Below are 55,211 nucleotides of genomic sequence, written 5' to 3'. Positions count from 1 at the left end.
TCAGCCAGGCGGCAAGTTCGGCATAGGGGATCATGTCGATGAAGGCGACGCCGGCGGAGTCGCTTTCGATCCAGCGCACGGTGCAGCTGCGCGGGTTGAGCCCGGGGATGACGAGCGTCATCACCCGGTCGAGGTCCGGCTGGTTCGACAGGCGAATGCGGGCACCGCTCTGCGAGATGTTCTCCATCACCACGGTGTGCGAAACGCCGTTGCAGACGAGCCGGGCATTGCTGCCGAGCTGGAAGCGCGGCGCGCGCGGCACGGCACGACGCAGGCGTGCCGCCGGCGAGCTGCCCTTGGCGGTGGCGAGTACTTCCTCGACGTCGATCGGTGCGGGGAACTGCACGCCCGCACGCCCGGCGCTTACCCACATGATCCTGCCTTCGAGTACCGGGCCGCCGCGCAGTTCGACAACGATGCCGTCGGCCTCGCGCAGGGGGAAGGGGCTCTCGAGCATCATGCCGGTGGCGGAGATGTTGCGAACGCGGCAAAGCTGCTCGCCGGCGCCCGCGCAGATCAGCTTGCCCACCATCAGCGTCGTCACCGTGCGCGGGGCACGCTCGGCCCAGGGGCCGGGATCGCTGCTGTTGTGGTCAAACTGATGTTCGGCTGCGCCCACGGCGTCTGTCTCCCCGTTCGACTGCAGAACACGCAGTCCCTATGCATATTATAGGATGAACGAGCGTTCAGCTTCGCATCGGTAGTGCTACGAATGTCAGGCGGGATTGGCGCCGGTGACGGCGATCTTGCGCACGATCTTGGGGCCGAACGCCTCGTTGGCGGCGGCATCGACCAGTTTCCGGAAGCCTTCGAGGTCCGGCAGCATGCCATCCGGACCCGCCGCCATCGGGGTTCGATAGGTGCGCATGTTGATGGCATGCAGCAGCAGCGGCATCCGCTGGTTGACGAAATCGGCCTTGGCCTCGTCCACCTGCAACTGCACGTCCATCGAGGCATAGCCGGCCAGGTGGCCGTCCGCGAAGACGAGCGGCACCAGGATCTTGCCGGTGGGCAGGAACTTGCCGGGTTCTTCCTTTTCTTCGACCTTGGCTTCCTGCTTGGGCGCGCCGCCGATGCCGAGCATCTTCACCATCGCATAGGCAGTGCCGCCGCCGGCGGCGAGACCGGCGATCAGCGCGACGATGAGGAACAGCAGTTTCTTCACGGACGGCCCCTCAGAACTTGAAGCTGGAGTCGTTCGGCAGCGCCGAGGTCTGGCCCTTGAGCACGATGCTGATGCGGCGGTTCTCGGCGCGGTTCGGCTGATCCGGATACACCGGCTGGGTCGCGCCCATCGCCACGACTTCGGCGAAATGGTCCGGCGTCACGCCGCCGGCGACGAGCGCCGAGCGGGCGGCGAGCGCGCGCTGGCCGGAGAGCAGCCAGTTGGCGTCGCTCTGGCCGCCCGCGCCGTCGGTATGGCCCTCGATCGCGATCTGCGCGCCGACCGTGGAGATCTTGCTCGCCAGCTTGGTGAGCAGCGTGCGCGCATAGGGATTGAGCTCGGCGGTGTTCGACTTGAACATCGGCTGCTGGTCGGTGTCCATCAGCGTGATGCGCAGGCCCTCGCGGTCCTGCTGCACGTCGACATTCTTCTTGCCCTGCGATTGCGGGGTCGCTTCCAGCGCCACCATCAGTTCGGACGCCATGACGCGCATCGTCGCCGGCACGTCGGCGGTGCCGCCGCGCGCGGAACCGGCGGTGGTCACCTCGAAGGTGGGCTGGCCCTTGGCGGCGCTGGGATCTGCTTCGGAGCGGCGGGTCGGGCCGCCGGCGCCCGGCGCCGAGTTGCTGACCGGTGTGGAAGGGCCGCTGTCGGCGATGGTCGGCGAGAAATACTTCGCCAGGCCCTTCAGCCGGTCCTTGTCCGGATTGGCGAGCAGCCACAACAGCATGAAGAACGCCATCATGGCGGTCACGAAGTCGGCATAGGCCACCTTCCACGCGCCGCCGTGATGGCCGCCCGCGACCTTCTTGACCTTCTTGACGATGATCGGCCGAACGTCCCCCCCGCGGGCCATGTTACTGACCCTTCAGTGCGTTGCGCAGGCGTTCCTGCACCGCGCCGAGGCGGACATGGCTGATCGCCGAGAGCGAGTCCTCGCCGCCCGCGATCCGCTCCAGCAGGTTCACGCACTCGTCGGCATGCTGGATCAGATAGTCGAACGCCTGGAGCTGCTCGAGATAATTGGCGGCGAAATGCTCGTCGCAGACCAGCACTTCGGCCAGACCTTCGAGCTTCTTGCTGATTTCGCGGATCTCGCCGGCCATGACGCTGTGCAGCACGCCCGCGAACGGATCGTAGCCGGGCAGGGCTTGCGCGTGAGAGGGTTCCGACATGGGCAGGCAGGACATCAGAAAAGCTCCAATTCTCCGTCGGGGGCGGCAACAGGCAGGGGGGCGACCGGACGTTCCTGGACGCGCTCCGCCACCTTGGTGCAGCGGCTCTTGCCTTCGTGCGGCAGGAACTCGACCTTGCGGGCGAGCGTGCCGCCGAGATCGCAATGCGCGATCGTGATGCCTTCGGTCTCCATGAACCGGCGGGCAAAGGCGCCGTTGGAGGCGCCGATGTTCCCCAGGCCGGAGATGATGTTGGCACCACCGTACAGATGGGCCTGCAGCCGCTGGCGCGAGGCGCCCTTGGCCATCATGCTGTTGATCAGGAGTTCCATCGCATGCACGCCGTAGCGTGCCATGTCCGAGTTCGAGACCTTGTGGTCCGCGCCCGGCTCGCCGAGCAGGAAGTGGTTCATGCCTCCGACCTTGGCGACCGGGTCGTAGAGGCATGCGGCCACGCAGCTCCCGAGCAGGGTCGAAATCATGACATGGGGCTCCGCGATCACCGCGTTCTCGCCCTGTACGATGGAAACTCTGCGCATATCAGGTCAGCTCGCCGAAAACGCGTTCGATCTTTTCCTTCAGCGCCGCCGGCGCGAAAGGCTTGACGACATAATTGTTCACACCCAGCGCCGCCGCCTTCTGCACGACCTCGCGGTCGGACGAGCCGGTGAGCATGATGAACACGGTCTTGCCGATCACCGGGTCGGCGCGAACCGCCTCCAGGAACTGCAGCCCGTCCATCTCGGGCATGTTGTAGTCGGAGATGACCAGGTGGACGCGGTCGCTCTTGATTGCGGAAAGCGCTTCCGGGGCGCTGGCCTTGTCGCGGACGTCCTTGAACCCGAGATCCTGCAGCGCACGACGGATCATCGCCCGCATACTGGTCTGATCATCAACGACCATCACCTTGATTTGTGATGCAGCGGGCATTGTTATGCGCTCCCAACCTTAACCGTTTCTCGACAAGCTTTCAGAATGGCCTCCGGCATGGCCGAAAGCCCGACTTCCTTCTCCACCGCACCCGCTTCCTTGGCGGCGCGGGGCATGCCCCACACCACGCAGGTTTCTTTCGTCTGGCCCAGCGTGCGGGCACCGGCCCGGCGCATCGCCAGAAGGCCCTGCGCACCGTCGCTGCCCATCCCGGTAAGGATGACGCCGACGGCACCCGCGCCCAGTTTGGAGACCGAACGGAACAGCACGTCCACCGAGGGACGATGGCCGGTCACCGGGTCGCCGGCGATCAGCTTGATCCGGCCATTGGCACCGCCCGAGAGTTCCATATGTCGTTCGCCTCCAGGAGCAATATAGACGGTTCCGGGGGTCACCTGGGCACCATCCGTAGCTTCCACGACGTTGACGCGGCATTCGGCGTTCAGGCGCTGCGCGAAGCTGCGCGTGAAGGTCGCCGGCATGTGCTGGACGATCAGGATCGGCGGCGAATCCTCCGGCAGCGCGGGCAGCAGCGAGAACAGCGCTTCCACGCCGCCCGTCGACGAACCGATCGCGATCAGCTGCGCGGCCGCACCGCCGCCTGCGGCGCCGACGCTGGGCTGCGCGGGCAGGCGCTGCGGGCCGGCGCGGGCGACCGAGCGCGCCGCGCTCTTCACCTTCTCGCACAGCAGGCCGGCGTCGCGCTCGATGTCCTCGGGCGTGCCGCTGGGCTTGGTGACATAGTCCACCGCGCCCAGGCGCAGCGCCTCGATCGTCACTTCCGCGCCGCGCGCGGTGAGGGTGGAGCACATCACCACCGGCATCGGCCGGAGGCGCATGATGCGCTCGAGGAACGACAGGCCATCCATCCCCGGCATTTCGACGTCGAGCGTCAGAACGTCGGGGTTGAGCGCCTTGATCATGTCGCGGGCCGCGAACGGCTCCGGCGCCATGCCGACCACTTCGATCTCGGGGTCGGCCGAGAGCATCCGCTTCAGCGTCGCGCGCATCGAGGCGCTGTCGTCGACGATGAGCGTGCGGACTGGTTTCATGCCCATTACTCCGGCTTCTGGTAAATGGTATGCCCGCACGAGCGCATCTTGCTCGCAGCCGGACCGATCAGCCGTTCCGAATGACCGATATACAGGAAGCTCCCGGGGGCGAGCTGCTCGACGAAGCGATGCTCCAGCTCTTCCTTTGCGGGATCTCCGAAATAGATCATGACGTTACGGCAGAAAATTACATCATAGGCTGCTTTCAGCGGCCATGGTTCAAACAGGTTCAGAACCTTTGCGGTGACGAGCTGGCGCGCTTCCTCGGCCATGACGAAGCCGCCTTGGGCGGGCTTCATCCAGGTCGAGCGATAGGGCTCCGGCACGCCTGCCGCGACGTTCTCCGCATAGACCCCGCGCTGCACCGACTCGACCACGTGCGGGGCGATATCGGTCGCAAGCAGCCGGACGTCCGCATTGCGCAACCATGAGGCGGTGCTGCGGCTGGGCCCCAGCAGGCACATCGCGATCGTGTATACTTCCTCGCCCGACGAACAGCCCGCAGACCAGATCCGGATCGGACCCTGTTTCCGCTGGAGCGTCGGGATCACCGTCTCGCGGAAATGATCGAAATGGTGCGGCTCGCGGAAGAAGTGCGTGTGGTTGGTGGTGAGTGCCACCACCATCGCGTTGCGTTCCTCCGGATCGCTGTGCACCAGGTCGACATAGTCGCAGAACCGGGCGAGCCCGAACTTGCGCAGCCGCCGCGCGAGGCGCGACTGCACCAGCGTCGTCTTCGCCTCGCTCAGCGAGATGCGTGCATCGTCGTACATGATCGCGGCGATGGCCTGGAAGTCGCGCGGCGTAAGCTCCGCGTTCTGGCCTGGTGCCATCGCGTTACCGGCGCCGGCGGACGCCGCGGCGGCGCCCCCGGCGGGGCTCATGCCGCGAGATCCAGGTGCTTGGTCAGGCTGAGCGCGTTGAGATCGAGCAGCAGGACCATGCTGCCATTCTCGTCGCGCGTGCCGTCCTTGGCGCGGGTGGCGATGCGGACGAGGCCTGCGATCACGCTTTCTTCCAGCGCCGTCTCGACGGCCGGGGCCGGCTGGATCTCGTTGACGTTGATGCCCACGATATCGTTGACCTCGTCGACCAGGAAGCCCGCCTGCTTGCCCATGATGTTGACGACCAGGATGCACGAGCGCGCATGCAGCTGGCTCGGTTCCCAGCCCAGGCGCTCGGCCAGGCCGACCACCGGGATCACGTTGCCGCGCAGGTTGGTCACGCCCTTGACGAAGCTCGGCACGTTCGGGAGCGGCGTCGGCTCGTCCCATTCGCGGATTTCGATGAGCGCGCTCATGTCGATCCCGAAGATCTGCTTGGCGAGCGAGAAGGTGACGATCTTTCGATCGTTGGCGGTGTCAGGGGTGGTGCTCATGCTGCCAGTCCTTTGGGCGAGTAACGGGAGGGCGAGGCAACCAGCGCCTCGATATCGAGGATGAGAGCGATCGAGCCGTCGCCCAGGATGGTTGCGCCACCCAGGCCGCGGATCGGATGCAGGTTCTGATCCAGGCTCTTGATCACGACTTCGCGGCGGTCATCGATGGTGTCGACGACCAGGCCGACCTTGCCCGAGCTTTCGCTCTCGACGATTACCACCAGCGAATCCTCGATGGCGCGGTCGTCGTTCAGGCCGAAGATCTCGGTCGCGCGCCGCACCGGCAGATATTCGCCGCGCATGTCGATCACTTCATGGTCCGGTGCCGTACGCTTCACCTGGCCGGGCTCGGGCTGGATCGTCTCCAGCACGTGCGTGAGCGGCAGAACGAAACGCTGGCCGGCGAGCCGCACGATCATGCCGTCCAGAATGGCCAGCGTGAGCGGGAGGATCATGGTGAAGGTGGTGCCTTCGCCCGGGACCGAGTTGATCTCGACGCGGCCGCCCAGGGCTTCCACGTTCGAGCGCACCACGTCCATGCCGACGCCGCGACCCGAGATGTTCGAGATCTTCTCCGCGGTGGAGAAGCCCGGGGCGCAGATCAGCTGGTCGATTTCCTCGTTCGTCAGCACCGCATCGGCGCTGATGATGCCCTTTTCGACCGCCTTGGCGCGGACGCGCTCCCGGTTGATGCCGCGGCCATTGTCCGCGACGCGAACGAAGATCCGGGCGCCCTTCTGCTCGGCCGACAGCTTGATCGTGCCGGCGGGGTCCTTGCCCGCCGCGATCCGCTCTTCGGCGCTTTCCAGGCCATGGTCCGCTGCGTTGCGGATCATGTGGGTCAGCGGATCGCCGATCTTCTCGATCACGCCCTTGTCGACTTCGGTCGTCTCACCGATCGTCTCGAGGTTGATCTGCTTGCCGGTCTCGACCGAAAGATCGCGGAGCATGCGCGGCACGCGGCTGAAGGCCTGCCGGATCGGCTGGGCGCGCAGCGACATGACGTTGTCCTGGATCTGCCGGGTGAGGCGGGCCAGTTCGGGCAGTTCGACGCGCTGGCGATCGGCCGGCGACAGCCGGTCGGCCAGGATCGAGTTGCGGATCACCAGCTCGCCGACCAGGTTGAGCAGCAGGTCGAGCTTGACGAGGTCCACGCGGATGGTCTGCGCAGCTTCGTTGACCGGCTTGGCCGGACCACCGCCACCACCAGCACCACCACCGGGACCCCCACCGCCGGGCGTGCCCCCGCCGCCCGGCGGGGTTGCCGCCGCCGCAGGCGCAGGCGCAGCTTCGGGCGCCGCCGCAGCAGGCGCTGCAGGTGCCGGAGCCGGCGCAGGCGCTGCCGGAGCAGCACCCAGATCCATGAAGTCGTCGACCGTGGCCGTTACCGGCACGAACGGGATCTCGTCGCCGTCCATCTCGGTCTCGGCAGCCCCTGCGGGCAGGACCGCGTCTTCGTTGCGCTTGATTTCGATCACCGAATCCGGCGCCACGAAATCGAAGCAGTCGGACAGGTCGCTTTCCGGCAGCTCTGCCGGTGCGTTGATCACCCAGGTGAGGTAGCTGTCTTCCGGATCGATCTCGCGCAGCCCCGGCAGCGTGCTGATGTCGACCGATTCGACGCGGGCACCCAGGCCCTCCAGCTCGCGCACCGTCAGCAGCGGCTCACCGGCATTGGCCAGCGCGGCGCGCGACGGCTTGAAGCGCACGGTCCAGCCGGCTGCTTCCTCCGCGGGGCCGTCGAGGTCGTCCAGCGACACGCCGACGGGGCGGAAGCCGAACTCGTCTTCCTCTTCCGCCATCGCCGGCGCGGGGGCCGGAGCGGCGGGGGCGGGGGCGGCCGCGGGCGCCGCCGCAGCGGGCGCATCGCCGTCCGGCACGCCCTTGTTGGCGAGTACCTGTTCGAGCGCGCTCAGCGCGGCCCCGTCGTTCGGCCGGGACGCATTGCCCTTGGCCGCCTCGACATGGTCCGACAGCACGTCGAACGAGCTCAGCATCACCCGGATCACGCCGGGCGTGGGGACGATCTTCCCGGCACGCACTTCATCGAGCACATTCTCGAACTTGTGCGCGAAGGCGGTCAGGTCCGAATGGCCGAAGGCACCGGCGCCACCCTTGATCGAGTGGATCGCGCGGAACACGCCGGCGATGGTCTCGCCCGACAGGTCGCCGGACTGCATCGCCGACAGGCCTTCCTCGGCCGTCGTGAGGCCTTCAGTGCACTCTTCGAAGAAGATTGCCTGGATATCGTCGAATTCGTCGCTCACGGGCAGACGCGGCGGATCGCCGCCCCCAGCTTGGTGGCCTCGAAGGGCTTGGTGATCCAGCCGGTGGCACCGGCGGAGCGGGCGCGCTGCTTCTTCTCGTCCGAGAACTCGGTCGAGAGCACCAGGATCGGCACGCCCTTGAATTCGGGAACCTGGCGCACGGCCTCGATCAGCTCGAACCCGTCCATCTTCGGCATGTTGATGTCGGTGATGAGCAGGTCGGGCTTGACCTCGTGCATGCGCTCCAGCCCATGCTGACCGTCGTTCGCGCTCTCGATGCGAAAGCCCTGCGAGGTCAGCGACGTCTTGAGCAGCATGCGCATGCTCGCGGAGTCATCGACGGTAAGGATCAGCTTGGTCACAGAAGTTCTCCGGTATCAATGCCGACCGCCGCTGCGAGCTGGCAACGGTTCACACGATCGGTGAAGGCAGTGCTGGGGTTGAGGATGGTGAAGGCCTTGCCGAGCTTGTCGGCTTCGGCCTTGGCCGCGACGAGCAGCTGCAGCACCGCCTGGCCGACGCTCTCGACCTGCGAGGCATCGATCTCGACCGGTCCGTCGCCGTCGACCGCCTGGATGAGGCGGGTTTGAAGATCCGCGGCCGTCACGGTCGTACCGTGCGCGGGGAGCGCAAGCGCGTTGTCCGCGCCGGCCTCAAGCGGTGGCAGGGGAAAGTCCATTTTTGGCCTCGTCGAGAGCGGTTTCGAGTTGCTGGAAGCTCGGCGCGTACGCGGAAGGCGTCATGCGACGGGCGATTTCGATCGCAACCTGCACCGGCTGGTTCTGGGCGTAGGCAACGATGGCGGTCTTCACGATGGTGAAGGGCTGGGAGTCGGCCTCGATCGTCTCGAGGAGCTTGCCGGCGAGCGGCGCAACGACACAGTAGGAGAGGAGCACGCCGAGGAAGGTGCCGACCAGCGCGCCGCCGATCATCGCGCCCAGGATCTCGGTCGGCTGATCGATCGAGCCCATGGTCTTGATGACGCCGAGCACCGCTGCAACGATGCCGATGGCGGGAAGGCCGTCGGCCATCAGCTGCAGCGAGTGCTGCGGATGGGTTTCCTCGTGATGGTGCTTCTCGATGTCCGCTTCCATCGCCGATTCCAGCTGGTGCGGGTCCTCGAAGTTCACCGTCATCATCCGCAGATAGTCGCAGAGGAACTCGATCAGGTGATGGTCCTTCAGCAGGCGCGGATAGGGCTTGAAGAGATCGCTCTCCTCCGGCTTGTCGAGATGCGGCTCGATGCCGGTGGCGCCGCTCTTCTTGAACAGCGTGAGCAGGGTGAACATCAGGGTGAGCAGGTCGGTATAGTCGCTGGCCTTCCAGCGTCCGCCCTTGAAGGCGCGCATGATGCCAGCGCCGGCCTTCTTCACCGTCGGCATCGAGTTGCCGACGATGAAGGCGCCGATCGCCGCACCGCCGATGGCCATCATCTCGTGCGGCAGCGCGTGCATGATGATCTCGAACTTGCCGCCCGAGATCATGAAGCTCCCGAACACGCACACGAGAATGATGACGAAACCAACGGCGTTCAGCATGGCGGGCTCAAATTCTTTCCCTGGATCTTTCCAGAATTATAGGATGGTTTCCGGCCGGGTGGGGGTTCTGGGAAACTGCTTAGGCGGAAAGGCGATCGCGCTCGCGATCCTGCCATTCGATCACCGCCAGATAGTTACGCAGCCGGTTCTGCTCGAGCGTGGCGAGCAGGGCATTGTCGTGCCAGGGGAACACCAGGTTCGCGACGGCTTCCGCCCAGGGCGCGCCGGCATCGAACAGGATGCCGAGGCCGAAAACGGCCGGCACATGGGCGTAGGCGAGCTTCGTCCCCGCCGCGCGGCCCTGCGCCATGAAGTCCTCCACCGCGGTCAGCACGCCATTGCGCGGGCCTCCCTCGTGCAGCGCCCAGGCGAAGTGGCCGTCGCCGCGAAAGCCATGCCCCGGCGGCAGCAGGTCCGCACGGTCGAGCGTACAGCCGCGATCGGTGCTGTAGGGGTGGCGGTGCTCGGCGGGGATCCGTTCGGGCGCGTAATACATGTCGCGCCGCCCAGTGGGCCAGCTCACGTCGTGCAGGAAGGCGAGCAGCGGGCGGCCGTCGCGCTGCGCCAGTTCCCCGGCGATGCGGAGTTCGTTGAACACGGTGTAGTAATTATGGTCGCCGTCGATCACCCAGGCGTCGATGTCGCCCAGCGACGGCATCGCCTCCAGGCTGGGGAGGGGCACGTGGCGCACCTCCGGGGTCGCCTGGGCCCAGTCCAGAAACACCTGCTTCGGCGCGGGGTCGATGCTCGTCAGCGAGCCGCCCGTGGCGCGTGCATAGGCGGCGAGATGCTGGGTAGTACCGCCGAACTCCGCGCCGATCTCGGCGATGTTGCGCACCTCGGCCGCGTGCAGCGTGCCGAGGATGATATCCCAGAATTCGGTCATCGAATGAATCAGTAGGTTCGTCATGCGTTGGCAGCCTGCGTGCTGGAGAGGAGAGTTGCGGCCGGCTGCGCGGCCGTCTGGCGCTGGGCGATGGGCCGGAACACCAGCGCGAGCATCATCGGCTCGTCGTCGGTCCGCGGCGGCGGCGGCACCATCATGAAGGCGAATTCGTCCGCGCAGTGGAACAGGTTGGGGGCAACCTGCTGCATGCCCTCCAGCGAGGGCCTGGCCTCGCTTTCGTCCAGGCCGGGGCGCTGCATGTCCGACAGGAACCGCTTGACCGGCATGAACACGGCGCTTTCCACCTGCACCCAGTCGAACAGCTGGCCGAACTGCACGCCCACCGAGAAGCGGCAGTCGCCGATCGGGATGGGGGCCAGATAATAGCCGTCGTGCGTCGGCGTGGCGGTGACGTTGCCGGTCGAGACGTTGGTGCCGTCCGCGACGATCACCGGCACCGAGATCGAGCTGTCGACGAAATCGGCATATTTGAACGGCAGGCCGAACCGCTTCTGCGCGAGCAGGGCCAGCTTCACGGGCATGCCTTCGCCGTGCAGTTCCGCCGGGAGGTACATGCGCTCCGAGCCCTTCATGTAGAACAGCCCGCGCCGGCGCAGCCCATGCCGCGCGATCGCCGGATCGAACAGTGCCACGGTATCGTCCACGCCCTCGTTGACGTCGTGTTCGAATTCGGTGAGCACCGCCAGCTCATGTGCCAGCGGCAGGAACATCAGCCGGCCGAGCACGGCCGTCGCGGCCTGGCGCCACAGCGACATCTCGTCGATCGCCGTACCACGCAGCCGGGCCGCCGCCTGCTCGCGTTCGAAGCGGAGCGTGCCTTCCTGGATGCGTTCGCGCACCGCGCTCTGGCGGCCCTTGATGCTGTTTGCCTTGCGGATCGGGGTGCCGTCAGCCTCGAAATCCACCGTCGAGCCCTGGGCCGCGGTGCAGATCTGCTCGAGCACGGCGACGTTGGTGGCGATGGACTCCAGCGTATGGCAATCATAGCTGTCCTCGCCGATCAGCCCCTTCTTGTCGCAGCCGCTGCGGAACTGTTCGCGCAGCATCAGGTACCGGCCGGCGACGTGGACGCCAAACCGCTCACGCAACAGCGTGTCGACATGGTTCTGCACCGATCCGTTATAGCCGAGGTCGACCAGCATCAGCGTATCGCCGGGCTGCGGGTTCACTTCGGCGCGAACATGGGCGATCAGCCGATCGGCGAAGCCCTTGCCGGCCTTGATGATCTGCTTGACGCGCTGCGGGTGGCGGATTTCCTTCAGGAAGGCGACCAGCCGGGTCCGGTCCTTGGGCAGGTTGTTCAGCAGGACGCGCGCTTCGTTGCGCGGCAGCATCAGCTGATGTGCGATCTTTTCCGGGTCGCTGCCGATCTCGAACTGCACATAGCGTTCGATCGCGTCGGCGTCGGTCAGCGAGGCGGCGATCGCGGTGAAGCGGCTGATCTCCACGGCATGACCGGCGTGATCGGGCTGTGCCACCTGGTGGACGCGCATGGGCAGCAGGCCATCGCGCATCATGAACAGCCAGTGGACGGTGCCGCCGCGCTCGGCCTGCAGCGCCTTCGCTTCCTGCTGGAGCCAGCGCTCATAGGTATGGAACACCGGGCCCATCACCGAAAAGCCGAGTGCCTCGGCCGCGTCGCCGATCTGCGGCTCGCCGGCAGCGAGTGCTGCGCGGTGCGGCTGCTGGGCGGCGATCGTGCCGGGAAGTTTGGGATGCAGCATCGCGCTGACCGCGGATTCCAGCCGAAGACGCTGTACGGTCGCCTCGGTAAACTGCTTGAGGTGCAGCGTCTGCACGCCGAACGGGGCGACACCGCCGACGTCGGCCGCTTCGTTGTCGCCGATGTGCAGGATCGTGTCCGGCGCACATTTGAGCGCCTTCAGCACGTCCTCGTACAGCCCATCGGCCTTCGACCGGTGGTAGGTGGACGAGCAGAACACGCGGTCGATCATCCCGGCGACCTCGTCGCCTGCGGCGCGCGCGATCAGGTCGCGCAGCTGGGCAGGGTCCAGATAGGTGTCGGAGACGATGATCACGCCGACGCCGCGGCGCTTGGCTTCGCGGATCAGTTCCACGGTCGGCTGGAAGGCGAAGCAGTGCTGCGCCTCGGCATCGAGCTCGTGCGCGACGGCGGCGGCGATCTCGGCCTTGCGCCCGTTCGGATACATCTCGCGATAGATCTGCTCGATCGTCACTTCCTTGTGACGATGCTGCACCAGAACGGCGGTGCGCGCGCGCGATTCCGCCCATTGCCGCTGCAGCACGGTCATGCCCGGCAGCGCGTTGAAGATGTCGACCGGCGCGTGGCTGTCGCGCCAGAGCAGCGTGTCGAAGCAGTCGAGCGAAAGCAGCTTGACGTTCGCGCGCCCTTCGAGCGCCGACGGCATGGCATGCGGAAGGATGAAATCGGTCACGGCACTATCCCTGGAAAGCGCCCGCACCGAGGGGACGCAGGAATCTTATAGGAAGGCCGCCGACCAACCCGGCAAAATCTTCCTACAATGGCGGCAGGAGCAAAGGAGCGACAATGACGATCAATGCTTATCAGGCAGCCCGGAGCCGGGCCGAGACGCCGCGCGCCGCGGAACTGCGGCTGATGCGCGAGATCACCGGTGAAATGCTGACCGCGCACGACGCCGGCCTGAAGGGCGCGCTGTTGATGCCGTCGCTGTACCGCAATCGCGAGATGTGGACGGCCTTCATCACCGATTGCGGCGCGCGCGGGAACAACCTGCCGGTCGATCTGCGCGCGAAGATCATCTCGCTGGGCCTGTGGGTCGATCGCTTCACCAGCGACGTCGTCGCCGGCCGGGAATCGATCATGGAGCTGGTCCAGGTCAATCGCACGATCATGGAAGGCCTCGGCCTCCAGGATCGCAGCGCGATGCCGCAGGCAACCGCCGCCGCCGCCTGATCTGCGCCGCAGCGCGAAACCGAAAAAAGCCCCGGGGTGCTTCCCCGGGGCTTTTTTCGTGCGCTGTGCACGGGCGGGAGTGGGGGGCGGTGGGGCGGGGCGGCGGACGCCGGCGGACCGGACTGCCTAGGGGCGTCGCGCGGCGGGGCGACGGGTTGGTGATCAGGCCCCGCGCCAAGCCTCTCGGGATGCGCCGTCGGCGGTGCTGTCCGGGTGCTTGCGGCGATGCCCTTCGGCCTGCCGGGCAGCCGGGCGGTGTGCCCGGCGGGAACGCGCCAGCGGCACGCACACGAAAACGGGCGCCGCGGCATGGCCGGGCGCCCGTCTCGTCGATGCTGCAGGCAGCGTCAGCGGATCAGAACGACGTCCAGTCGTCCCCGCCTGCCGATGCCGTCGCAACCGGCGCCGCCATCGGCTTGACCGGCGAGACATAGCCGCCGCCCGAAGCCTTCGCCTTGCTCTTGGCGCGCGGCGCGGCTGCGGGCCTGCTGCCGCCGGCTGGCGAACGGCCGCCGGCGATATTCCGGCCCGTGTTGAAGCGTTCGGCCTGATCGGCGAGCGAGGCCACTTCCGAGGTCAGGTTGCGGGCCGCTGCCGAGGTTTCCTCCACCATCGCCGCGTTCTGCTGGGTGGACTGGTCCATCGTGCCGATCGTTTCCGAGATCTCGGAAATGGCGGACGACTGGGCCTGGTTGTCGCTCGCGATGCGGCCGAGCAGCTGATGCACCTCGCCGACATCGCTGGAGATGTTGGACAGCGCGCCGTCCACCTTCTCGACCATGCCGACGGCGGTGACGATATCGGCCTGCGTCGCGGTGAGCTGGTCACGGGCGCGGCCGGCCTCTTCCTCGGCGCGCATCGCCAGCGCGGAGACGAGGTCGGCGACGACCGCGAACCCGCGGCCGGCTTCCCCGGCACGACCCGCCTCGACCGCCGCATTCATGGCGAGAACGCGGGTCTGGAAGGCGATCTTGTCCAGGCCTTCGATGACGCTGTCGATGCCCTTGGCGCTTTCCGAAACGCGGGTCATCGCCTGGACGGCCTCGTCGGTGGTGCTGCGACCCGACGAGACGACGCTGATCGTCTGGTCGGCGCGCTGCACCGTGCTGCTGGCAGCGGTGGCGGTCGCCTTCAGCCGCTGGTCCATCTGGGTGACCGCGGCCGCGGTCTGCTCCAGCGCGGCGGCGTTGGCTTCGGTGCGGCGGGCAAGATCCTCGCTGGCCTGGGCGATCTCGCTCGACCCGGTGCGGATGCGATGCGTCGAATCCATGACCGAGCCGATCAGCTCGCGCAGCGCGGCAAGCGCCTCGTTGAGGTTCGCCTTGAGCTCGCCATAGGCCGGCGGGAAGTCGGCGGTGATGTCGGCGGTAAGGTCGCCCTGGGCGACGCGGACCAGGCTCTCGCGAACGGTGTTCGTCACCATCTGCTGTTCGGTGGCGGCGCGCGCGTCGATCTGCGCGCGCTCGGCAGCGGCGAGGCGGAATTGCTCGACCGCACGCGCGATCTCGCCCAGTTCGTCGCCGCGGTTCAGGCTGGGAACGGTGGCCGTCCCCCCCTCGGCAAGCGTCTTGGTGACATGCGCCAGGCGCGCCATCGGCTGAGCGATGGTGCGGTTGATCGCGAGCCATACCACGCCGAGTGCCGCCAGCGACAGGAACGAGAGGCCGATCGTCAGCACCAGCGCGGTTCTCGACGAGGAATTGCCGCGCGCATTGGCTTCCTCGGAAGCCTTGCGCAGCGTGTCCAGAATCTTCTGTGCCTGATCCAGCGCGTCGTGCGAGCGTTCCTTGCCCTCGTTCTTGATCAGCTTCAGCCCGGCGTCCTTGTCCGCGACATCGGCCTCGAAGATCCGGCGGTTGATGTCGCCCAGCTGGGCCTTGATCGTGGTCATGCGGGCAACGTCTTCGGCCATCGACGGATCGGCGACCGCAGCGAAGGCGTTGATGTCCTTGTCCAGCTCTTCCGCGGCGGTGTTGAGGCGCTTCTGCAGCTTGGCCCGTTCCTCGTCCGACAGCGCATTGAAGTGGCTGTAGACGATGATGCGCATCTCTTTGATGTCGCTGATCACGTCGGTCATGTTGGACATGCCGGCGACGCTGACTTCGACGTGCTTGCGCGCGACGCTGGTCAGCTCGCGGTTCGACATCCAGCCGTTGATCGCCAGGCCGACCAGCAGCAAGCCGAGAAAACTGAAGGCCGCCAGCATCTTTTTGGTAAGGGGCCAATCATCGAGAAATGCGAACATGTATAGTTCCACCCGCAAGCCCCGATCTTCCGCCGGAGCATTTATCCGCGCCGCGGACGCGACGTGGAGTTCATTATAGGCGGGTTTCGGGCGGCCCGACCTTCGGCAATTACGAATGGACATTCCGCTACTTCAGGAAAAATCCTGGTACGATGTGCCATGCGGCAGGGTGCGTGCGGTTCCTTCCTATAAGGCCAACCATCAAGGGGCGGCAGGAGCATGCGCGTGGACGGCATTCGGCAGTATCGAAACTCGTTGCAAGGCCTTGGCCTTGCGGTGCTTCTCGTGTCCGGTGCGGCAAGCGCGCAGACCAGGCCCGCCGCGCCCGTGCCGGCCGGCCCCAAACTGAGTATCGAAGGCAGCGTCCGGGCGCGGATGGAAGGCATCGACGGCCAGTTCCGCCCCAAGGTGGACAACCGCATCGCCTTCGCATCGCTGCGCACCCTGGTCGCCGCGAAGCTGGATTGGGGCGACCTGAACCTGACCGGCGAGCTGCTCGACGCGCGCGGCTATGGCGAGGGCCATAACAGCTCGGTCAAGGCCAGCGACGTCAACACGATCGAGCCGCTCCAGGCGTTTGTCAGCTACAAATTCCACAACGTCCTGGGAAAGAAGGATGTTCTGGCGGCGACCGCCGGCCGATTCACGATGACCTTCGGCGCCCAGCGCCTCGTTGCGCGTGCCGATTTCGGCAACACCTTCCCTTCCTATCTGGGCGGGCGCGTCGAGTATCGCACCGGCAAGAAGGACGAGCTGGTCCTGTTTTGGACCCATCCGATCACGGCGCTCCCCGCGACGATGGACGGCATCTACGACAACAAGGTGGAACTCGACCATGTCGACACCGGCACCATCTTCTACGGCGCCGACGGCAACATCGCGGATGTCGGTCGCAAGCTGAGCGTCGGCGGCTATGTCTATCGCCTCGCCGAACAGGATCGCCCGGGCTACCAGACACGTAATCGCCGGTTGGTGACGTTCGGTCTGCGCCTCCGCCGGATGCCCGCCAAGGGCAAGGTCGACGTCGAGGCCGAAGCGGCGCTGCAGCGTGGCGAGGCGCGCGTGACCAATGCGGTGACCGACCGCACCGACCTCAGCGTGCATGCGGGCTTCGTCCATGTCGAGGGCGGCTACACCATCGCACGGGCCTGGGCGCCGCGCATCTCCGCCTTCTTCGATTATGCCAGCGGCGACGGCGCCAATGCCGGCTATGGCCGGTTCGACTCGCTCTATGGCGCGCGGCGCGCCGACTACGGCCCTGCATCGCTGTTCGGCCCGGTGGGCCTGGCGAACCTGGTCTCGCCGGGCGTGCGGCTGGAAGTGAAGCCCTCCAAGCGGCTGGACCTGATGGCTGCGGTGCGCGGGCTGTGGCTCGCCGATCGCACCGATACCTTCGCCTTCACCAGCGTGCGCGACAAGACCGGCGCTGCCGGGCGACACGCCGGCACCGAAATGGAGGTACGGGTGCGTCGCTCGCTGATCCCGGATCGCCTGCGGGTCGAAGTCGGCGCTGCCTATCTCGCCAAGGGGCGGTTCCTCACCCAGGCGCCCAACGCGCCCCACAGCGGTGATGCGCGCTATGGCTATGCCGACCTCGTCTTCAAGTTCTGATTGCTCGCAAGCGGACCAAAGCGATACCGGTGGTCATCGCCCGCGATCCGGAATATGATCGGACGCGAGCGTGCAACAAGGGTCGGTGCCGATGGTCCTCAATATGCTGGTGATCCTGATGGTGCGTGAGGCCGGCCTGCGCAGCATGCTCGCCGCGCGGCTGGCACTCTCCGGCATCGACGTGGTGAGCATGGAGCAGGTGGATGCCAGCCGTATCACCCGGCTGGGCGGCACCGCGCCGGTACTGGTCGCCGACGGGCCGGCGACGCAGGCGCATCCCGGCGGCCTTGCAGCGCTGGCGGCGGATCCGCTGTGGCATCGCCTGATCATCATGGACGGCGCAGGCGAGGTGACGGCGCCGCACCTGCACCATGTCAATGTCACCACCGAGGAACCGGCCACCGCCATCGCCGCATTGCTGCGCGGTGGCGGGGCGGCCCAGTAAGTCACCCCTTGGGGAAAAGCCCGGCGGCGAATGCGATGCGCAGTGCTTCCGAAAGGCTGCGGACCTCCAGCTTCTCCATCAGATTGGCGCGATAGATCTCCACCGTGCGCGGGCTGATGTCGAGCTCATAGGCGATGATCTTGTTCGATCGCCCTTCGATCAGGCCCTTCAGCACGTCCGTCTCGCGGGGCGAGAGCTTGGCGATCTTGCTCTCCGCGGTCGCCGTGCGGGCAGCGGCCTCGCCATCCTCTTCCAGCTTGGAGAAGGCCTGGTCGATCACCTTCAGCAGGAATTCGGCCTCATAGGGCTTTTCGATGAAATCGAGCGCGCCGGCCTTCATCGCCTGAACCGCCAGACCGACATTTCCCTGGCCGGTGAGAACGATGGGCACGAACTTCGGCGAGCGATCCAGCTTCAGCAGCACGTCGAGCCCGCTCGATCCCGGCATGTGGAAATCGAGCAGCACCACGCCCGGATCCAGTTCGCTCTCCTGTTCCAGGAAAGCATCGCCCGAGCGATAGCCCCGGACGATCAGGTCCGGTCGGACCGAAAGCAGGCTGTGCAGCGAAGCGCGGACGGCATCGTCGTCATCGACGATGTAGATCGTTCGGGTCATTATTCTTCACCTTCTTCGATACCGGGCAGCGTGAAGCGAAATGACGCACCGCCCCCCGGCGCATTTTCGGCACTCAACATCCCCCCATGGCCTTCGATAATGCGTTTGCTGATCGAAAGTCCAATTCCCATTCCGCCTGCACCTCCCTTTGTCGTGCTGAACCGCGAAAAAAGTGTTTCCAAGACATGCTCGGGGAGCCCGGGGCCGCTGTCCGTGACGGTGATGGCGATCATCTGATCGGGCAGCTTCTCCGATGTGATCGTGATCTGTCGATCATCAGGCTCGACGAGCTTCAGTGCATGAACGGCATTGCGCAACAGGTTCACAAGGACTTGCTGAACCTGGATGCGGTCGGCCAGGATGAAGCGCGCGGCAGGGTCGAGATGGAAGCTCACCCGCAGGTTGAAATGGCCGGTGCCCACCAGCACCAGCTCCACCGCATCGCGAACGGTGCGCTCGACCGATTCCACGCGCATCTCCACTTCGCCGCGCGCGACAAAGGCGCGCAGCCTGCGGATGATCTCGCCGGCGCGCTGGGTCTGCTCGGAGCCCATGCGGAGCAGATCGGTGACGCGGGGGCCGCCTTCGCCGCGCTCGATCAGCATGCGTGCCGCCGCGAGGAAATTGGCGGTGGCGCTCAACGGCTGGTTGAGTTCGTGCGCCAGATCGGCGGCCATTTCGCTCATCGCGCTCTGGCGCGAGACATGGGCGATCTCGTTGTTGAGCTCGCTCAGGCGCTGTTCGGTGGCGACTCGCTCGGTGAGGTCGCGCACGAAGACCGTGATCAGCAGATGCCCGTCGCTGCGCGCGGCGCCGGCGCGCATCTCGGCCGGGAAACGCCGCCCGTCGGCGGTCTGCGCAGTGCCCACCAGCACTTCGCCGACCAGGCCGTCGCCGGTCTGGACGAAGCGGTGCAGCACTTCCTGGTCGGTTTCCACTTCGTCGGCGGGGATCAGCATGGTGAAATGGCGGCCGACGACCTCGGAGGCGCGATAGCCCCAAAGCTCCTCCGCCGCCGCGCTGAACTGCAGGATCGCACCGTCGCCGGAGAGCACGATCATCGCGTCGGGCACGGTTTCCAGCACGGTGCGCAGCTGCGCCTCGCGCCGCCGCAGCGCCGCTTCGTGCTCGTCACGCTCGGTGATGTCGAGCGCCGCGCCGACTACGCGGATGAGGTTGCCGGCGGCATCGTAGAAGCAGCGCGCCGAGCCTTCGAGCGTGCGCTCGGCCCCCGGGCAGCCGGTCAGCCGGTAGCGGAACGAGAAGCGCTCGGCCCGCTGCGCGATCGTTGCGGCAACGGTGGCGCGAAGCTCCTCCAGATCGTCCGGATCGATCAGCTGCTTCCAGGATTCGAAGCTGGACAGCGCGCCCAGCGGCAGCCCCAGCCGCTGCTCGGTACCCGGCGACCAGTTGATGTGATCGCCGCTCATGTCCCAGTCGAAGATGCCGAGCTCGTGCGCGGCGGTGGCCTGTGCAAGCCGCTCCTCGCTCGCCCGCAGGGCGCGCAGGGCGGAGACGCGCTCGGAAATGTCGAGGATGCTGTGGACCACGATCGCGCCGCGCGTCGGCGTGGCGGAGCGCAGCAGCCGCTCGATCACGTGCAGCTGGCTGCCGTCCTTGCGCTGCTCGATCAGTTCCTGCGCCCCGTCCGCGTCGGGCACGGCGTAGCTGCTGTTCCAGTTGGGGCACTGGGCGCGCAGCAGCATGTACAGGTTTTCGCCAAGGGCCTCCGCCTCGGTCCAGCCATAGAGCAGCTGGCAGCCGAGCGACCAGTGAATGATCTGGCCGCGCGCATCGGTCATCACGACGGTGGCGCCGTCGAGTGCCAGGCTCAGCTCGGCGCGGGCGACCTGCTCGCGTCCCACCCGGTTGACCGCCCAATAGGCGATCAGGCCGACCGCGAGGATGTTGAACAGGCCGAGTATCAGATGCCCCACGATCGGCTCGCCCTGCGCACCGCGCTCCAAAAGCAGCTCGATCGTGGCGGGAAGGGTGGGCAGCAGGATCGCGCCGGCCACCACCGTCTTGATCGCGACGGGATCGGAGCGCTCGATCCGGCTCGATCGTTGCGAATCCACACGCCAATGCCCCAGCAGGATCGCTGCGGTGAGCGACAGCGCCATGATCGTGCCGGGTACCGAGGCCCGCAGGCTGAGGTTCACCGACGAGGGATCGTCGGACAGCATCATCCCCGTCGCGGATGCCAGCGCGAGTGCCAGCGGTGCGATCGCGACCAGCGGCGCGACTTCGCGCAGCAGCCGCCATTTGCTGTGCGAGGCAAAGGCGGCGATCGGCAGCATCAGCAAGAAGACGATGGCGTTGACACCCGGACGCCCGGCATGCTGCAGCGGCAGCGCGGCGACGCGATCGGCGAAGACCAGTCGGCCAATGTCGATCCACGGTTCCAGCAAGGGGTGGAGCGTGCCGACGACTCCGATCGCCATTGCCGCCAGGTAGAAGGGGAGCGCCAGGCGCGGCCGTCGGGCCTGATCGAACAATACGCCCAGCGCCACGAAGATATAGCCGATCGCACCCATCGGCCACATCGGATAGGAGCGGGGCAGGAAGCGGTGCAGGATCGGGATGCCGAGCGCCCAGCCTGCGAGCGTGGCGAGGCCGCACAACAACGCGATGGCGGCCAGAACAATGGCCGTGGTGACGTGCATGGACGGCGCAATTTGGTTCGCCGTGTGTCGATCTATTCTTCCAACGTGCAAACCACCTGCCCCTGCACAGGTCGAAGCCGAGGCTACGATTTGCTCAGCATCGGTTAAATTTGCGCGAAAAGCCATAGGGAGATGCACGGATTTCCGCGGATTTCGTCATCCACTTCGTGCAGGTCCTTGCCAAAGCTCATGTCTCCGGCAATCAACTGGGTGGGGACCATCACGAGAACATCAGGGAGTAACGCTTGATCCGAAGCTTCGCCATGGCGGCCGCCTGCGTCGCCCTAACCGCCTGCGGGGGAAGCGGCGGCAAGCCCGCCAGCGCCTCCACCACGCCTGCACAGAAGGGGCCGGGCCAGGGCAAGGGGTATAACCACGATCCCTATCCTTCCACCTATCGCGCCTATCCGGGCGTGCCGACGCTGCTGACCAACGTCACCATCCTCGACGGCGAAGGCGGCCGGATCGACAAGGGCGCGGTGCTGTTCCGCGACGGCAAGATCGTCGCCCTGGGCCAGACCCTGACGGCCGAGGCGGGCGTGACCGTGATCGACGGGCAGGGCAAGTACGTCACGCCCGGCGTGATCGACATCCACAGCCATCTCGGCGACTATCCCTCGCCGGGCGTCGACGCGCTGTCCGACGGCAACGAGGCAACCGGGCCGGTCACGGCCGACGTCTGGGCCGAGCACAGCGTCTGGCCGCAGGATCCGGGCTTCAGCCGCGCGCTGGCCAATGGCGGCGTGACGACGCTGCAGATCCTGCCGGGCTCGGCCAACCTGTTCGGTGGCCGATCGGTGGTGCTCAAGAACGTCTATGCCCGCACGATGCAGGGCATGAAGTTCCCCGGCGCACCCTATGGCCTGAAGATGGCATGCGGCGAGAACCCCAAGCGCGTCTATGGCAGCCGCGGCCGCGAGCCTTCCACCCGGATGGGCAACATCGCGGTCGATCGCCAGACCTGGGCGAAGGCGGCCGAATACAAGCGCCGCTGGGACAAATATGAGAAGGACGGCGGCGAGGCACCGGGCAGGGACATCGCGATGGACACGCTGCGCGGCGTGCTGGAAGGCGAGATCCGCGTGCAGAACCACTGCTACCGCGCCGACGAGATGGCCAATGTGATGGATATGGCCAAGGAGTTCGGCTACCACGTCTCGGCATTTCACCACGCGGTGGAAGCCTACAAGATCGCCGACCTGCTGAAGGCGAACAACACCTGCGCCGCCGTCTGGGCGGACTGGTACGGCTTCAAGATGGAATCCTACGACGCGGTGCCGGAGAACCTCGCCATCCTCGAGAAGGAAGGCGCCTGCGCGATGATCCATTCGGACGACGCCAACGGCATCCAGCGGCTCAACCAGGAAGTCGCCAAGGCGCGCGCCTCGGCGATCCGTGGCGGCTTCGACGTGTCCGAGGCGACGGCGTGGAAGTGGCTGGCGATCAATCCCGCCATCGCGCTGGGCATCGCCGACAGGACCGGCAGCCTGAAGGCCGGCAAGATGGCGGACGTGGTGCTGTGGAACGGCAATCCGTTCAGCGTCTATACCCGGCCGGAGATGGTGTGGGTCGACGGGGCGCTGCTCTACGACGCCAAGGATCCCAAGCGCCGTCCGGTTTCCGATTTCGAGCTCGGCCAGCCGGGCGAGGGGGATGTGAAGTGATGAAGACCCTTCTTCTTGCCGCAGCGGCCTGTGCCGCGCTCGCGGCGCCTGCGATGGCGCAGGATGTGGCGATCACCAACGCCAAGCTGGTGATCGGCGACGGATCGACCCCCGTTGAGGGCGGCACGGTGGTGGTGCGCGGCGGCAAGGTCGTCGCGGCGGGCCGCGGCGTGGCGGTGCCCGCCGGTATCCAGGTGGTCGATGCGGCCGGGCGCTATGTCACGCCGGGCATCTTCGCCGGCTTCACCCGGATGGGCATCGTCGAGGTCGACGGCGTCGGCGTGACCAACGACGCGGCGGCGGGCAGCTCGCCGTTCAACGCCGCGCTCGACGTGTCGCCGGCGGTCAACCCGCGCGCGACTCCGATCGCGATCAACCGGGCGGACGGCGTCACCCGCGCCGTCGTCGCGCCGGACGTCAGCAAGGGCTCGATCTTCGCCGGCCAGGGCGCGGTGATCGATACCCGCAGCGACCTGCACGCGGTGGCCCGTCCGCGCGCCTTCCAGTTCATGGAATATGGCGAGAGCGGCGGCCGCGTCGCCGGGGGCAGCCGCCCGGCGGCGATCGCGATGCTCCGCAATGCGATGCTGGAGGCGCGGGATTATGCCCGCAACCCGGCGAGCTTCGCCGATCGCGGCAAGGATGCGCTGCTCACCCGCGCCGATGCCGAGGCGCTGGCCGCGGTGGTGCAGGGCAAGGTGCCGCTGCTCGTCCATGTCGAGCGCGCGTCGGACATTCTGGTGCTGCTCCAGCTCAAGCGCGAGACGCCGGGGCTGAAGCTGGTGCTGGTCGGCGCGACCGAGGGCTGGACGGTGGCGAAGGACATCGCCGCGGCCGGGGTGCCGGTGCTCGCCAACGCGCTGAACGACCTGCCGGCGAGCTTCGAGCAGCTGGCCGCCACCCAATCGAACATCGGCCGGATGCAGGCGGCGGGCGTGCTCGTCGGCATCGGCACGATCAACGACGACGAGGCGCGCCAGGCGCGGCTGGAGAAGCAGTTCGCCGGCAATCTGGTGGCGCTGACCCGCGTCCCCGGCGCGACCGGGCTGGACTGGAACGCGGCGTTCGCGGCGATCAGCTCCAAGCCTGCCGAAGCGATGGGGATGGGCGATGCGTTCGGCTCGCTCAAGGCCGGGCGTGCCGGTGACGTGGTGGTGTGGGACGGCGATCCGCTGGAGATCGGCAGCATGCCGGCGAAGCTGTATGTCGACGGGATCGAGCAGCCGCTCACCACCCGCCAGACCCGGCTGCGCGACCGCTACTGGAAACCGGCGGAAGGCGCGCTGCCCAAGGCGTATCAACACTGATCCGAAGCGTTCCATCCGGAACCTTCACGATCGCGGGAATTTGGGCGGTCAGGTGGAACGGGTCCGGCGCGGGCATGCCCGTGTCGGCCCATCAGGAGTGACAAATGATGATCAAGCACATCCTTCTACCCATGGTTGCAGCGCTCGCGCTGGCGGGATGCCAGCAGGGCGGCGAGGCGACCGGCAACGCGGCGGCGGACAATGCCGCCGAGGCGAACGCGGTGGTCGACAATGGCGCGGTCGGCAACAATGTCGCGGCGGAGGTGATCGCGATGAACGACGCGCAGCGCAACGTCGTGTTCATCCGCGCGATCATGGATGCCGGCCTGAAGTGCGACCATGTCGAAAGCTCGCAGCGCCTGGACGACCAGGACGGCAACCCTATGTGGCGCGCCAATTGCACCGGCGGCGTGGCGCACATGGTCACCATCACGCCGGACGGCACCGCGAAGATCATCAGCCGCACCGATCGGTGATCGATGTCGCCCCGCGTGCCGGGGAAAAAGAAAAGGGGAGGTCCCGCCGGACCTCCCCTTTTCCATGTGCGGTGGCAGCGGGGCCTCAGAGGCCGACGACGCCGCCGTCATTCTTGGTGATGACCGCCACCGCCGAGCGCGGGCGTATGGTCGCCGCCACGGTGCCGCCGGCCTGGCTGTCCGGCCAGTGGCTGGACGGCGCGACGGGCGAGCCGTTCTCGCCGGGGTGCTGGATGCCGACGAACAGGGTGCGGCCGTCGGGGGTAGAGTCCACGCCGGTGATCTCGCATTCGACCGGGCCGACGAGGAAGCGGCGCAGATTGGTGCCCGGCGCCGCGCCGATGCGGGTCGCCTGGGTGGCCGTCGCACCGCCCGAACCCGTGTTGGTGATCGTCCGCGCACCGCCGTCACCCACCGTGCCCGGCTGGGCGGCGAGCATCATGCAGTTGGTGACATCCGTATAGGCGCCGTCGTCGGTCTGCAGCCACATCAGCGGCTTCACCTGGCCGCCGGCATGGGTGGTACGCGCGAAGGCCATGCCGTCGGGGCTGGAGAAGTCGTTGCCGTCGTCCAGCGACGAGAGGTTGATGTTGGTCTTGTCGAGATCCGCGCCCGCACCGAAGGCATAGATGTCCCAGGTGAAGCCGGTCGCCTCGGTATCGGCTTCCTTCATGCGGATGACGTGACCGTTGGGGTTGCCGTAATTGGCCGTCTGCGCCGTCCCGTTCGGATCATTATAGTGGCGCGGATTGGCGGCATCGGTGCCGGTGAGCGGGCGGCCGGCGGCGTTGTTGTTGGTGAGCGTGACGTAGATCTCGCCGGTCACCGGGTTCACCGCGGTCCATTCCGGGCGATCCATCGGCGTCGCACCGACGACGTCGGCCGCGAGGCGGGCGTTCACCAGAACGTCGGCCTGGTCGGCAAAGGCATAGGCGGCGTTGCTCGCATTGATGCCGTTCTGCCCGAACACCAGCGGCAGCCAGCTGCCGGTGCCGTCCGCATTGAACTTGGCGACGTAGAGCGTGCCGGCGTCGAGATACTTGTCGCCCATGGCCAGCCGATCGGTGGCGGTGGCGTCGGCCGCGACCCAGGCGGTCGCCGAGACGAACTTGTAGATATATTCGCGGCGCGAATCGTCGCCCATGTACCAGGCCGGCTTCTTGCCGACGACGAACGCGCCGGGCCAGCAGCCCTCATGCCCGAGACGGCCGAGCGCGGTGCGCTTGCGCGGCGTCGACGTCGGGGCATAGGGGTCGATCTCGACGATCCAGCCGAACTGGTTCGGCTCGTTGCGGAAGTCGTCGGTCGCGGCGCCGCTGCCGGCACGCGCGTCCCAGCGGCGGAACAGCGTGTTGGCGGAGTCCGCCGCAACGACCGTCGACCAGCCATAATTGCCGCTGCCGCTGGTCACCCCGTAGCGGGAAAGCGCGGCGAGTTCCTTGGGCGTCCGGTTCGCATTGTCGCCGCTGCGGCGGAAATAGCCGGCCCAGTTCTCTTCGCAGGTGATCGCGGTGCCCCAGGGGGTGGTGCCGTTGGCGCAGTTGTTGATCGTGCCGCGACCCGCCACGCCGGTCGGCGAATAGACCGTCCTGAGCAGGGGCGAGCCCCTGGCCGGGCCGCTGAACGCCATCGGCGTGGCGGGGGTGATCCGGCGGTTGTAGCTCGAATCCTGCTTCACGCTCCAGGCACGGCCCGTGCCTTCGCTTGCCTCGGTGATCGACACGCCGTGGCAATCGATTTCCTTCTGTGCCTCGCCTTCCGGGCGTACGCCGCCGGTGCTGGTTGCGCCATTGGTGTGCAGATACTGCTGGTTGATGTTCTCGTGGTTCTGCACGAGCAGCCCGCGCGTCGAGCTGGTCGCGTCGCGCGCGGTGCCGTCGGTGCTCAGGCCGTACCAGTAGAGCGCGTCGCCATGATCGCCGATGCGCTGGGCGAAGTTCGTGTCGGTGCCGTCGTTCTTGTAGGCGGGCACGTTCGCCGCGATCGGATCGCCGGTGCGGTTGATCACGCTGACGGTGTAGCCCGCCGGCACGGTGACCACGTCGAGCTTGTTCTTGGCAACGGCCGTGAAGCCCAGTGCCGCCGGGTTCACGGTGACGGTGCTGGTCGCCGTCGAGGTCTTGCCGCCCGAATCGGTCGCGGCGAACTGGAAGGTCAGCGTGGTCGCGGCCGCCACGGCAGGCGCCACGAAGCTCGCGCTGTTGGTGTTCGCACCGCTGAGCGTGACGGCGGGGCCGGCGGTCTGCGTCCAGGCGACGGCGCCGACGCTCTTGTTGTCGCTCGCGGTGCCGGCGAGCGTAACGGTGCGGCCCGAGCTGGTGGTGGCGGCAGCCCCGGCGGTGACGGTCGGCGCCGGATCGTCGATGTCGTTGTTGTCGCAGGCGGCGACCAGCGAGCCGCCCATCGTCGCGGCGAGGATCGCGCTCGAGCCGCGAAGCAGGGAGCGGCGCGAACAGCGCTGGTCGGCAAGCACATTGAGCGTCACGGCGGTGCTGCGGTTGGTGTCCACGTCGCCATCGGTATAGCCGAACGGCGCCTCGATCGGGTCGGTCATTGGGGTCCCCTCTGTTGCACGGGCATGCGGTCCCGGCTCGTGGCTGCCCATGGCCGCGGGGCGTGAAACCATCATGGATCTTTCGTGACGGATCGGCGGCCTGCACATGGCGGCGAGGTGACACTTGCCAAGCCGCCCCCAGGAGCTAAGCGCAGCGCGATGACGCCGGACGCCGCCGATCGCGATCCTACTTCGCCGCCGCCGAGCCTCGCCGGGCGGGCGCTCGGCTGGGCGCGGGCGCGGGCGCGGGCGCGGGCCAGGCGTTCTCCGGCGCCTGGGAGAGCGGCGACAGCAGCCGGCAGACCGCGCCCCTGGATATTGCCGGCGATCGCCTTGCTGATCGCCGCGGGGCCGCTCGTCACCCTGGTGGGCGCGACGCTGCTGGCGAAGCATGCGCAGCGTGATGCAGCGGCTGCCGAAGCCACGCTGGCACCCCGCCGTGCCGCCGAGCAGGCACGCGCCGCCGCGCGAACGATGCTCGCCTCCGCCATCGTGCAGCCGGGACCGGCGGCGCTGCTGGACACCGTCGCCGCCGCCATGCCCGCCGATGCGGCGCTGGTGCGGGCCGAGCGGCAGGCGGACGGCACGCTGGAGCTGGAGGTCGCGGTCAGCGATCCGGATGCGCTCCGCACCGCGCTGCGACGGGTGCCGATGCTGGCCGGCCTTCGCGACGTGCGCCAGCAGGAAGGCGAAGGGCGAACCCATGTGTTGCTGCGGCAAGCCGCGCCATGAACAGACGTCCCATCCTGTCAGGGCTGCTCGCCGGGCTGCTGCTCGCCGCGCTGCTCGCGCCCTGGACCGGCGCAGCCCTGGGCGCGCTCGCCAAGGCCCGAGCCACACGGACGGCGCTCATGGCATCGGCCGCGACGCCTGCCGCAGACGTGCCCGTCCTTCGGCCGGAGCTGGCCTTTGCCCGCGGCACCGCCGCCGCTGCCGTCCGCACGCGGGTCGAGCGGCTGGCCCGCGGCGGCGGCGTGCTGGTGGAGACGGTCCGTACCGCCGCGGCGCCGGCACCGCTGGTAATGGTGGAGCTGCGCCTGTCCGGTCCTGAAAAGGCCGTGCTCGCGCTCGCCGACGCGCTGGAACGCGAGCGACCGCTGGTGCGGTTCCGCACCTGGCGGATCGTGCCCGCCGAAGGCGGCGGGGTCCGCCTGAGCGGCACGCTGGTCGGGGCGGCGCGATGATCCCGCGCGCGCAGATCGCAGCGCTCACCGCGGCGGCGCTGGCGGCGGTGGCCTTCCCGGTCCTGCTGCTGCGCCCCGGCACGGCCCCGCAGCCGCGGGCGTCGCGCGTGCTGCCGCCGCTCGTCGCGCCGGCCGAGCCGCCGCTCACCCATGTGTTCGATCGGCCGCTGTTCACCGCGCCCGCCGTCGAAGCCGAGGCGCTGCCTGCCGATGCGCCGCAACTCACCGGGATCGTCGGTCGGCTGGGCAGCGATGCGGTGGCGCTGGTCCGCACCGCGCAGGGAAGCGGCCGCAGCCTCGCGATCGGCGACAGCGTCGACGGCTGGCGGCTCGAATCCTTGTCGATCGATGCGGCGCTGTTCAGCCGGGGCGGCCAGCGGGCGCGGGTGCCGCTGCCCGCCGCCGATCCCGAGCCGGCGGCTCAGTAGATCCCGTCGATCTCCACCGTCAGCCGGGCCGGCGGGGGCGCGAGCAACAGGCTGTTGCGCTTGGCGTTGTCCGCCTCGTCGGCACGCAGCCGGGCGTAGCGATCCTTCGTCGCCGCGCTGGCATCGGCGCCGTCGCGCAGGATCGTCGGCTTGAGGAAGATGAACAGCGTGCGCTTCTGGCGCTGCTCCTTGCGGCCCTTGAACAGCTCCCCGATCAGCGGGATGTTGCCCAGCACCGGCACCTGCTGGCGCACGTCCTGATAATCGTCGCTGGTCAGGCCGCCGAGCACGATCGTCGAGCCGTTGTCGGCGAGCACCGTGGTGTTGATCGCGCGCTTGTTGGTGATCAGGTCGGTCGCGCGCGAGACGGTGGTGGTGGCGATCGACGAGGCTTCCTGATTCACCTGCAGGCGGATCGTGTCGCCGGCGTTGATCCGCGGCAGCACCCGCAGGGTGATGCCCACGTCCTTGCGCTCGATCGTGTTGTACGGCGTGGCCGAGCTCGAATTGGTGAGGATCGAGCCGGTGACGAACGGCACGTTCTGGCCGGCGATGAACTCGCCCGCGACATTGTCGAGCACGGTGATCTGCGGCGTCGACAACAGGTTGGCGCGGCTGGAGGTGCCGAGCGCCTGGAGCAGGACCGAGAAATTGTCGCCGATCTTGAAGTTGCCGGTCAGGCCGCTCGCGCCGGTGCCGAGCAGCGAACCCGCGGGCACGCCCAGGGCGGTGAGGATCGCGCCGAGCGAGGCACCGCCGGAGTCGAACGAGGTGCCCGCGCCGGTCACCCGGTCGAGCACCGCGCCGCTGGTGCCGATCTGCACTGCCAGCTGCTCGGCGTCGTCGCCGGTGATCTCGGCGATCGCGGCTTCGATCAGCACCTGCGGGCGGCGCACGTCGAGATCGCGGACCAAGGGCTCGATCGATGCGATCGCGCTCGGTGCGCCGCGCACGACGATGGCGTTGAGCTCGGGCGCCGGCTGCACGGTCAGGTCGGGGGTCGCAAAGCCCTTGGGCGTCTGCGGCTTGGTCGACTGCATCATCGGCGTGGTGGTGCCGGTCGCCGCCTGCACGCCGGTGCCGGTGGGGGCCGATGACCCCGGGGTGCCGTTGGACATGCCGGCCGCCGCACCCGACAGCGCGCTCTGGCTGGCGAGCCGGGCAAAGGGGTTGGTGGCGTTGTTCGACAGGCTGTTGGCGACGGGGTTGTCGGTGCTGTCGCCCAGCCCGAGCACGCCGCGCAGCACGTCGGTCACCGTCTCGGCATCGGCATAGTTGAGCCGGAACATGCGAGTGATCGGGGTCGAGCCGCCCGGCAGGTCGAGCGAGGCGACGATGCGGCGGCCCTCGGCCACCGACGCGGGGGTGCCGCGCAGGATCACGGTGTTGCTGCGCTCGTCGGCGGCGACGCGGGTGCCGGCGCCCTGGTCGCCGCCGAGCACGTTCTGCACCGCCTGCGCCACCGCGGGCGCGCTGCCGTTCTTGAGCGCGATCGCGGCGAAGGTCGCGCCGCCGCCGCCGTCGAGCTGGCGGATGATCGATTCGATCCGGCGGACATTGTCGGCATAGTCGGTGATGACGACGGCATTGGGTGCGGTGAGCGGCTCGACGCTGCCGAAGCTCGCCACCAGCGGCCGGGCGATGCGGGCGGCATCGGCCGAGGGCACGTTCGACAGGCGGACCATCCGCGTCATCAGTTCCTGCCCGGCAATGCCGCGCGCCGGCAGCCCGCCGTCGCGCACCGCATTGGCCGCGGGCACGATCCGCCACGCCCGGCCCGAGCGGACCGCCGCATAGCCATTGGCGCGCAGCACCGACTGGAACAGGTCCCACACGCCGTTCGGCGTCAGCGGGCTGGAGGAGGTGACGGTCACCACGCCCTTTACCGCGGGATCGAGGATCAGCGTGCGGCCGGTGATCCGCGAGATCTGGTCGGCGACGTCGGCGATCTCCACCCCGCGCATGTTGATCACCACATCGGCGGCGTCCTGCGGCGCGGCGGCGGTCTGCGCGGCGACCAGCACCGGATCCAGGAGCATCGGCGCTAGCGCGAGGCAGGCGAGGGCGGGACGAATCTTCACGCGGTTTTCTCTCTTCTAGCGCAGCGGGACGGTCAGCGTGATCCGCCGCCCGTCGCGCAATATCTGGACCTGGGCCGAGCCGCTGGCCTGTGCGGCGGCGAAAGCGGCATTGGCCGCCTGGGTATCGGTAAGCGAGGTGCCGTTGACCGAGGTGACGACGTCGCCCGCCTGCATGCCCGGCGGACCGTTGCTGCCGATCCGGAAGCCCTCCGCCGTCTGCGTCGCGCCCAGCTTCTGCAGCACGGCGGCGCTGTTGCCGGGGACTGCTGCGAGCGCCGGGGGCGCGGAAGGCGCGCCGGCAGCGGGGGGCTGGCCCGGGGGTGGGGCGGCCGCGGCGGCCTGGCGCTGCTCGGGCGAAAGGCTGGGGTCGGGGAAGGCGAGGAACTCACGGCGACCGCCATTGTCGAACAGCACGCGGTCGCGCTGGATGGCAGCGATGGTGGCACCGTTTACGGCCTGGCCGACACGGAAGGCGGTGGGGGGCGCACCGCTGACCGCAATGAAGGCGGTGGAGAGCTCGGCGGGGACCGCAGCGACGATGCCCTTCAGCTCCAGGGGCAGTGTGCTCGGTTGCGGGGCGTCGGCGACCATCGAAGTGCCGAACGGCGCCAGCGCGATGGCCGGGGCCATGTCGGGTGCGACGGCAGGGCCCGAACGGCCGGAGGGCACGGTGATCGCCCCGGTGCCGGCATGGCCCGCGATCCGCCAGGTGAGTCCGGCCAAGGCGACGGCGACCGACACGACCATCGCGCCGGTCAGCAGGTCAAGCGCGGTGCGGGTCTGGCGCGGGGTGAGGGCGAGGCGGGTCATCCCTTCCGTCCGTCCACGAAGCCGTCGAGCGATGCAAGCGGCGTCTTCTCGGCGGCCGGATACACGTTGATGCGGATGCGGTTGATTTCCGGGTCATCGGTGCTGCGCCGGTCGATCGCGATGCGCCAGCGTTCGCCGAGCATCTCCACCTGCGCCTCGCCGGGAATGCCGGCTTCCATTTCGGCGAGCCGGTTCTCCGCGACCCACATCGCCGCGGCGCGGCGCTCCACGCCGCGGGTGGAATCGATATGCGTCTGCACGGTGCGCATCAGCCCGACCGTGGCGATGGCCAGCACCGCCAGCGCCACCAGCGCCTCGATCAGCGAGAAACCGTCCTCGTCGCTCATTGCTGCGTCGGGGCGGGCGCCGCGCTGGCGGTCATGCCGTCGTACCGCACGACCCAGCGCTGGCTGCCATTGTCCACGGTCGCCGCGATCGGCTTGCCCGATCCGTCCACGCCCAGCACCACGGGCGGGCGCACGTCGAGCGTCAGGGTGATTCCACCGGGGAGCGTGTGCGGGGCGAGCGCGCCATCCGTCTGCGCCGACATCCGGCCGTTCGCGCCGATCCTCGCGAAGCCATAGCCGTGGGGCTCGGCGGTGAAGGCGACCAGGCGATCGCCGAGCATGGCGTCATCGGCCGCCGCCTGCAGCCGCGAGGCGAGGCGGCGCGCCTCGCTTTCGACGCTCGGCTTGCGGGTGGCGGCGCCGATCCCCAGCGTCACCGCGCTCGCGGCGATGCCGATGATGACCAGCACGATCAGCATCTCGATCAGCGTCATGCCCGCCTGGCTGCCAGGCCCGTCATCCCGGCGAAAGCCGGGATCCATTCGCCCCTCCGCCGGGGCAGGCGCGACGACGGTCAGGCCAATGGATCCCGGCTTTCGCCGGGATGACGAAGTATAGGAGAGGTCGATGCTTCCCCCCCTTCCGGACATCAGCCCTTGCCTTCGATGTCGGCGTCGACGCCTTCGCCGCCGGGCTTGCCGTCCTTGCCGAACGAGCGGATCGTGAAGCCGCCGCCTTCGGACTTGTATTCGTACGGCTTGCCCCATGCGTCGAGCGGGGCTGCGGAGAGATAGCCGCCCTGCGCCCAGTTCGCCGGCACCGGCGGGATGGTGGGCTTCTCCACCAGCGCCTTCAGGCCCTGATCGGTGGTGGGATAGTCGCCATTGTCGAGGCGGTACATCTTCAGCGCGCTCTCGATGTTGGTGATGTCACCCTTCGCCCGCGTTGCCCGCGCCTCGTCGGGGCGGTTGATCACATTGGCGGTGATGAGGCCCGCGACCACGGCGATGATCACGAGGACGATGAGCATCTCGATCAGCGTCAGCCCGGCTTCATGCTCGCCGATCCGGCGGAGCTTGCGCGGGGCGCGCTGCGATGCGATGTCACAAAATGGTTTCAAACTTATGCGCATCCCTGCCTCATGCGTCCCACCCATGAAGCTTCTGTGACACGCGGCGCCCGAACGCCGGATCTGCCGCCGCCGCACGCCGGGGGGGTGTGGACGCTGGCGGGCGACCGCCTGATCATAGTCTCCGCAGAGGGGCCCGCAACCGTCCTCGTGCCGACCGAGCGGGTGCGGCTGCTCGCCGTCGACCTGCCGTTGCCGAATCGCGCCCGGCGGCTGGCGGCGCTGCCCTTCGCCATCGAGGACCAGGTGGCGGAGCCGGTCGAGTCGCTCCACCTCGCCCTGGGGGCGCGTGTCGATCCGGCCGCATCGCCGAATCGCTATCTGGTGGGCGTGGTTCGCGCCGAGATCATGGCGCAATGGGCCGCGCTGGCCGAAGCGCAGGGGCTGGCCGGCGCCTCGATGGTGCCGGACGTGCTGCTGTTGCCGCGCCCCGCAGAGGGATGGGCCGTCGAGCTCCGCGACGGCCGCGCGCTGGTGCTCGCCGCGGACGGAACCGGCTTTGCCGTGCCGGCCGCACTGCTCGGTTCGACGTGGGAAGCCGCCGGCCGGCCGCGCATCCATGCGCTTGGCGAGCCGCTCGACAGCACGCTGCCGGTCGGCATTTCGACGCCCGATCTTCGCGACATCAATGCCAAGATCGACATCGCGACGGCGGAACTCGATCTACGCCAGGGCGCGTTCGCCGCGCGTCGGGAGCGCCTTTCGAACGGCTGGCGGCGGCTCGGCTGGATCCTCGCCATCGGCGGGGCGGCGCATGTGCTGATCGCCGGCGGCGATGCACTAATGCTACGCAGTATCGCTGATCGGCGCGCGGCGGAGACGCGCGCGTTGGTCGCGGTCTCGGCACCGGGCACGGATCTCACCGGCGATCTGAAGGGCATCGTCACGGATCTGCTGCCGACCGGCGCGACGCAGGCGCCCGACCGCTTCGTGCCGCTGCTGGCGCGGGTATCGGCTGCGCTCAACCCGCTCGCCGGCAGCATCGCGGTGCGCGCGGTGCGCTATGACGGCAGCGTGCTGACGCTCGACTGCGAGCCTGGCGCCCCCGATCTTGCCGCGCGGATCGCCGAAGCGCTCAAGGCTGGCCGCATTCAGGGGCAGGCGACGGCCTCGCCAGACGGCTCCGTTCGCATTACGGCACGTGCGGCATGAGTGATTTCCTCCGCACCCAGCTGCCGACGCTCGACGCCGGCCTCTCGCGCACCGGCAACTGGTGGCAGGCGCGCAGCCCGCGCGAGCGGACGATGCTGGCAGTGCTCGGCGCGCTGATCGCGGTGGTGGTCCTGGTCTACGGCGTGGTGAAGCCGATCCAGGGCGCGCGCGCGGCCGCGCTGGCGGATATCCGTACCTATGAGACGCTCAACGCCCGCATCCGCGCGGCGGGATCGCTCAGCGCGGTGAAGCCCCAGCGGCGCACCGGTGCCCCGGAGACGATCGCGACCCAGTCCGCGGGTGCCTTCGGCGTTGCCCTGACCACGGCGCCTATTCCCGGCGGCGTGCGCGCCAGCGTGGCGGACGCGAGCTACGACTCGCTGGTGCACTGGCTGGCGGACGTGACAACGACCAGTGACTTGCGGATCCAGCGCGTCACCCTGCAGCGACTTGCTGCGCCCGGGCATGTATCGGCTATGGTGGAGCTCGGCCAATGATCCTCGATGCGCCGACCTTGCCCTACAGTTTCGCGCGGCGCCACGGGGTGCTGCTGCGCGAAACGCCGGAGGGGATCGAGTGCGTCCACCGCGCCGATGCACCGCTGGAGGGGTTGCTCGAAGTGCAGCGGCTCGCCCCCGGCGCGCGCTTCGTGCGGCTGGAAGGCGCCGCCTTCGATACCGCGCTGGGCGAGGCCTATGGCGGCGCGGGGGGCGCCGCTGCCGATATCGACCTGGGCGACATGGACCTGGCGGCGCTGGCCGACAGCGCGGCGAGCATCGACGACCTGCTCGACACCCGCGACGACGCACCCGTTATCCGCCTGATCAACGCGCTGCTGATGGAGGCGGTGAAGGAAGGCGCGTCGGACGTGCATGTCGAGACGCAGGAGAAGCGCCTCGTCGTCCGCTTCCGCGTCGACGGCGTGCTGCGCGACATGATCGAGCCGCCGCGCGCGCTGGCGCCGCTGCTGGTCAGCCGCATCAAGGTGATGGCCAAGCTCGACATCGCCGAGCGGCGCGTGCCGCAGGACGGCCGCGTGACGCTGCGCATCGGCGGGCACGATGTCGACGCGCGCGTCTCGACCATCCCGACCCAGCATGGCGAGCGGGTGGTGCTGCGCCTGCTCGAAAAGGGCTCGCTGAAGCTCGATCTTTCCGGCCTGGGCATGAGCGAACGCGACCAGGCGGTGTTCGGCCGGCTGCTCGAGCGGCCGCACGGCATCCTGCTCGTCACCGGGCCGACCGGTTCGGGCAAGACGACCACGCTCTACACCGCGCTGACCCGGCTCAACGACCGCAAGCGCAACGTGATGACGGTCGAGGACCCGATCGAATATGAGCTGCCGGGCGTGGCGCAGACCCAGGTCAACCCGCGCACCGACATGACCTTCGCCCGCGGCCTGCGCGCGATCCTGCGCCAGGACCCGGACGTGATCATGGTCGGCGAGATTCGCGACCAGGAAACCGCCCAGGTGGCGGTGCGATCGGCGATGACCGGGCATTTCGTGCTCTCGACGCTGCACACCAACACCGCCGTCGGTTCGGTGACGCGGCTGATCGACATGGGGGTGGAGCGCTATCTGCTCGCGCCGATGGTGGTCGGGCTGTGCGCGCAGCGGCTGGTGCGGCGGCTGTGCCCGCATTGCCGGCGCGAGGACGTGGCGAGCGAGGCGGATTCGCTGCTGCTCGGCGGCGCGCTGCCGGTGGGGGCGCCGGTGTGGCGCGCGGTCGGCTGCGACCAGTGCCATGACGAGGGCTATCGCGGCCGGGCCGGACTGTACGAAGTCGTCGCGATCGACGACGCCTTCCAGAAGATGATCCATGACGGCGCGAGCGAGGCGGAGATCGAGCGTTACGCGCGCCGCGACAATCCGGGCCTGCTCGACGACGGCGTGGCGAAGCTCCAGGCCGGCGTGACCACGGTCGAGGAAGTCGCCCGGGTCGTGAGGGAAGAGGCGTGAACGGGCCCAAGATCCTCCCCGGAACGGGGAGGGGGACCATGCGCAGCATGGTGGAGGGGCCGCGCCGTCAGGCGCGGGGCTCGTCTTCCGCGCCTGATCCCGCCGCGTGCCGCGGCGGCCCCTCCACCATTCGCTGGCGCGAATGGTCCCCCTCCCCGTGCCGGGGAGGATTTTAGAGATGCCCGCCTTCGCCTATCGCGCAGCGGACCGCAACGGCGCTGCCAGGAAGGGCGTGATCGAGGCTTCCAGCCCGGCGGCGGCCCGTGCGCTGCTGCGCGAACAGGCGCTGCTGCCGCTCTCGGTCGAACCCGCTGCCGAGCGGGGCCGTTCGATCGGATCGATAACGCTGCCGCGCTTCGGCCGAAGCGGGGTGAGTGCCCGCGCGCTCGCCACCGTCACGCGGCAGATCTCGACGCTGGTCGGTTCGGACATCGCGATCGAGGAGGCGCTGCGCCTCGTCGCCACCCAATCCGAACAGCCGGCGGTGCGTTCGCTGCTGCTCGACGTGCGCGGTGCGATCCTCGACGGGCGCAGCTTCGCCGCGGCGCTGGCGCAGCATCCCAAGGCGTTCCCCGAATTCTACCGCGCCTCGGTCGCGGCGGGCGAGGCCTCGGGGCGGCTGACCGATGTGCTCAACCACCTCGCCGAATTCGTCGAGAACCGTCAGGCGAACGGCCAGAAGCTGCAACTGGCGCTGCTCTACCCCGCGCTGCTGGCGTGCGTGTCGTTCGGCATGATGGTGCTGCTGATGGTCTATGTCGTGCCGGACATCGTGAAGGTGTTCGTCTCGCGCGGCGCCGACCTGCCGCTGCTCACCCGCGCGCTGATCGCGATCAGCGCCTTCCTGCAGAATTTCGGGCTCTATCTGCTGATCGCGATCGGGGCCGGCATCGTCGCCTTCGGGCGGTGGCTGCGGGTGCCGGCCAACCGCCTGCGCGTCCACCGCTTCTTCGCCGAGCGCCGCCCGTTCCGCCGGTTCAGCCGCCAGATGAACGCCGCGCGCTTTGCGGGCAGCCTGGCGACGCTGGTCGGCAGCGCGGTGCCGCTGGTCGAGGCGCTGCACGCCGCCGCGGCAGTGACGCCCAACCATTTCGTCCGCGAAAAGGCGTTCGGCGTGGCGATGCGCGTCCGCGAGGGCATCAGCCTGCGCGCGGCGATGCAGGAGGCGGAGATCTTCCCGTCGATGCTGGTCGCCATCGTCGCCTCGGGCGAAAGCTCGGGCAAGCTCGCGCCGGCACTCGGCCGCGCCTCGGGCGAGCTGGAGCGCGAGCTGGACGCGCTGGTCGCCACGCTGGTCGCGCTGGTCGAGCCGATGGTGCTGCTGGTGATGGGCGGGCTGGTGCTGCTGATGGTGCTGGCGATCCTGCTGCCGATCATCAACCTCAACAATTTGGTGGGGGTGTAAAAGCCCTCTCCCGCAGCGGGAGAGGGCTTTTGATCACATCTTCCCCTGAATCCGTGCCCCGCCGGGGAGGCCGACGAACGGCAGCGCCGCCGCGCCGTCCTTGCTCATGCCGATGTCCAGCGTCCCGTCCTCGCTGAGGATCGCGTCGAGCAGCAATTGCCGCCGCTGCGTTGCGGGGGTCAGCCGGATCGTGGTGCGCGGACCGACATGTTCCGCGGTCAGCAGCAGCGCCGGCACCGCGGTCGATCCGCCGCCGGCCTTCGGGCGGCAACTGCCGGGATCGGTGGTCACCTTGCCGTCGAGCATCTGCGCGCCGCCGCGCACGGCGATCCGCGCCATTTCCACCTGCATCACCAGCTGGCAGGTGAAGGGCAGGTCCGGCTGGATCGCCTGGAGCAGGCTGGCGTCGGCCGCGCCGCTGACATGATCGAGCACCGTCCGACCGCCCAGATGCACCAGCGCGCGCCCGCCGAGATCGGTATCCGGTCCGCTCGCCTTCCAGTCCGCCGCCAGCCCCAGGCTGGTCAGCGAGCGTAGCGGCGCCAGCTGCCATTCGAGCTTGCTCCCCCCGGCCACGCCGACTTGGCCGTTCCAGATCGTCCCCGCCACGCCGCTGCGCCACGGCACGTTTCGGACGAGCAGGCTCGCCGGTGCGGTGGCCAGCATCGCCAGCGCATAGGCCCCTATGCCCAGCCCGGCGAAGAGGATAAGACGCCGCCGTGCCTCATTCGCTGAATCCGGAGTTCGCAATGGACCGTCGGTCCCTGCTGCGGCTGCTGCCCTCGGGCCTCGTCCTATCCGCGGCATCGCTATCCTCCAACGCATGGGCGGGCGAGAAGAAGGACAAGCGCCCGATCGCCCTGTTGCTCCCGCTCAACGGACCGCGAGCGGAGCTGGGCCGTAGCATGCGGCAGGCGGCGTTGCTCGCGGAAAACGCCAATTTCGTGCTCGCCTTCGATACCGGCGGAACGGCGGAAGGCGCCGCCCGCGCCGCCGCCGAGGCGCTCCGCCAGCACCCGGCGCTGATCCTGGGGCCGCTCACCGCTGCCGAAGTGCCTGCCGTCGGCAGCACGGTGGCAAGCCGGGTGCCGGTGATTTCCTTCAGCAACGATTCGGTGCTGCGCCAGCCGGGCGTCTGGATCTTCGGCATCACTGCCGCGCAGGTGACCAGCGCCGTGCTCCGCTATGCCCGCACCCGCGGCGTGCGTTCGGTGGTGATGGTCGACGACGGTTCGGCCTGGTGCGCCGCCGCCAGCCTGTCCGCCGGCCGCATGGAGAGCGAGATCGGCATCGCGCTGCGGGTGCTGCAGGTGAAGCCGGGCCAGCCGCTTCCCCAGGCAGGCGACGCGCCCGATGCGGTGCTGCTGCCCGGCAGCGGTGAGGGCGTGCTTGCCGCCGCGCGGGCGCTGAAGGGCAGCGGCGTACAACTGCTCGGCACGCTGCAGGGACTCGACAATCGGCCGGATTCGCTCGCGGCGCTCGACGGCGCCTGGCTCGCCTGCCCGGATCCGGGGGCCTTTGCCTCCTTCGCTCAGGCGTTCGCCGCGAAGAATGGCGGCGATCCCGGCACGATCACCGCGCTGGCCTATGATGCCGCCGGTGTCGCCAACAAGCTGCGCGAAGCCAATGCGCTGAACATGAACGGGCTGGTCGACGCCAAGGGCTTCCACGGCGTCACCGGGCCGGTGCGCTTCCGCACCGACGGATCGGTGGCGCGCGACTTCGCGATCGTGGTCGCCTCGCGCGACGGCTATGCCAGCGTCGCGGTGAGTTCGGGCTCGTGAATCGACGCCCTGAAGCCGGCGAGTCCGGCTTCACGCTGATCGAACTGATGATCTCGCTCGGGCTGTTCGCGCTGATCGCGGTGGCGGGGCTGGCCCTGGTGGACGGCATCCTGCGCGTGAACGGACGGACCGAGGCACGGCTGGACCGGCTGGCGGCGCTGCAGCGGACGATGTTCGTGCTGACCAGCGATCTCGACCAGGTGGCGAGCGGCTCCATCGAAGGGGGTGGCGATCGCCTCTCGTTCGTGCGCAGCGCACCGGGGACGGGAGGAACGGCGACGCAGGTTCGCTATGCGCTGGCGGGAGGCACGCTGATTCGCGCCGCGCCGGGGCCGCAATTGCTGCTGCCGGGCGTGGTTACCGCGCGGTGGCGGTTCTGGGACCGCGGCTGGATCGATCGCTGGCCGATCGACGACAGTAGCGAAGCCAAGGCGCGCTGGCCGCGTGCCATCGCGCTCGACGTGCAGGCGGCGGGCCCCGGCGGCGCGCCGGTGACGCTTCGCCGGGTGGTGACCTTGCCCGCCCGCGCGCAGGAGGCGCCGCCGCAATGAGCCGCCGCCGCGAACCCCGCGACGACGAGCGCGGCATGATCCTCGTCAACGTGCTGATGTTCGTCGCGATCGCCAGCGGCCTGGTGCTGCTGATGATCGACCGCGAGGAACTGGCGCTCGATCGCGGGCTGCGCATGCGCGAGGCCGCGCGGGCGCAGGCGATCGTGCGCGGCGGCGAGCTTTCGGCACTGGTGGCGCTCCGCCGTGACGGCGAGACGGCAGGCGATGTCGACCATCGTGGCGAGGCCTGGGCAAAGATCGCGGTTACCGCCGCACCGATCGAGGGCGGCACGTTCGACCTCGCGATCGGCGATGCCGAAGGGCGGTTCAACATCAATTCGGTGCGGAGCGGCGAGGCGGGGGCGGTGGTGCTGCTGCAGGAAATCGCCAACGAGATCGACATGCCGCCCGAACAGGTGGTGGCGGCGATCCAATATGTGCGGTTGCAGGGGCCGATCACCGATCTGCGCCCGCTGCGGCTCGCCGGGCTCGACCCCAAGATCGCGGACCGGCTGGAAAAGGTGGTGACGGCGCTGCCCGGCATCACTTCGATCAACCTCAACGCCGCCGAGCCGGAACTGATGCAGATGCTGTTCAAGGATCCGCTTGCGGCCAGCCGGCTGGTACAGGTCCGTGCCCGCCAGGGGTACCTGACGCTGAAGGATCTCGACGACCAGCACGTCACGCTGCCCTGGGGCTGCTCGTTCCGCTCGACCAGCTTCTGGGTGCGCACCCGGGCGACGATCGGCGGCACGTCGCAGCAGGAGGCGACGCTGATCCAGCGGCGGCGGACCAGGGACGGCAGGCTGGAGACGGTTCCGGTGGAACGCTGGCGCAATGCTGCGGTCCCGCCCGGCGTGCCCGGCTTCGCCGCGCGGTGAACGATTGAGCTTGCCCGACATTTCTGGTCTGGTTCGCCGATGATCCTGGAGTTCCTGTCTTGGTCCTGATGCGCCTGTTCGGTCGGGGCGAGATCCGCCGGTGGCGCGACGTCCACATCGCGATGGCGCGTGCGGTGCTGCAACAGGCCGCGGCCGATCTCGTCGAGACCTTCGACACCGATCTCTCCCAGGCCGACTGGCGCGACGGGCTGATCGAGCAGACGCGCTTTGTCGGCGCCCGCATCGCGCCGGTGGTGCGGCAGGTCGCCGATCCGCTGGCGCGCCGCGTGATAGAGGAGGCGGGCAGGGCGCTCCAGCCGATCGCGTGGCACCATCTCCAGTGGCAGCCGCTGCCGATCGACGCCAACCTGATGCGCGACATGATGGAGGAACTGGGCGACTGGGCCGCCGCCGGGGGCGCGGCGCTGACCGGGCTTTTCAGGGGCGCGGCGACGGGGCTGCCGATCGCGGGCGGCCTCGGGCGCGGCGGTGCGCCGGGGGACTGGATGCGCCTGCGCGCCGAGGCGCGGTTGCGCGCCAAGGTCCATGCCTATGTCTATGCCACGGTGGTGCAGGGCCCCAAGGGGCGACCGGCGCTGCTGGAGCACGTCGTCGAACTGCTGCGCGACGCCGCTCGCCACGCCCAGCCGCTCTGAGGCTCAGGCGACGATCGCGGTCACCGTCGCATCGAGCAGCCGTGCCGCATCCTGCGGGGCAAGCCGTATCTGCAGCCCGCGCTGGCCGCCGTTGATGTAGACATAAGGCTCCCCGATCGCCGCTTCCTCGATCACGGCGGGGAGCGTCTTCGTCTGGCCGAACGGGCTGATACCGCCCACCTTGTAACCGGACAGGCGCTCCGCATCGGCGGGCTTCATCATCTCGGCCGATTTGCCCCCCAGCGCCGCAGCGAGCTTCTTCATCGCGACCTGCCGGTCCGAAGGGAGGATGGCGAGCACCGGCTTGCCGTCCACCCTTGCCATCAGCGTCTTCAGCACGCGCGCTGGCGGTTCGCCCAGCGCCTCCGCCGCCTGCATCCCAATCGCATCGGCATCGGGATCATAGTCGTAGCTGTGTACGGTGAAGGCGGTCTTCGCCGCTTCCAGCATCCGTGTGGCGCGCGTCGCCTTCGACATGGAAATACTCCCTGGAATGACGCCCGCCCGCTGGCATGGCGTGCGCTGCGGGGCAAGCCGGAGCCTCTGCTGAAGCAGTTGTTAACGTATTTCTCCTAATGTTGCCGCGAGTTTGGTCGACGGGCGGAGTGAGACATGCCCCTGCTGGGAATGGCGCTGTTCGCAGCGGTGGCGGCAAGCTCGCCGGCGGCGGCGCCGCGGGTCGCGATCATCGACAGCGGCGTGGCGGAGACGCCCGAGCTGCACGGCAAACTGATCGCCGAATACGACCTTGCGGGCGCGGATCGTCCGGCGTTCCGTCCGCGCTACGACCATGGCACGATGGTTGCCACCATCCTCAGCCGTGCGGCGGCGGGCGAGGTGGCGATCGTGTCGCTGCGGATCGACGATCCGGCGGGCTGCCGGCCGGGGGCGAACCCGCCTTGTCAGCCGAGCGCCGCGCCGATCGTCGCCGCGATCCGCAAGGCGATCGACCTGAAGGTGGATGCAATCAACATCTCGCTCGCCCTGGCGGACGATCCCGCGATTACCGCCGCGGTGCGCGATGCCGCCGCCGCAGGGATCGTGGTGGTGCTTGCAGCCGGCAACAACGGCCTCTCGCGCCCGGGCAATCTGGCGATGGCGCGGCAGGGCTTCCCCAATGCGGTGCTCGTCGGCGCGCTGGATGCGGCCGGCAAGCCCTGGACGGGGACCAACCGACCGGAGCCCGCGATGCAGGGCTATCTCTATGTGTGGCAGCGCGGCGTCGATGTGCCCACGAGCCTGGCGGACGGTCGCGCGGTGACCGGCACCGGCACCTCCTTTGCCGCTCCGATCGAGACCGCGCGCCGGATCGCCCATCGCCGCCGCACAGCCTGAAATTTTCGGAAACATACCCGTTATTGCGGAACTTTGAGGAATGGGTATGGTTCCAGCCCAGGAGAGGCTGGAGCGTAAATATACGCCATGTCTGTCCTCGTTGCGGTTAATCCGCAGCGGGAACATGAGACAATGGAAAAACAAGTATGTGGATGAGTTTGCTTGTCGCGATGCTGGTAGCAGCACCGCAAGCCGGAGAGGGTGCAATAGGCCGCTGGAAGACCCAAACGCGCAATGCGATCGTCGAGATCCAGCGCTGCGGTCCTTCGATCTGTGGGCGGATCCTGACCTCGGACGCGCTGCGCACCAACCCCGATCTGCGCGATACCAAGAATTCGAACGCCCAGCTGCGCAACCGCCCGCTGAAAGGCCTCCAGATCCTGAGCGGCTTCACCGCCGACGGCGCCAACTGGAGCGGCGGCAAGATCTACAATGCCGAGGACGGCAAGACCTATAGCGCCGACATCACCCTGGCCGGCGCCGACCAGCTGAAGCTGCGCGGCTGCGTGTTCAAGCCCTTCTGCCGTACCCAGACCTGGACCCGGGTTCGCTGACCGTCGCCCGCGCGACCGTCCCGTACCCCAGTAGCGTGAGAACCAACATGAACAAGATGAAGCTCCTCCTCGCCGCGGGCACCACGCTGGCGGCCAGCGCCGGCTTTGCGGGTGCTGCCCATGCCCAGGCCTTCTACCTCCAGGAACAGTCTGCCCGCGGCGCCGGGCGCGCCTTTTCGGGCGAGGTCGCCGATACCGGCGCTGCCTCGCTCTGGTGGAACCCGGCGGCGATCGCCGATGCCGAGCGTATCGAAGTGAACCTCAACGCAGCGGCGATCCTGCCGCGCGGCCAGGTGGTCGATACCGGCACGCTGATCCGCCGACCCGGCGGCCAGCCCGCAACCGCCATCGGTGGCGAGACGACCAGCCGCAACCCGATCAACAACGGCGTGCTGCCCTCGGGCGCGATCGCGGTGCCGCTCGGCCATCGCATCGCGCTCGGGCTCGCGGTGACGTCGCCGTACAGCTTCACCACGGACTATGCGTCGAGCAGCTGGGCCCGCTACAGCGCCGACCGCACCCGGCTGCGCACCGTCGACATCCAGCCCTCGATCGCGGTGTCGGTGACCGACTGGCTGCGCGTCGGTGCGGCGGCCAATGTCGAATATACCGACGCCAGCCTCAGCAACGCGCTGCCCAATGTGCTCGCCAGCCTGCCCGATGGGCGGCAGGAACTGAAGGGCGATGGCTGGGATGTGGGCTGGAGCGCCGGCTTCCAGATGCACAGCGACCGGGTGACCGCCGGCTTCAGCTACAAGTCCGCCATCCGCCACAAGCTGAAGGGCGAGCTGACGGTGAGCGGGCTGGTCGGCCCCCTCGCGGCGAGCAACCTTGCGCTGTCGAACGTGCAGGCGGATTTCTACACGCCGGCGCAGCAGATCGCCGGCATCCGCTGGCGCGCCACCGACAGGCTGACGCTCAACGGCCAGGTGGTGCACTATAACTGGGACAAGTTCGACGCGATCCGTCTCGGGGCGCCGCTCAACATCGCGCTGCCCGAAAACTATCGCGAGAGCTGGAGCTATGCGGGCGGCGTCGACTATATGGTCTCGCAGGCGCTGACGCTGCGCGCGGGCGTGCAGCGGGCAACCACGCCCACGCAGAACGGCCAGCGCGACGCGCGCGTGCCCGATTCCAATCGCTGGAATTTCGGCGGCGGCGGCTCCTATGCGGTGACGCAGAACATCGTGCTCGATGCCGCGGCCAATTATGTCGACTTCGCCAACGCGCCGATCGACCGCGCGACGATCGCGGCGGGTTCGACGATCCTGACGCAGGGCCAGCTGCGCAATGCACGGGCCTTCGTGTTCTCCGTGGGCGGTCGCGTCCAGTTCTGATCACGGATAGCCAAAGCGACGCCGCCGGCCCTCGGGTCGGCGGCGTTCGTGCGCCCGGCGAGCGCGGATCGGAAACCGGGGCTATCGCTCGCCGCGTCGATTGGCCTATCCGGGGCGGCGCCTATAGCAACCCGATCCTAAGGAACCCTGCCTTGACCGACCTCGAGTCCGCCGACCGTCTGACCGAGGCGCGTGTCGCCCTTGCCGAGGCGATGGCGCTGCACGAGCAGGGGGACCTTGTGGCGGCCGAACGCCGGTATCGCGCGGCGCTGGCCCAGGACTATCGTCCGGCGGACGTCCTGCCGTTGCTCGCCGGGCTGCTCGGTCGGCTGTCACGCCCCGAAGACGCGCTGCATGCGTGGGACCAGCTCCTCGCGATCGAGCCGGATCATGCCGTGGCGCTGCACGAGAAGGGCCTGACGCTCCACTGGCTGGACCGCACCGAGGAGGCGATCGCGTCGCTGGAGCGCGCCTGTGCGCTCGATCCGGACAATGCCACCGCGCTCGGCAATCTCGGCGTGGTGCTGGCCGACGCGCACCGCAATCTGGAGGCGCTCCGCACCTTCCGCCGCGCGTTGGCGCTGCAGCCGGACAATCTGCACCTTCGCCACCAGGTCCGTCGGCTCGGCTCGGGGGCGGTTCCCTTCTGGCATATCCCGATGATGAACGATGCGCCCCGCAACGACGCCTTCGAGGCGGCGATCAAGGCGGCGATCGGCGTCGCAGGTCCCGAGGCGCGGGTGCTCGACATCGGCGCGGGCAGCGGCCTGCTGTCGCTGATGGCGGCGCGGGCCGGCGCCCGCAAGGTCGTCGCCTGCGAGATGGAGCCGATGATCGCCGAGATGGCGCAGCAGATCGTCGCGCAGAACGGCTATGCGGCGCGCATCACGGTCCATGCCAAGCCTTCCACCGAACTCGCGGTGGGCGCGGAGCTGGATGCCCCTGCCGACATCCTGGTCTCCGAGATCCTGTCGAGTGATCTGCTGACCGAAAAGGTGCTCGACACGTTCGAGGACGCCCATCGTCGCCTGCTGGCGCCCGACGCACTGGTGATCCCCCGCGCGGCGAGCGCCATGGGCTGTCTGGTCGCCAGCGAGAATCTGGCCGGCTATGCCTTTGTCGGCGACGTCTCGGGCTTCGACCTGTCGGCTTTCACCGCCTTCGCGCCGCAGCGCCTGCCGATCCACGGCACCATGACCGGGTGGCAGCGGCTGTCCGGCGACGTGGAGCTGGTACGGCTCGACCTCACGCAGAAGAAGCATGACGCGACGCTGGCGCGGCTTTCCGTTCCGGTGACGGCCAGCGGCCGCGCGATCGGCATCGTCCAGTGGATGCACATCGATCTCTGGGACGGCGTGACGTTCGACAACCACCCGGACGGCTATCACGACGGCGGCTGGCTGCAGGTGCTGCACAGCTTCCCGGAGCCGATCGACGTGGTGGCGGGCGAGGTGCTCGACATCGCGGCCGGGCATGATCGGATCACGCTGATCCTGTGGCCGTTGCCGCGCGCGGCGGACTAGCAGGCCGCGCTTGCGGGGCGGGGGAAGCGCCGCAGTCGGGCCGCTGGCGCGGCCGCCGCACGTGCGAAGCAATGCCCGCCGTTGCTGTCGTGTCGTAGAGGGAAGAGGGGCGGCCGGCGACCCGAAGGTAACCGGCCATATCCCAAATGCAAGTAATGGTCGGGGAGAGAGGATGCCCGACCAATTACGGCTAACGCTAAGTCATTGAAAAAGCGTGATCGTAACCTGGGGTTTAAAGCCCGGTGTACAGTCGCGCGTACACTCGCGCTGTGGCCGTCGGCGGCATTGCAATTGCTTGAAGCAATGATCCCGGTGCCGTCCACGAACTGCGGATGGGCGGGCGCCCAAGCGCGGCGGCAGGATCGCCGGCCAGCTTCCGTTGATGATCAAACGGATGTTGTCCGGATCGCTAGCCTGCTGCGAGATCAGGATCAGCATATCGACGGCAAGGCCCACCAAGCCGCAGTCGAACATTCAGTGTGTCGTGCTGGTCAGAGCCAGCCCATCGCTGAGGGTGTCGGACGCGTTTTGGTCGACCGGCCTGATACGCGCTGCCTCCACCTCCGCCCGGCCGTCACCGTTAATGAGCTTTGGCTCGGTGACCGCGCAAAGCGCGTGATAGGCGTCGCAAGATGATCCGCCTGATCACGCGCTTGCGCTCGCCAGGTGAATGCGCCGGGCACACAGGTCACTGGGAAGTCCTGCTAAGGAAAGCTGGTTGAAACGTGTAAATATCGGCCGTCCGGCCAGCCGCCGCTAATAGCCGTTGCTGGAAAGGCGGTGGCGAATAACCTCCCGTCATTTATGAACGTCATCGAACCGTTGGCTTTCCGGCAGATGGTCGGGCGCCAGGCCGGGTGATGGGAACGAGGGGATTTGATGTACGCGCATTCTCTTGAAAACGCACCTGAATCCCAGTGGGAGCCGCTATCGCATCACCTGAAGCAGGTAAGTGAACGTGCGGGCTCGTTCGGACAGGCCTTTGGTGCTGCGGTACCCGCGCAGATCATGGGGGCGCTGCACGATATCGGCAAATGCGCCGAGGCTTATCAGCAATATATCCGCGCGCCCCGCACCAGCGACGTCCAGACGCGTGGTCCGGACCATAGCGCCGCCGGCGCGCAAGCGGCGATGCACCGGTTTGGCCAGGCAATCGGCCGTCTTATGGCATTCGGCATCGCAGGGCATCACGGCGGCCTGATGGACGGTCCGGCGCTCACCGCCCGGGAGAACAAGGCGGTCGAAGACCATGCGGGCTGGGAAGCGCATGCGCCGCCACTGCCTGATCGGGCCGCACTTCTGGCGAACCTGAAGAGGCCCAGACGCAACGCGATCGAACCCGCGTTCAGCCTCTTCTTTCTGGGTCGAATGCTGTTCTCCTGCCTGGTCGACGCCGATTTCCTGGAGACGGAAAGCTTCTACGCGGCAGCGGAGGGGCTTTCTCCGCCCGATCGTGGTGGGCGGATCGACCTGCGCCACCGCGATGCCGTTCGTGCGTACATGGTCCGCCATCGGCGCGACGACACGGTCGTGAACCAGCTGCGTTCGCGGATACTCGATCATGCCGTTTCAAAAGCCGCGCTGGAACCTGGCCTGTTCACCCTCACCGTCCCGACCGGCGGGGGCAAGACGCTGACATCCCTCAGCTTCGCCCTCGATCATGCGATCGCGCACGGACTGGAACGGATCGTCTACGTCATTCCCTTTACCTCGATCATCGAGCAGACGGCGGAGGTGTTCCGCACCGCGCTGGGCGATGGCCTGGCGGGGGCGGTGCTGGAGCATCATTCGAGTTTCGACTGGGATGATCGTGCGCCGGCGTCGGACGGGGACCGCGAGGGCGAGGGGGCCAGCGGCCTTGCCAAGCTGCGTCGCGACGCGGAGAATTGGGACGTGCCGATCGTGGTCACCACGGCGGTGCAGTTCTTCGAGAGCCTGTTCGCCGCCCGCACCAGCCGTGCGCGCAAGCTGCACAACCTGGCGAAGAGCGTGATCGTGATCGACGAGGCCCAGTCGATCCCCGTCCATCTGCTGCGTCCGTGCATGGCGGCGATCGACGAACTGGCGAGAAACTATGGCGCGACGGTGGTGCTGTGTACCGCCACCCAGCCGGCGCTGCGGAAGGAGGATGGCGCGCTGCCGCGGCAGCGGCAGAGCGATCCGGCGGAAGGGCTCGACATCCCGGCAGACCGCGAACTCGCGCCCGATCCCGCAGGACTATACACGGTGCTCCGGCGAGTGGCGGTCGAATGGCGGCAGCAACCGCTCCCCGATAGCGAGATCGCCGCCCGCTTCGCCGAACAACCGCAGATGCTCTGCATCGTCAACAGCCGTGGCCATGCCCGCGCCCTGTTCGACGCGATCGCCGATCAGCCGGGCGCGCGCCACCTGACCACGCTGATGTGCGCGAAGCATCGCAGGAATGTGCTGGCGGGGATCCGGGCGGACCTGATGGCGGGCAAGCCGGTCCGCCTCGTGGCGACCAGCCTGATCGAAGCGGGGGTGGATGTGTCCTTCCCCGAAGTCTGGCGCGCCGCGGCGGGCCTTTCGAACATCGCCCAGGCGGCCGGGCGCTGCAATCGTAGCGGCGAACTGGCCGGGCTCGGGCGGACGGTGGTGTTCGAGCCGGCCGAGCACCGAACGCCGCCCGCCATCGACGCATTCTACACCCCGGCGCGCGAGGCGCTGCGCATTCATGCTGCAGACCCGCTCAGCCTGGCGGCGATCCAGCATTACTATCGTGCGCTCTATTGGCACCAGGGCCATGCTGCGCTGGATCGGGCGACGGGGCTCGGCGAACCCTACGCCATCGTCCCGGCCGTACGGGAAAGCGTGGACGGGCGGGGCCCCAACTTTCCGTTTCGAACGATTTCGGATGCGTTCCGGATGATCGACGAGGCGATGGATCCGGTACTGATCCCCTATGATGCGGAGGCCGAAGACGCGCTGCATGCGCTTGCCCACGCGCCTTTCCCGCCGTCCGGCATCTTGCGGAAGCTCCAGCAATATGCAGTCCCGGTGCCGAAGAAACTACGTGCCACGATGCTCGCCAGCGGCATCGCCAGGATCGTGCGCGAGGACTTTGGCGACCGGTTCGTGGTGCTCCAGGATCGCGAGCGATATGATGATGTACGGGGGCTCGACATTACCGAAGCGGCCTGGAGGTCGAGCGAAGAAAACGTTCTGTAGCGTACGCCAGCGATACTATTGCCACGCCGCATCTTTCGCCCTAGCCTACTCAAAATGGGGGCTTAATGGCAGTTCGGGTGCACATCTGGGGCGAGCGTGCCTGCTTTACGCGGCCGGAGATGAAGGTCGAGCGCGTCAGCTATGACGTGATTACGCCGTCGGCGGCCCGCGGCATTCTGGAAGCGATCCACTGGAAGCCGGCGATACGCTGGCATGTCGATCGCATCCATGTCCTGCGGCCGATCCGTTTCCAGTCGATCCGGCGCAACGAAGTGGGCGCCAAGGCGAGCGCCGCCAACGCCGCCAGCGCGATGAAGCGCGGCACCACCGACGGACTCGGCATCGCCGTCGACGAGAACCGCCAGCAGCGCGCGGCGTTGGTGCTCGTGGATGTCGCCTATGTGATCGAGGCGCATTTCTCGATGACCGGCCGGGCCGGGCCCGAGGACAGCCCGGCCAAGCATATCGCGATGTTCAATCGTCGCGCCGCACAGGGGCAATGTTTCCACCGCCCGTGCCTCGGCACGCGCGAGTTTCCCGCCGAATTCGCCCTGATCGAGGAGGGCGAAGCGCTGCCCCACTCCACGCTCGACAAGCCCGACGCCGATTTCGGCTGGATGCTGCACGACATCGATTTCGCGCGGGGCAATGAATCGCGCTTCTTCCGGGCGCAGATGCAGGGCGGCGTGATCGAGGTTCCACCGTTCGACGCCGAGACGGTGATGCGATGACGATCCTGCAGGCGCTGCACGCCTATTATGATCGGCTGGACGATATCGCGGCCCCGGGATGGAGCCAGGAGAAGTTCGGCTGGTGCATCGTGCTGAGCCCGGAGGGCGACGCCATCGATGTCGAGAATCTGCACGACCTGACCGGCAAGAAGCCCAAGCCGACGCTGCGGGTGGTGCCGGCCGCCGTGAAGCGCACCGTTGCAATCGCGCCGAATTTCCTGTGGGACAAGACCGCCTATGTGCTCGGCCGCACGGCGGGCGAGGGCAAGCGCACGGCGGACGAACATGCGGCGTTTGTCGCGCTGCATCTCGATCGGCTGGCGGGGCAGGAAGATGCGGGGCTCGCGGCGCTTCGGCGCTTTCTGGAACGCTGGCGCCCCGACCAGTTCGAGGCACTGCCGCGCGGCAGTGCAGATATGCTCGACGCCAATGTGATGTTCCGGTTGGACGGAGAGCATGGCTTCCTCCACGAACGTCCGGCGGCACGGGCGCTGGTGGAGGCCGCCGGCAGTCCCGGCACCGATGATAGGGTGGGCAGCCTCTGCCTGGTTACCGGCGAACTGGCGCCGGTCACGCGGCTGCATCCGACGATCAAGGGTGTGGAAGGCGCGCAATCCTCGGGCGCGGCGCTGGTGTCCTTCAATCTCGACGCCTTTACCTCGTTCGGCAAGGAGCAGGGCGAGAACGCACCCACCAGTGAGGGCGTGGCCTTCCGGTACGGCGCGGCACTCAATCGGATGTTGCAGCGCGACAGCGGCAACCGCCTGTCGCGCCCGATCGGCGATGCGACGGTGGTGTTCTGGGCGGATGCCAGCAAGGCCGAGACGGAGGCTGCCGACGCCTTCATGGCGTTGCTGATGGAGCCGGACGCGCGGGAGATCACCGACGAGAAGGAGGTTGCCCGGCTGCGGACGCAGATCGAGCAGATCGCCGCAGGGCGCCCGGTGGCGGAACTGCGCCCGGACATCGGGGTGGGCACGCGCTTTCATGTGCTGGGACTGTCGCCCAATGCGGCGCGGATTTCGATCCGCTTCTGGCTTTCCGGTGCGCTCGACCAGTTCGCCGCCGCACTCGCCCGTCATTATCAGGCCATGCGGATCGAACCGCTGCCGCGCAACTGGGGGGCAGCGCCGTCGGTCCGCCGGCTGCTCGCGCAAACCGTTGCCGCGCAGGGCGAGATGAAAAACGTGCCCGCGCTGCTCGCCGGCGAGGTGATGCGCGCGGTGCTTTCCGGCGGCGCCTATCCGCAATCGCTGCTTGCCGCCGTGCTGATGCGGCTTCGTGCCGGCGATAGCGCCGCATTCGGATGGCACGCCGCCGTGATCAGGGGTGTGCTGATGCGCGATCCCGCCTTTGTTTCTGCCTTTGGAGAACCCCCGATGAGCCTGCAACGGGACTATGCGGAGCCGGGCTACCAGCTTGGTCGGCTGTTCGCCGTCTATGAACTGGCGCAGCGCGCGGCTTTGGGTCGCGTGAATGCCAGCATCCGCGACAAATATTTCGGCGCTGCCTCGGCCACGCCGGCCAGCGTGTTCCCTATCATCGTGCGCGGCGGCCAGAACCATCTCGCCAAGGTGCGCAAGGAAAAGCCCGGCTGGGCCACGCTGATCGAGCGGGAGCTGGAGGAGATCCACAGCCATCTCGACCCCGCGCTGCCGCGTTCGCTGAGCCTGCAGAAGCAGGGCGCTTTCGCGATCGGCTATTACCACCAACGCGCCACCAGGCTGAGCAGCGACAAGGTCGGGGAACTCGATCCGACCGCGCTCACCGATTCCGAAGAGACCGAGGGGGAAGCATGAGCACGCCGGTTACCCAGCGCCACGAGTTCGTCCTGTATTTCGACGTGACGAACGGCAATCCCAATGGCGATCCCGATGCCGGCAACATGCCCCGGCTCGATCCGGAGACCAACCAGGGGCTGGTGTCGGACGTCGCGCTGAAGCGCAAGGTCCGCAACTTCGTCGCGCTCGTGAAGGATCAGGAACCCGGCTTCGAGATCTACATGACCGAAGGCGCCACGCTGAACAACCAGCACAAGAAGGCGTGGGCCGCGCTGTTGCCCGAGGTTAGCAGGGACGACGAATTCAAGCGGCTGCCCAAAGACCAGCAAAAGGCACAGGCGCTTACCCGCTGGATGTGCACGAACTTCTGGGACATCCGTACCTTCGGCGCGGTGATGACCACCGGCGTCAACGCCGGCCAGGTGCGCGGGCCGGTGCAGTTCGGCTTCGCCAAGTCGGTGGAGCGCATCCTGCCGCTCGAAATCTCGATTACCCGCATGGCCGCAACGACCGAGAAGGACGCCGAGGAGAAGGGCGGCCGCACCATGGGCCGCAAGCACATCGTCCCCTATGGCCTGTACCGCGTCCAAGGCTTCGTCTCCGCGCCGCTCGCCAGCCACCCGACCAAGGGCACCGGCTTTTCGGAAGGCGACCTCGAACTGCTCTGGCAGGCATTGGGCCAGATGTTCGACCATGACCGCTCGGCAGCGCGCGGCGAGATGGCCAGCCGCAAGCTGATCGTCTTCCGCCACCAGAGCGCGCTCGGCAATGCGCAGGCGCAGAGCCTGTTCGATCGGGTGAAGACCTGGCGGGTCCACGAAGGCTCGGTCCAGGAAATCGGCAGCACCGCGACCGACAACTGGCCGCCTGCACGCAAATGGGAAGATTACAAGGTCACGATCGACCGCGAGGCGGTGCCGGCCGGCGTCGAGATCCTCGAATACTGAGGCCCGGCGATGCGCGCGCCGCCCCCGGACCCCGCCGCCGAAGACGCGCTGGTGCCGGTATCGGCGTTGCAGCATTATCTGTTCTGCCCGCGCCAGTGTGCGTTGATCCATGTCGAGCGGATCTGGGCGGAGGACGGCGCCACCGCCGAGGGGCGCATCCTCCATGAACGGGTGGATGGCGGCCGGCCAGACCGCCGCGCGGGCGTTCGCACGGTGCGCGGTCTGGTCCTTCGCTCGTTCGAACACGGCCTGGCGGGCAAGGCCGACGCGGTCGAGTTCGTGCGCGGCGTGCCCTATCCGGTCGAATATAAGCGCGGCCGCCCCAAGGCGCACCGCGCCGACGAGGTGCAGCTCTGCGCCCAGGCGCTGTGCCTGGAGGAGATGTTCGGCTGCACCGTGCCCGAGGGCGCGCTGTTCTACGCCCAGACGAAGAAGCGCAGCCGGATCGCCTTCGATGCCGAATTGCGCGCGCTGACGATCATGCTCGCGGCCGAAACCCGTGCGATGCTTGCCGCAAACCACACCCCGCCGCCCCGGGCAAAGCCCGGCTGCCGTCGCTGTTCGCTGGCCGATGCATGCCAGCCCAAGCGGCTGGAGCGCCCGCCCGCCGTCCAGCGCTGGCTGCTGCGTCAACTCGCCGAGCCCGATGCCCTGCCGGAGGAATGACCGATGCGGCGCCATCTCAACACCATCTACGTCACCACCGAGGATGCCTGGCTGCGCAAGGACGGCGCCAATATCGTTGTCGAGGTGGAGGGCGCCGAGCGCGGGCGGGTGCCGATGCATCTGCTGGAAGGCGTGGTGTGCTTTGGCCGGCCGGGTGCTTCGCCGGCGCTGATGGCGGCCTGTGCGGAGGCGGGGATCGCGCTCTCCTTCCTCACCCCCAACGGCAAGTTCCTTGCCCGGGTGGAGGGGCCGCGCACCGGCAATGTGCTGCTCCGCCGCACTCAGCACCGTGTCGCGGATAATCCGGTGCGCGCGGTGCCGATCGTGCGCGGCATCGTCACCGCCAAGGCGGCCAACCAGCGTACCGTGCTGCGTCGCGCGCTGCGCGATCATGGCAGCCGGCTCGCCCCCGAAGCGCAGGCTGCACTTACAGCCGCCGAGGCGCGGCTGGGCCATGTCGCGCGGCGTGCGGCGCAGGCAGAGGACATCGACAGCCTGCGGGGGCATGAGGGGGAAGCGGCGCAGCTCTATTTCGGGGTATTCGACGCGATGCTGCAGGGGGAACGGCCTGCCTTCGCCTTTGCCGGGCGCTCGCGCCGGCCGCCGCTGGACCGCGTGAATGCGCTGCTCAGCTTTCTCTACGCGATGCTCGGGCATGATTGCCGGTCGGCGCTCGAGGGCGTGGGCTTTGATCCGCAGGTGGGGCTGCTCCATGCCGATCGGCCCGGCCGCGCCAGCCTGGCGCTGGATCTGATGGAAGAGCTGCGCCCGGTGCTGGCCGATCGGCTGGCGTTGACGCTGATCAATCGCGGCCAGCTGAAGCCGCGCGACTTCACGGTGGACGAGGGCGGTGCGGTGTCGCTGACCGACGATGGCCGCAAGGCGGTGCTGGTCGCGTGGCAGGAACGCAAGAAGCGCGAATTGCGGCACCCGTTCCTGGGCGAGACGATGCCGATGGGCCTCGTTGCACATGTCCAGGCGCAGTTGCTGGCGCGGCACCTGCGGGGTGATCTCGACGGCTATCCGCCCTTCTTGTGGAAATGACGCGATGCTGATGCTGGTGACCTATGACGTTAACACGCAAGACGCGGCGGGCCGGCGGCGGTTGCGGCGGGTAGCGAAGGCGTGTCTCGACCTGGGGCAGCGCGTGCAGAACTCGGTTTTCGAATGCGAGGTGGATCCAGCGCAATGGGCCTTACTGCGCGCGTCGCTGCTCAAGGAAATCGACGCGGAGAAGGATTCGCTGCGCTTCTACCGGCTGGGTGCCGATGGCAAGCGGCGTGTGGAGCATATCGGTGCAAAGCCCGTACTGGACCTGGCGGGGCCGCTGCTTTTTTAGACGTCGCGCATCTGGTCCTTGCGCGAACCTCAATCTGTTTTATCGGGCGCTGGAGGTTCGCGCGATATATATTCACGTATAGCAAAGGGTTAGGCTTGCAGGGGCTGCATTGGCTTCCGCAATCTCGCAAATCGCCGACAGTTCGCGCTGTAGTAGCGATTTACCGCTCTTTCTCATTGTATTAGCACTATAGCGGTCGCCCCCTACGCGGGGGCGTGGATCGAAACATCGAAGGGCCGCACCATCGCATAATCGGCGAGACGTCGCCCCCTACGCGGGGGCGTGGATCGAAACCTCCGTGAAGCCCTCCGTGGATCGCATGGCCTCGTCGCCCCCTACGCGGGGGCGTGGATCGAAACCTCGGCAGTTTGCGCCGTGGTGCCGTTATGAGGTCGCCCCCTACGCGGGGGCGTGGATCGAAACGCGGTGAAGCTCGATCGCTGCCTTGATGTCGGATGTCGCCCCCTACGCGGGGGCGTGGATCGAAACCGCGGAAAACTGCGTTCCGGCGAGCCATCTCGCGCGTCGCCCCCTACGCGGGGGCGTGGATCGAAACCATTCGAACGAAGTGATATGCTCAGGGCCAAT

Annotated in this window: 55 protein-coding genes and 1 CRISPR repeat array (1 of these 56 running past the window's edge); of the genes, 28 read left to right on the top strand and 27 right to left on the bottom strand. The window is 68.2% G+C overall.

The window, feature by feature from the left end; genetic code table 11:
• The 15 genes from SPI01S_RS08260 to SPI01S_RS08190 form a co-directional block, all read right to left on the bottom strand.
• Window positions 1-619, bottom strand: partial view of a PilZ domain-containing protein gene (locus tag SPI01S_RS08260; RefSeq protein WP_066720993.1) — the 5' portion only. The gene continues 23 nt to the left of window position 1, outside the view; the window shows 619 of its 642 coding nt (coding positions 1-619); the start codon lies at window positions 617-619; its stop codon lies beyond the left edge, outside the window.
• 96 nt (window positions 620-715) lie between these two features.
• Window positions 716-1,165 (bottom strand): hypothetical protein, encoded by a 450-nt coding sequence (locus tag SPI01S_RS08255; RefSeq protein WP_066720991.1) that lies wholly within the window; start codon window positions 1,163-1,165, stop codon window positions 716-718.
• Window positions 1,166-1,175: 10 nt separating this feature from the next.
• The gene (locus SPI01S_RS08250; RefSeq protein WP_066720990.1) at window positions 1,176-2,021 is read right to left on the bottom strand and encodes a flagellar motor protein MotB; all 846 of its coding nucleotides are present in this window, start codon (window positions 2,019-2,021) and stop codon (window positions 1,176-1,178) included.
• A 1-nt stretch (window position 2,022) separates the two neighbouring features.
• Window positions 2,023-2,355, bottom strand: coding sequence for a hypothetical protein (locus SPI01S_RS08245; protein WP_066720988.1), 333 nt, complete (start codon window positions 2,353-2,355; stop codon window positions 2,023-2,025).
• Window positions 2,355-2,879, bottom strand: a complete 525-nt coding sequence (locus tag SPI01S_RS08240; RefSeq protein ID WP_066720986.1) for a chemotaxis protein CheD — start codon at window positions 2,877-2,879, stop codon at window positions 2,355-2,357. The genes SPI01S_RS08245 and SPI01S_RS08240 overlap by 1 nt, the downstream gene beginning before the upstream one ends.
• 1 nt (window position 2,880) lies before the next feature.
• Entirely contained in the window at window positions 2,881-3,270 is a 390-nt protein-coding gene (locus SPI01S_RS08235) for a response regulator (protein WP_064314002.1), read from the bottom strand.
• Between the two features lie 2 nt (window positions 3,271-3,272).
• Window positions 3,273-4,322, bottom strand: a complete 1,050-nt coding sequence (locus tag SPI01S_RS08230; protein WP_066721060.1) for a protein-glutamate methylesterase/protein-glutamine glutaminase — start codon at window positions 4,320-4,322, stop codon at window positions 3,273-3,275.
• A gap of 5 nt (window positions 4,323-4,327) precedes the next feature.
• Window positions 4,328-5,206, bottom strand: coding sequence for a CheR family methyltransferase (locus SPI01S_RS08225; RefSeq protein WP_066720983.1), 879 nt, complete (start codon window positions 5,204-5,206; stop codon window positions 4,328-4,330).
• Complete coding sequence (locus tag SPI01S_RS08220) at window positions 5,203-5,700, bottom strand: chemotaxis protein CheW (RefSeq protein WP_066720980.1); 498 nt, start codon at window positions 5,698-5,700, stop codon at window positions 5,203-5,205. Before SPI01S_RS08220 ends, SPI01S_RS08225 begins: the two co-directional genes overlap by 4 nt.
• Window positions 5,697-7,967, bottom strand: coding sequence for a chemotaxis protein CheA (locus SPI01S_RS08215; protein ID WP_066720977.1), 2,271 nt, complete (start codon window positions 7,965-7,967; stop codon window positions 5,697-5,699). The genes SPI01S_RS08220 and SPI01S_RS08215 overlap by 4 nt, the downstream gene beginning before the upstream one ends.
• Window positions 7,964-8,329 carry a response regulator gene (locus tag SPI01S_RS08210; RefSeq protein ID WP_064313997.1) on the bottom strand — a complete coding sequence of 122 codons (366 nt, stop codon included), beginning with the start codon at window positions 8,327-8,329 and terminating at the stop codon, window positions 7,964-7,966. The genes SPI01S_RS08215 and SPI01S_RS08210 overlap by 4 nt, the downstream gene beginning before the upstream one ends.
• A complete protein-coding gene (locus SPI01S_RS08205; RefSeq protein WP_066720975.1) occupies window positions 8,326-8,646 on the bottom strand; it encodes an STAS domain-containing protein in 321 nt (106 codons plus the stop codon). Before SPI01S_RS08205 ends, SPI01S_RS08210 begins: the two co-directional genes overlap by 4 nt.
• Window positions 8,621-9,505, bottom strand: coding sequence for a flagellar motor stator protein MotA (gene motA / locus SPI01S_RS08200; protein WP_066720968.1), 885 nt, complete (start codon window positions 9,503-9,505; stop codon window positions 8,621-8,623). Before motA ends, SPI01S_RS08205 begins: the two co-directional genes overlap by 26 nt.
• Before the next feature lie 79 nt (window positions 9,506-9,584).
• The gene (locus tag SPI01S_RS08195; protein WP_066720965.1) at window positions 9,585-10,415 is read right to left on the bottom strand and encodes a class I SAM-dependent methyltransferase; all 831 of its coding nucleotides are present in this window, start codon (window positions 10,413-10,415) and stop codon (window positions 9,585-9,587) included.
• Entirely contained in the window at window positions 10,412-12,829 is a 2,418-nt protein-coding gene (locus SPI01S_RS08190; RefSeq protein ID WP_066720963.1) for an HAD family hydrolase, read from the bottom strand. The genes SPI01S_RS08195 and SPI01S_RS08190 overlap by 4 nt, the downstream gene beginning before the upstream one ends.
• A gap of 113 nt (window positions 12,830-12,942) precedes the next feature.
• Here SPI01S_RS08190 and SPI01S_RS08185 point away from each other — a divergent pair, with 113 nt between their 5' ends.
• Window positions 12,943-13,329, top strand: coding sequence for a flagellar biosynthesis regulator FlaF (locus tag SPI01S_RS08185; RefSeq protein WP_066720960.1), 387 nt, complete (start codon window positions 12,943-12,945; stop codon window positions 13,327-13,329).
• 355 nt (window positions 13,330-13,684) lie between these two features.
• Here the strand turns inward: SPI01S_RS08185 and SPI01S_RS08180 are convergent, their stop codons facing one another.
• Complete coding sequence (locus SPI01S_RS08180) at window positions 13,685-15,574, bottom strand: methyl-accepting chemotaxis protein (RefSeq protein ID WP_066720957.1); 1,890 nt, start codon at window positions 15,572-15,574, stop codon at window positions 13,685-13,687.
• Window positions 15,575-15,850: 276 nt separating this feature from the next.
• On the opposite strand from SPI01S_RS08180, the gene SPI01S_RS08175 reads away from it, so the two are divergent.
• Window positions 15,851-17,185: an alginate export family protein gene (locus tag SPI01S_RS08175; protein ID WP_169804482.1), complete on the top strand. Its 1,335-nt coding sequence runs from the start codon at window positions 15,851-15,853 to the stop codon at window positions 17,183-17,185.
• A gap of 91 nt (window positions 17,186-17,276) precedes the next feature.
• The gene (locus SPI01S_RS08170) at window positions 17,277-17,630 is read left to right on the top strand and encodes a hypothetical protein (protein ID WP_084253330.1); all 354 of its coding nucleotides are present in this window, start codon (window positions 17,277-17,279) and stop codon (window positions 17,628-17,630) included.
• A 1-nt stretch (window position 17,631) separates the two neighbouring features.
• Here SPI01S_RS08170 and SPI01S_RS08165 read toward each other — a convergent pair whose 3' ends face one another.
• Both SPI01S_RS08165 and SPI01S_RS08160 read right to left on the bottom strand, forming a co-directional pair.
• Complete coding sequence (locus tag SPI01S_RS08165) at window positions 17,632-18,246, bottom strand: response regulator transcription factor (protein WP_084253329.1); 615 nt, start codon at window positions 18,244-18,246, stop codon at window positions 17,632-17,634.
• Window positions 18,246-20,912: a PAS domain S-box protein gene (locus SPI01S_RS08160; protein ID WP_066720948.1), complete on the bottom strand. Its 2,667-nt coding sequence runs from the start codon at window positions 20,910-20,912 to the stop codon at window positions 18,246-18,248. The genes SPI01S_RS08165 and SPI01S_RS08160 overlap by 1 nt, the downstream gene beginning before the upstream one ends.
• A gap of 263 nt (window positions 20,913-21,175) precedes the next feature.
• Between SPI01S_RS08160 and SPI01S_RS08155 the strand changes: the two genes are divergently transcribed.
• The 3 genes from SPI01S_RS08155 (at window position 21,176) to SPI01S_RS08145 (ending at window position 24,359) form a co-directional block, all read left to right on the top strand.
• A complete protein-coding gene (locus tag SPI01S_RS08155) occupies window positions 21,176-22,576 on the top strand; it encodes an amidohydrolase (RefSeq protein ID WP_066720937.1) in 1,401 nt (466 codons plus the stop codon).
• Window positions 22,576-23,883 carry an amidohydrolase family protein gene (locus SPI01S_RS08150; RefSeq protein ID WP_066720933.1) on the top strand — a complete coding sequence of 436 codons (1,308 nt, stop codon included), beginning with the start codon at window positions 22,576-22,578 and terminating at the stop codon, window positions 23,881-23,883. Before SPI01S_RS08155 ends, SPI01S_RS08150 begins: the two co-directional genes overlap by 1 nt.
• Before the next feature lie 104 nt (window positions 23,884-23,987).
• Window positions 23,988-24,359 (top strand): hypothetical protein, encoded by a 372-nt coding sequence (locus SPI01S_RS08145; RefSeq protein ID WP_245653513.1) that lies wholly within the window; start codon window positions 23,988-23,990, stop codon window positions 24,357-24,359.
• A gap of 85 nt (window positions 24,360-24,444) precedes the next feature.
• Here SPI01S_RS08145 and SPI01S_RS08140 read toward each other — a convergent pair whose 3' ends face one another.
• The gene (locus SPI01S_RS08140; protein WP_066720931.1) at window positions 24,445-26,913 is read right to left on the bottom strand and encodes a PhoX family protein; all 2,469 of its coding nucleotides are present in this window, start codon (window positions 26,911-26,913) and stop codon (window positions 24,445-24,447) included.
• 159 nt (window positions 26,914-27,072) lie between these two features.
• Here SPI01S_RS08140 and SPI01S_RS08135 point away from each other — a divergent pair, with 159 nt between their 5' ends.
• Genes SPI01S_RS08135 through SPI01S_RS08125 form a run of 3 tightly spaced genes read left to right on the top strand, consistent with a single transcriptional unit; the run spans window position 27,073 to window position 28,525 of the window.
• Window positions 27,073-27,645, top strand: a complete 573-nt coding sequence (locus tag SPI01S_RS08135) for a hypothetical protein (RefSeq protein ID WP_066720920.1) — start codon at window positions 27,073-27,075, stop codon at window positions 27,643-27,645.
• Entirely contained in the window at window positions 27,642-28,097 is a 456-nt protein-coding gene (locus SPI01S_RS08130; RefSeq protein WP_066720917.1) for a hypothetical protein, read from the top strand. The genes SPI01S_RS08135 and SPI01S_RS08130 overlap by 4 nt, the downstream gene beginning before the upstream one ends.
• Window positions 28,094-28,525, top strand: coding sequence for a hypothetical protein (locus tag SPI01S_RS08125; RefSeq protein ID WP_066720914.1), 432 nt, complete (start codon window positions 28,094-28,096; stop codon window positions 28,523-28,525). Before SPI01S_RS08130 ends, SPI01S_RS08125 begins: the two co-directional genes overlap by 4 nt.
• Here the strand turns inward: SPI01S_RS08125 and gspD are convergent.
• The 5 genes from gspD to gspG all read right to left on the bottom strand — a co-directional run bounded on the left by gspD (window position 28,519) and on the right by gspG (window position 32,823).
• Window positions 28,519-30,606 (bottom strand): type II secretion system secretin GspD, encoded by a 2,088-nt coding sequence (gene gspD / locus SPI01S_RS08120; protein ID WP_245653512.1) that lies wholly within the window; start codon window positions 30,604-30,606, stop codon window positions 28,519-28,521. The genes SPI01S_RS08125 and gspD overlap by 7 nt on opposite strands.
• A 15-nt stretch (window positions 30,607-30,621) precedes the next feature.
• Window positions 30,622-31,416 carry a type II secretion system protein N gene (locus SPI01S_RS08115; protein ID WP_066720909.1) on the bottom strand — a complete coding sequence of 265 codons (795 nt, stop codon included), beginning with the start codon at window positions 31,414-31,416 and terminating at the stop codon, window positions 30,622-30,624.
• A complete protein-coding gene (gene gspI / locus SPI01S_RS08110; protein WP_066720907.1) occupies window positions 31,413-31,763 on the bottom strand; it encodes a type II secretion system minor pseudopilin GspI in 351 nt (116 codons plus the stop codon). The genes SPI01S_RS08115 and gspI overlap by 4 nt, the downstream gene beginning before the upstream one ends.
• A complete protein-coding gene (locus SPI01S_RS08105; RefSeq protein ID WP_066720906.1) occupies window positions 31,760-32,245 on the bottom strand; it encodes a GspH/FimT family pseudopilin in 486 nt (161 codons plus the stop codon). Before SPI01S_RS08105 ends, gspI begins: the two co-directional genes overlap by 4 nt.
• A 107-nt stretch (window positions 32,246-32,352) precedes the next feature.
• A complete protein-coding gene (gene gspG / locus SPI01S_RS08100) occupies window positions 32,353-32,823 on the bottom strand; it encodes a type II secretion system major pseudopilin GspG (RefSeq protein WP_281179432.1) in 471 nt (156 codons plus the stop codon).
• Between the two features lie 45 nt (window positions 32,824-32,868).
• Here gspG and gspL point away from each other — a divergent pair, with 45 nt between their 5' ends.
• From gspL to SPI01S_RS08080, 4 genes are all read left to right on the top strand, one after another.
• Entirely contained in the window at window positions 32,869-33,984 is a 1,116-nt protein-coding gene (gspL, locus tag SPI01S_RS08095; protein WP_066720903.1) for a type II secretion system protein GspL, read from the top strand.
• On the top strand, window positions 33,981-34,481 hold the full coding sequence (locus SPI01S_RS08090; RefSeq protein ID WP_066720901.1) for a type II secretion system protein M: 501 nt from the start codon (window positions 33,981-33,983) through the stop codon (window positions 34,479-34,481). The genes gspL and SPI01S_RS08090 overlap by 4 nt, the downstream gene beginning before the upstream one ends.
• Window positions 34,478-35,944 carry a type II secretion system ATPase GspE gene (gene gspE / locus SPI01S_RS08085; RefSeq protein ID WP_066720900.1) on the top strand — a complete coding sequence of 489 codons (1,467 nt, stop codon included), beginning with the start codon at window positions 34,478-34,480 and terminating at the stop codon, window positions 35,942-35,944. The genes SPI01S_RS08090 and gspE overlap by 4 nt, the downstream gene beginning before the upstream one ends.
• A gap of 178 nt (window positions 35,945-36,122) precedes the next feature.
• Window positions 36,123-37,349, top strand: a complete 1,227-nt coding sequence (locus SPI01S_RS08080; protein WP_066720897.1) for a type II secretion system F family protein — start codon at window positions 36,123-36,125, stop codon at window positions 37,347-37,349.
• Between the two features lie 33 nt (window positions 37,350-37,382).
• On the opposite strand, the gene gspN is transcribed toward SPI01S_RS08080, so the two are convergent.
• The gene (gene gspN, locus SPI01S_RS08075) at window positions 37,383-38,015 is read right to left on the bottom strand and encodes a type II secretion system protein N (RefSeq protein ID WP_066720891.1); all 633 of its coding nucleotides are present in this window, start codon (window positions 38,013-38,015) and stop codon (window positions 37,383-37,385) included.
• Window positions 38,016-38,098: 83 nt separating this feature from the next.
• Here gspN and SPI01S_RS08070 point away from each other — a divergent pair, with 83 nt between their 5' ends.
• The 4 genes from SPI01S_RS08070 (at window position 38,099) to SPI01S_RS08055 (ending at window position 41,221) form a co-directional block, all read left to right on the top strand.
• Window positions 38,099-39,133, top strand: a complete 1,035-nt coding sequence (locus SPI01S_RS08070) for an ABC transporter substrate-binding protein (RefSeq protein ID WP_066720885.1) — start codon at window positions 38,099-38,101, stop codon at window positions 39,131-39,133.
• Window positions 39,130-39,684: a type II secretion system protein GspJ gene (locus SPI01S_RS08065; RefSeq protein ID WP_066720882.1), complete on the top strand. Its 555-nt coding sequence runs from the start codon at window positions 39,130-39,132 to the stop codon at window positions 39,682-39,684. Before SPI01S_RS08070 ends, SPI01S_RS08065 begins: the two co-directional genes overlap by 4 nt.
• On the top strand, window positions 39,681-40,565 hold the full coding sequence (locus SPI01S_RS08060; RefSeq protein WP_066720879.1) for a type II secretion system minor pseudopilin: 885 nt from the start codon (window positions 39,681-39,683) through the stop codon (window positions 40,563-40,565). Before SPI01S_RS08065 ends, SPI01S_RS08060 begins: the two co-directional genes overlap by 4 nt.
• Window positions 40,566-40,633: 68 nt before the next feature.
• A complete protein-coding gene (locus SPI01S_RS08055) occupies window positions 40,634-41,221 on the top strand; it encodes a hypothetical protein (RefSeq protein WP_066721049.1) in 588 nt (195 codons plus the stop codon).
• Window positions 41,222-41,224: 3 nt separating this feature from the next.
• Here SPI01S_RS08055 and ybaK read toward each other — a convergent pair whose 3' ends face one another.
• The gene (gene ybaK / locus SPI01S_RS08050) at window positions 41,225-41,698 is read right to left on the bottom strand and encodes a Cys-tRNA(Pro) deacylase (protein WP_066720874.1); all 474 of its coding nucleotides are present in this window, start codon (window positions 41,696-41,698) and stop codon (window positions 41,225-41,227) included.
• Between the two features lie 135 nt (window positions 41,699-41,833).
• Here ybaK and SPI01S_RS08045 point away from each other — a divergent pair, with 135 nt between their 5' ends.
• From SPI01S_RS08045 to SPI01S_RS08030, 4 genes are all read left to right on the top strand, one after another.
• The gene (locus SPI01S_RS08045) at window positions 41,834-42,556 is read left to right on the top strand and encodes a S8 family peptidase (protein WP_084253327.1); all 723 of its coding nucleotides are present in this window, start codon (window positions 41,834-41,836) and stop codon (window positions 42,554-42,556) included.
• Window positions 42,557-42,708: 152 nt separating this feature from the next.
• Window positions 42,709-43,110, top strand: a complete 402-nt coding sequence (locus SPI01S_RS08040) for a DUF2147 domain-containing protein (protein ID WP_066721047.1) — start codon at window positions 42,709-42,711, stop codon at window positions 43,108-43,110.
• Window positions 43,111-43,166: 56 nt separating this feature from the next.
• Window positions 43,167-44,447: an OmpP1/FadL family transporter gene (locus tag SPI01S_RS08035; protein WP_373278311.1), complete on the top strand. Its 1,281-nt coding sequence runs from the start codon at window positions 43,167-43,169 to the stop codon at window positions 44,445-44,447.
• 152 nt (window positions 44,448-44,599) lie between these two features.
• The gene (locus SPI01S_RS08030; protein ID WP_084253326.1) at window positions 44,600-45,970 is read left to right on the top strand and encodes a tetratricopeptide repeat protein; all 1,371 of its coding nucleotides are present in this window, start codon (window positions 44,600-44,602) and stop codon (window positions 45,968-45,970) included.
• A 201-nt stretch (window positions 45,971-46,171) separates the two neighbouring features.
• On the opposite strand, the gene SPI01S_RS22205 is transcribed toward SPI01S_RS08030, so the two are convergent.
• Window positions 46,172-46,408 carry a hypothetical protein gene (locus SPI01S_RS22205; protein WP_169804481.1) on the bottom strand — a complete coding sequence of 79 codons (237 nt, stop codon included), beginning with the start codon at window positions 46,406-46,408 and terminating at the stop codon, window positions 46,172-46,174.
• A 441-nt stretch (window positions 46,409-46,849) separates the two neighbouring features.
• On the opposite strand from SPI01S_RS22205, the gene SPI01S_RS08020 reads away from it, so the two are divergent.
• The 7 genes from SPI01S_RS08020 to cas2 all read left to right on the top strand — a co-directional run bounded on the left by SPI01S_RS08020 (window position 46,850) and on the right by cas2 (window position 54,623).
• Entirely contained in the window at window positions 46,850-49,159 is a 2,310-nt protein-coding gene (locus SPI01S_RS08020; RefSeq protein ID WP_066720866.1) for a CRISPR-associated endonuclease Cas3'', read from the top strand.
• 65 nt (window positions 49,160-49,224) lie between these two features.
• Window positions 49,225-49,890 (top strand): type I-C CRISPR-associated protein Cas5c, encoded by a 666-nt coding sequence (gene cas5c, locus SPI01S_RS08015; RefSeq protein WP_066720863.1) that lies wholly within the window; start codon window positions 49,225-49,227, stop codon window positions 49,888-49,890.
• Window positions 49,887-51,689 carry a type I-C CRISPR-associated protein Cas8c/Csd1 gene (cas8c, locus tag SPI01S_RS08010; RefSeq protein ID WP_066720861.1) on the top strand — a complete coding sequence of 601 codons (1,803 nt, stop codon included), beginning with the start codon at window positions 49,887-49,889 and terminating at the stop codon, window positions 51,687-51,689. The genes cas5c and cas8c overlap by 4 nt, the downstream gene beginning before the upstream one ends.
• Entirely contained in the window at window positions 51,686-52,618 is a 933-nt protein-coding gene (gene cas7c / locus SPI01S_RS08005; protein ID WP_066720858.1) for a type I-C CRISPR-associated protein Cas7/Csd2, read from the top strand. The genes cas8c and cas7c overlap by 4 nt, the downstream gene beginning before the upstream one ends.
• A gap of 9 nt (window positions 52,619-52,627) precedes the next feature.
• Window positions 52,628-53,284, top strand: coding sequence for a CRISPR-associated protein Cas4 (gene cas4, locus SPI01S_RS08000; RefSeq protein ID WP_066720855.1), 657 nt, complete (start codon window positions 52,628-52,630; stop codon window positions 53,282-53,284).
• A gap of 3 nt (window positions 53,285-53,287) precedes the next feature.
• Window positions 53,288-54,328: a type I-C CRISPR-associated endonuclease Cas1c gene (gene cas1c, locus SPI01S_RS07995; protein WP_066720853.1), complete on the top strand. Its 1,041-nt coding sequence runs from the start codon at window positions 53,288-53,290 to the stop codon at window positions 54,326-54,328.
• 4 nt (window positions 54,329-54,332) lie between these two features.
• Window positions 54,333-54,623 carry a CRISPR-associated endonuclease Cas2 gene (gene cas2, locus SPI01S_RS07990; protein WP_066720851.1) on the top strand — a complete coding sequence of 97 codons (291 nt, stop codon included), beginning with the start codon at window positions 54,333-54,335 and terminating at the stop codon, window positions 54,621-54,623.
• A gap of 195 nt (window positions 54,624-54,818) precedes the next feature.
• Window positions 54,819-55,179: direct repeats of the CRISPR family, unit length 32 nt; unit sequence GTCGCCCCCTACGCGGGGGCGTGGATCGAAAC.
• Window positions 55,180-55,211 lie beyond the last annotated feature (32 nt).

Source organism: Sphingomonas pituitosa NBRC 102491 (assembly GCF_001598435.1).
GTDB lineage: Bacteria > Pseudomonadota > Alphaproteobacteria > Sphingomonadales > Sphingomonadaceae > Sphingomonas > Sphingomonas pituitosa.
Note: the sequence above shows the minus strand (reverse complement) of the source record. Positions and strands in the feature narration are given on the sequence as shown.

What these genes read in the sequence shown, in the direction of transcription:
- SPI01S_RS08250 (WP_066720990.1), bottom strand. Translation starts at nt 2,021, where the DNA reads ATGGCCCGCGGGGGGGACGTTCGGCCGATCATCGTCAAGAAGGTCAAG.
- SPI01S_RS08245 (WP_066720988.1), bottom strand. Translation starts at nt 2,355, where the DNA reads ATGTCCTGCCTGCCCATGTCGGAACCCTCTCACGCGCAAGCCCTGCCC.
- SPI01S_RS08240 (WP_066720986.1), bottom strand. Translation starts at nt 2,879, where the DNA reads ATGCGCAGAGTTTCCATCGTACAGGGCGAGAACGCGGTGATCGCGGAG.
- SPI01S_RS08235 (WP_064314002.1), bottom strand. Translation starts at nt 3,270, where the DNA reads ATGCCCGCTGCATCACAAATCAAGGTGATGGTCGTTGATGATCAGACC.
- SPI01S_RS08230 (WP_066721060.1), bottom strand. Translation starts at nt 4,322, where the DNA reads ATGAAACCAGTCCGCACGCTCATCGTCGACGACAGCGCCTCGATGCGC.
- SPI01S_RS08225 (WP_066720983.1), bottom strand. Translation starts at nt 5,206, where the DNA reads ATGAGCCCCGCCGGGGGCGCCGCCGCGGCGTCCGCCGGCGCCGGTAAC.
- SPI01S_RS08220 (WP_066720980.1), bottom strand. Translation starts at nt 5,700, where the DNA reads ATGAGCACCACCCCTGACACCGCCAACGATCGAAAGATCGTCACCTTC.
- SPI01S_RS08205 (WP_066720975.1), bottom strand. Translation starts at nt 8,646, where the DNA reads ATGGACTTTCCCCTGCCACCGCTTGAGGCCGGCGCGGACAACGCGCTT.
- motA (WP_066720968.1), bottom strand. Translation starts at nt 9,505, where the DNA reads ATGCTGAACGCCGTTGGTTTCGTCATCATTCTCGTGTGCGTGTTCGGG.
- SPI01S_RS08195 (WP_066720965.1), bottom strand. Translation starts at nt 10,415, where the DNA reads ATGACGAACCTACTGATTCATTCGATGACCGAATTCTGGGATATCATC.
- SPI01S_RS08185 (WP_066720960.1), top strand. Translation starts at nt 12,943, where the DNA reads ATGACGATCAATGCTTATCAGGCAGCCCGGAGCCGGGCCGAGACGCCG.
- SPI01S_RS08180 (WP_066720957.1), bottom strand. Translation starts at nt 15,574, where the DNA reads ATGTTCGCATTTCTCGATGATTGGCCCCTTACCAAAAAGATGCTGGCG.
- SPI01S_RS08170 (WP_084253330.1), top strand. Translation starts at nt 17,277, where the DNA reads ATGGTCCTCAATATGCTGGTGATCCTGATGGTGCGTGAGGCCGGCCTG.
- SPI01S_RS08165 (WP_084253329.1), bottom strand. Translation starts at nt 18,246, where the DNA reads ATGACCCGAACGATCTACATCGTCGATGACGACGATGCCGTCCGCGCT.
- SPI01S_RS08160 (WP_066720948.1), bottom strand. Translation starts at nt 20,912, where the DNA reads ATGCACGTCACCACGGCCATTGTTCTGGCCGCCATCGCGTTGTTGTGC.
- SPI01S_RS08155 (WP_066720937.1), top strand. Translation starts at nt 21,176, where the DNA reads ATGGCGGCCGCCTGCGTCGCCCTAACCGCCTGCGGGGGAAGCGGCGGC.
- SPI01S_RS08150 (WP_066720933.1), top strand. Translation starts at nt 22,576, where the DNA reads ATGAAGACCCTTCTTCTTGCCGCAGCGGCCTGTGCCGCGCTCGCGGCG.
- SPI01S_RS08145 (WP_245653513.1), top strand. Translation starts at nt 23,988, where the DNA reads ATGATGATCAAGCACATCCTTCTACCCATGGTTGCAGCGCTCGCGCTG.
- SPI01S_RS08140 (WP_066720931.1), bottom strand. Translation starts at nt 26,913, where the DNA reads ATGACCGACCCGATCGAGGCGCCGTTCGGCTATACCGATGGCGACGTG.
- SPI01S_RS08135 (WP_066720920.1), top strand. Translation starts at nt 27,073, where the DNA reads ATGACGCCGGACGCCGCCGATCGCGATCCTACTTCGCCGCCGCCGAGC.
- SPI01S_RS08130 (WP_066720917.1), top strand. Translation starts at nt 27,642, where the DNA reads ATGAACAGACGTCCCATCCTGTCAGGGCTGCTCGCCGGGCTGCTGCTC.
- SPI01S_RS08125 (WP_066720914.1), top strand. Translation starts at nt 28,094, where the DNA reads ATGATCCCGCGCGCGCAGATCGCAGCGCTCACCGCGGCGGCGCTGGCG.
- SPI01S_RS08115 (WP_066720909.1), bottom strand. Translation starts at nt 31,416, where the DNA reads ATGACCCGCCTCGCCCTCACCCCGCGCCAGACCCGCACCGCGCTTGAC.
- gspI (WP_066720907.1), bottom strand. Translation starts at nt 31,763, where the DNA reads ATGAGCGACGAGGACGGTTTCTCGCTGATCGAGGCGCTGGTGGCGCTG.
- SPI01S_RS08105 (WP_066720906.1), bottom strand. Translation starts at nt 32,245, where the DNA reads ATGGATCCCGGCTTTCGCCGGGATGACGGGCCTGGCAGCCAGGCGGGC.
- SPI01S_RS08090 (WP_066720901.1), top strand. Translation starts at nt 33,981, where the DNA reads ATGAGTGATTTCCTCCGCACCCAGCTGCCGACGCTCGACGCCGGCCTC.
- gspE (WP_066720900.1), top strand. Translation starts at nt 34,478, where the DNA reads ATGATCCTCGATGCGCCGACCTTGCCCTACAGTTTCGCGCGGCGCCAC.
- SPI01S_RS08080 (WP_066720897.1), top strand. Translation starts at nt 36,123, where the DNA reads ATGCCCGCCTTCGCCTATCGCGCAGCGGACCGCAACGGCGCTGCCAGG.
- gspN (WP_066720891.1), bottom strand. Translation starts at nt 38,015, where the DNA reads ATGCTGGCCACCGCACCGGCGAGCCTGCTCGTCCGAAACGTGCCGTGG.
- SPI01S_RS08070 (WP_066720885.1), top strand. Translation starts at nt 38,099, where the DNA reads ATGGACCGTCGGTCCCTGCTGCGGCTGCTGCCCTCGGGCCTCGTCCTA.
- SPI01S_RS08060 (WP_066720879.1), top strand. Translation starts at nt 39,681, where the DNA reads ATGAGCCGCCGCCGCGAACCCCGCGACGACGAGCGCGGCATGATCCTC.
- SPI01S_RS08055 (WP_066721049.1), top strand. Translation starts at nt 40,634, where the DNA reads ATGCGCCTGTTCGGTCGGGGCGAGATCCGCCGGTGGCGCGACGTCCAC.
- ybaK (WP_066720874.1), bottom strand. Translation starts at nt 41,698, where the DNA reads ATGTCGAAGGCGACGCGCGCCACACGGATGCTGGAAGCGGCGAAGACC.
- SPI01S_RS08045 (WP_084253327.1), top strand. Translation starts at nt 41,834, where the DNA reads ATGCCCCTGCTGGGAATGGCGCTGTTCGCAGCGGTGGCGGCAAGCTCG.
- SPI01S_RS08040 (WP_066721047.1), top strand. Translation starts at nt 42,709, where the DNA reads ATGAGTTTGCTTGTCGCGATGCTGGTAGCAGCACCGCAAGCCGGAGAG.
- SPI01S_RS08035 (WP_373278311.1), top strand. Translation starts at nt 43,167, where the DNA reads ATGAAGCTCCTCCTCGCCGCGGGCACCACGCTGGCGGCCAGCGCCGGC.
- SPI01S_RS22205 (WP_169804481.1), bottom strand. Translation starts at nt 46,408, where the DNA reads ATGCTGATCCTGATCTCGCAGCAGGCTAGCGATCCGGACAACATCCGT.
- SPI01S_RS08020 (WP_066720866.1), top strand. Translation starts at nt 46,850, where the DNA reads ATGTACGCGCATTCTCTTGAAAACGCACCTGAATCCCAGTGGGAGCCG.
- cas5c (WP_066720863.1), top strand. Translation starts at nt 49,225, where the DNA reads ATGGCAGTTCGGGTGCACATCTGGGGCGAGCGTGCCTGCTTTACGCGG.
- cas8c (WP_066720861.1), top strand. Translation starts at nt 49,887, where the DNA reads ATGACGATCCTGCAGGCGCTGCACGCCTATTATGATCGGCTGGACGAT.
- cas7c (WP_066720858.1), top strand. Translation starts at nt 51,686, where the DNA reads ATGAGCACGCCGGTTACCCAGCGCCACGAGTTCGTCCTGTATTTCGAC.
- cas4 (WP_066720855.1), top strand. Translation starts at nt 52,628, where the DNA reads ATGCGCGCGCCGCCCCCGGACCCCGCCGCCGAAGACGCGCTGGTGCCG.
- cas1c (WP_066720853.1), top strand. Translation starts at nt 53,288, where the DNA reads ATGCGGCGCCATCTCAACACCATCTACGTCACCACCGAGGATGCCTGG.
- cas2 (WP_066720851.1), top strand. Translation starts at nt 54,333, where the DNA reads ATGCTGATGCTGGTGACCTATGACGTTAACACGCAAGACGCGGCGGGC.